The sequence below is a fragment of the Dyadobacter soli genome, assembly GCF_900101885.1.
GTDB classification, from domain to species: Bacteria; Bacteroidota; Bacteroidia; order Cytophagales; family Spirosomataceae; genus Dyadobacter; species Dyadobacter soli.
Map to the genome: position 1 here is coordinate 288,358 of NZ_FNAN01000010.1, position 57,671 is coordinate 346,028.

Annotated in this window: 40 protein-coding genes (2 of these 40 only partly in view); 22 read left to right on the forward strand and 18 right to left on the reverse strand. The window is 53.2% G+C overall.

The genetic code is table 11. The features are described from left to right. A protein-coding gene (locus tag BLQ88_RS18150; protein ID WP_090152996.1) for a DUF4397 domain-containing protein crosses the window boundary here: on the forward strand, positions 1–515 show its 3' portion. Its footprint begins 286 nt before the window's first position; the window shows 515 of its 801 coding nt (coding positions 287–801); the start codon falls outside the window, past its left edge; the stop codon is at positions 513–515. A gap of 69 nt (positions 516–584) precedes the next feature. Here the strand turns inward: BLQ88_RS18150 and BLQ88_RS18155 are convergent, their stop codons facing one another. Genes BLQ88_RS18155 through BLQ88_RS36465 form a run of 3 tightly spaced genes read right to left on the reverse strand, consistent with a single transcriptional unit; the run spans position 585 to position 1,546 of the window. Next, on the reverse strand, positions 585–992 hold the full coding sequence (locus BLQ88_RS18155) for a type II toxin-antitoxin system VapC family toxin (protein WP_090152999.1): 408 nt from the start codon (positions 990–992) through the stop codon (positions 585–587). Further along, the gene (locus BLQ88_RS18160; RefSeq protein WP_090153003.1) at positions 989–1,222 is read right to left on the reverse strand and encodes a hypothetical protein; all 234 of its coding nucleotides are present in this window, start codon (positions 1,220–1,222) and stop codon (positions 989–991) included. The genes BLQ88_RS18155 and BLQ88_RS18160 overlap by 4 nt, the downstream gene beginning before the upstream one ends. Positions 1,223–1,240: 18 nt before the next feature. Next, the gene (locus tag BLQ88_RS36465) at positions 1,241–1,546 is read right to left on the reverse strand and encodes a hypothetical protein (RefSeq protein ID WP_143016865.1); all 306 of its coding nucleotides are present in this window, start codon (positions 1,544–1,546) and stop codon (positions 1,241–1,243) included. A 90-nt stretch (positions 1,547–1,636) separates the two neighbouring features. Here BLQ88_RS36465 and BLQ88_RS18165 point away from each other — a divergent pair, with 90 nt between their 5' ends. Together BLQ88_RS18165 and BLQ88_RS18170 are read left to right on the forward strand one after the other, a co-directional pair. Next, a complete protein-coding gene (locus BLQ88_RS18165; protein ID WP_090153006.1) occupies positions 1,637–1,966 on the forward strand; it encodes a hypothetical protein in 330 nt (109 codons plus the stop codon). Positions 1,967–2,010: 44 nt separating this feature from the next. Next, positions 2,011–2,499: a hypothetical protein gene (locus BLQ88_RS18170; RefSeq protein ID WP_090153008.1), complete on the forward strand. Its 489-nt coding sequence runs from the start codon at positions 2,011–2,013 to the stop codon at positions 2,497–2,499. 85 nt (positions 2,500–2,584) lie between these two features. On the opposite strand, the gene BLQ88_RS18175 is transcribed toward BLQ88_RS18170, so the two are convergent. Further along, positions 2,585–2,974 carry a hypothetical protein gene (locus BLQ88_RS18175; RefSeq protein WP_090153011.1) on the reverse strand — a complete coding sequence of 130 codons (390 nt, stop codon included), beginning with the start codon at positions 2,972–2,974 and terminating at the stop codon, positions 2,585–2,587. Between the two features lie 160 nt (positions 2,975–3,134). Between BLQ88_RS18175 and BLQ88_RS18180 the strand changes: the two genes are divergently transcribed. Continuing rightward, complete coding sequence (locus BLQ88_RS18180; RefSeq protein ID WP_090153013.1) at positions 3,135–4,775, forward strand: sulfatase; 1,641 nt, start codon at positions 3,135–3,137, stop codon at positions 4,773–4,775. Positions 4,776–4,923: 148 nt separating this feature from the next. Here the strand turns inward: BLQ88_RS18180 and BLQ88_RS18185 are convergent, their stop codons facing one another. The 4 genes from BLQ88_RS18185 to BLQ88_RS18200 form a co-directional block, all read right to left on the reverse strand. Further along, a complete protein-coding gene (locus BLQ88_RS18185) occupies positions 4,924–6,102 on the reverse strand; it encodes an efflux RND transporter periplasmic adaptor subunit (RefSeq protein ID WP_090153016.1) in 1,179 nt (392 codons plus the stop codon). Positions 6,103–6,108: 6 nt separating this feature from the next. Further along, complete coding sequence (locus BLQ88_RS18190) at positions 6,109–10,470, reverse strand: CusA/CzcA family heavy metal efflux RND transporter (protein WP_090153017.1); 4,362 nt, start codon at positions 10,468–10,470, stop codon at positions 6,109–6,111. A gap of 94 nt (positions 10,471–10,564) precedes the next feature. Then, a complete protein-coding gene (locus tag BLQ88_RS18195) occupies positions 10,565–10,942 on the reverse strand; it encodes a hypothetical protein (protein ID WP_090153020.1) in 378 nt (125 codons plus the stop codon). 139 nt (positions 10,943–11,081) lie between these two features. After that, positions 11,082–11,540: a hypothetical protein gene (locus BLQ88_RS18200; protein ID WP_090153023.1), complete on the reverse strand. Its 459-nt coding sequence runs from the start codon at positions 11,538–11,540 to the stop codon at positions 11,082–11,084. A 179-nt stretch (positions 11,541–11,719) separates the two neighbouring features. Here BLQ88_RS18200 and BLQ88_RS18205 point away from each other — a divergent pair, with 179 nt between their 5' ends. Both BLQ88_RS18205 and BLQ88_RS18210 read left to right on the forward strand, forming a co-directional pair. Beyond that, a complete protein-coding gene (locus BLQ88_RS18205) occupies positions 11,720–12,526 on the forward strand; it encodes a metallophosphoesterase (RefSeq protein WP_090153024.1) in 807 nt (268 codons plus the stop codon). A 5-nt stretch (positions 12,527–12,531) separates the two neighbouring features. Next, positions 12,532–13,128 (forward strand): hypothetical protein, encoded by a 597-nt coding sequence (locus BLQ88_RS18210; protein ID WP_090153027.1) that lies wholly within the window; start codon positions 12,532–12,534, stop codon positions 13,126–13,128. Here the strand turns inward: BLQ88_RS18210 and BLQ88_RS18215 are convergent. After that, positions 13,125–15,785, reverse strand: a complete 2,661-nt coding sequence (locus BLQ88_RS18215; protein ID WP_090153029.1) for a PAS domain-containing protein — start codon at positions 15,783–15,785, stop codon at positions 13,125–13,127. The genes BLQ88_RS18210 and BLQ88_RS18215 overlap by 4 nt on opposite strands. 172 nt (positions 15,786–15,957) lie before the next feature. On the opposite strand from BLQ88_RS18215, the gene BLQ88_RS18220 reads away from it, so the two are divergent. From BLQ88_RS18220 to BLQ88_RS18230, 3 genes are read left to right on the forward strand one after another with little or no spacing between them, the layout of a single operon-like run. Then, positions 15,958–17,676, forward strand: coding sequence for a hypothetical protein (locus BLQ88_RS18220; protein ID WP_090153032.1), 1,719 nt, complete (start codon positions 15,958–15,960; stop codon positions 17,674–17,676). Then, complete coding sequence (locus tag BLQ88_RS18225) at positions 17,673–18,146, forward strand: DUF1440 domain-containing protein (protein ID WP_090153034.1); 474 nt, start codon at positions 17,673–17,675, stop codon at positions 18,144–18,146. Before BLQ88_RS18220 ends, BLQ88_RS18225 begins: the two co-directional genes overlap by 4 nt. 22 nt (positions 18,147–18,168) lie before the next feature. Next, positions 18,169–20,019, forward strand: coding sequence for a MutS-related protein (locus BLQ88_RS18230; RefSeq protein ID WP_090153037.1), 1,851 nt, complete (start codon positions 18,169–18,171; stop codon positions 20,017–20,019). Positions 20,020–20,023: 4 nt separating this feature from the next. On the opposite strand, the gene BLQ88_RS18235 is transcribed toward BLQ88_RS18230, so the two are convergent. Next, positions 20,024–20,896, reverse strand: coding sequence for an NmrA family NAD(P)-binding protein (locus BLQ88_RS18235; RefSeq protein WP_090153040.1), 873 nt, complete (start codon positions 20,894–20,896; stop codon positions 20,024–20,026). A gap of 193 nt (positions 20,897–21,089) precedes the next feature. Here BLQ88_RS18235 and BLQ88_RS18240 point away from each other — a divergent pair, with 193 nt between their 5' ends. From BLQ88_RS18240 to BLQ88_RS18260, 5 genes are all read left to right on the forward strand, one after another. Further along, on the forward strand, positions 21,090–23,240 hold the full coding sequence (locus BLQ88_RS18240; protein ID WP_090153042.1) for a xanthine dehydrogenase family protein molybdopterin-binding subunit: 2,151 nt from the start codon (positions 21,090–21,092) through the stop codon (positions 23,238–23,240). An 11-nt stretch (positions 23,241–23,251) separates the two neighbouring features. Continuing rightward, positions 23,252–24,349, forward strand: a complete 1,098-nt coding sequence (locus BLQ88_RS18245) for a sensor histidine kinase (protein WP_090153048.1) — start codon at positions 23,252–23,254, stop codon at positions 24,347–24,349. Positions 24,350–24,726: 377 nt separating this feature from the next. Beyond that, positions 24,727–27,885, forward strand: coding sequence for a TonB-dependent receptor (locus tag BLQ88_RS18250; RefSeq protein WP_090153051.1), 3,159 nt, complete (start codon positions 24,727–24,729; stop codon positions 27,883–27,885). Between the two features lie 80 nt (positions 27,886–27,965). Next, on the forward strand, positions 27,966–29,315 hold the full coding sequence (locus BLQ88_RS18255) for an alkaline phosphatase family protein (RefSeq protein ID WP_229212737.1): 1,350 nt from the start codon (positions 27,966–27,968) through the stop codon (positions 29,313–29,315). A 245-nt stretch (positions 29,316–29,560) separates the two neighbouring features. Beyond that, positions 29,561–30,343, forward strand: a complete 783-nt coding sequence (locus tag BLQ88_RS18260; RefSeq protein WP_090153053.1) for a TspO-related membrane protein — start codon at positions 29,561–29,563, stop codon at positions 30,341–30,343. Positions 30,344–30,557: 214 nt separating this feature from the next. On the opposite strand, the gene BLQ88_RS18265 is transcribed toward BLQ88_RS18260, so the two are convergent. Continuing rightward, a complete protein-coding gene (locus BLQ88_RS18265; protein ID WP_090153056.1) occupies positions 30,558–31,985 on the reverse strand; it encodes a DUF4932 domain-containing protein in 1,428 nt (475 codons plus the stop codon). Between the two features lie 500 nt (positions 31,986–32,485). Here BLQ88_RS18265 and BLQ88_RS18270 point away from each other — a divergent pair, with 500 nt between their 5' ends. The 6 genes from BLQ88_RS18270 to BLQ88_RS18295 all read left to right on the forward strand — a co-directional run bounded on the left by BLQ88_RS18270 (position 32,486) and on the right by BLQ88_RS18295 (position 41,251). Next, entirely contained in the window at positions 32,486–32,908 is a 423-nt protein-coding gene (locus tag BLQ88_RS18270) for a hypothetical protein (RefSeq protein ID WP_090153059.1), read from the forward strand. Positions 32,909–33,062: 154 nt separating this feature from the next. Beyond that, positions 33,063–34,148, forward strand: coding sequence for an efflux RND transporter periplasmic adaptor subunit (locus tag BLQ88_RS18275; protein ID WP_090153060.1), 1,086 nt, complete (start codon positions 33,063–33,065; stop codon positions 34,146–34,148). Between the two features lie 21 nt (positions 34,149–34,169). Continuing rightward, positions 34,170–37,376, forward strand: a complete 3,207-nt coding sequence (locus BLQ88_RS18280) for an efflux RND transporter permease subunit (RefSeq protein ID WP_090153063.1) — start codon at positions 34,170–34,172, stop codon at positions 37,374–37,376. Then, positions 37,366–38,799 carry a TolC family protein gene (locus BLQ88_RS18285; protein ID WP_090153065.1) on the forward strand — a complete coding sequence of 478 codons (1,434 nt, stop codon included), beginning with the start codon at positions 37,366–37,368 and terminating at the stop codon, positions 38,797–38,799. Before BLQ88_RS18280 ends, BLQ88_RS18285 begins: the two co-directional genes overlap by 11 nt. A gap of 149 nt (positions 38,800–38,948) precedes the next feature. Beyond that, positions 38,949–40,415 carry a glycoside hydrolase family 28 protein gene (locus BLQ88_RS18290; RefSeq protein ID WP_090153068.1) on the forward strand — a complete coding sequence of 489 codons (1,467 nt, stop codon included), beginning with the start codon at positions 38,949–38,951 and terminating at the stop codon, positions 40,413–40,415. Positions 40,416–40,432: 17 nt separating this feature from the next. After that, complete coding sequence (locus BLQ88_RS18295) at positions 40,433–41,251, forward strand: ThuA domain-containing protein (RefSeq protein WP_176885017.1); 819 nt, start codon at positions 40,433–40,435, stop codon at positions 41,249–41,251. A 3-nt stretch (positions 41,252–41,254) separates the two neighbouring features. On the opposite strand, the gene BLQ88_RS18300 is transcribed toward BLQ88_RS18295, so the two are convergent. Continuing rightward, the gene (locus tag BLQ88_RS18300) at positions 41,255–42,832 is read right to left on the reverse strand and encodes a calcineurin-like phosphoesterase C-terminal domain-containing protein (protein WP_090153073.1); all 1,578 of its coding nucleotides are present in this window, start codon (positions 42,830–42,832) and stop codon (positions 41,255–41,257) included. Positions 42,833–43,061: 229 nt separating this feature from the next. Between BLQ88_RS18300 and BLQ88_RS18305 the strand changes: the two genes are divergently transcribed. Further along, positions 43,062–44,558, forward strand: coding sequence for a choice-of-anchor I family protein (locus BLQ88_RS18305; RefSeq protein WP_090153079.1), 1,497 nt, complete (start codon positions 43,062–43,064; stop codon positions 44,556–44,558). A 56-nt stretch (positions 44,559–44,614) separates the two neighbouring features. Here the strand turns inward: BLQ88_RS18305 and BLQ88_RS18310 are convergent, their stop codons facing one another. Genes BLQ88_RS18310 through BLQ88_RS18320 form a run of 3 tightly spaced genes read right to left on the reverse strand, consistent with a single transcriptional unit; the run spans position 44,615 to position 48,353 of the window. Then, positions 44,615–45,511, reverse strand: coding sequence for a lysylphosphatidylglycerol synthase transmembrane domain-containing protein (locus BLQ88_RS18310; protein ID WP_090153082.1), 897 nt, complete (start codon positions 45,509–45,511; stop codon positions 44,615–44,617). A gap of 3 nt (positions 45,512–45,514) precedes the next feature. After that, the gene (locus BLQ88_RS18315) at positions 45,515–47,182 is read right to left on the reverse strand and encodes an ArnT family glycosyltransferase (protein ID WP_090153085.1); all 1,668 of its coding nucleotides are present in this window, start codon (positions 47,180–47,182) and stop codon (positions 45,515–45,517) included. 13 nt (positions 47,183–47,195) lie between these two features. Then, the gene (locus BLQ88_RS18320; protein WP_229212738.1) at positions 47,196–48,353 is read right to left on the reverse strand and encodes a glycosyltransferase family 2 protein; all 1,158 of its coding nucleotides are present in this window, start codon (positions 48,351–48,353) and stop codon (positions 47,196–47,198) included. 171 nt (positions 48,354–48,524) lie between these two features. Between BLQ88_RS18320 and BLQ88_RS18325 the strand changes: the two genes are divergently transcribed. Next, positions 48,525–52,733 carry a M4 family metallopeptidase gene (locus BLQ88_RS18325; RefSeq protein ID WP_090153091.1) on the forward strand — a complete coding sequence of 1,403 codons (4,209 nt, stop codon included), beginning with the start codon at positions 48,525–48,527 and terminating at the stop codon, positions 52,731–52,733. A gap of 61 nt (positions 52,734–52,794) precedes the next feature. On the opposite strand, the gene BLQ88_RS18330 is transcribed toward BLQ88_RS18325, so the two are convergent. The 3 genes from BLQ88_RS18330 to BLQ88_RS18340 all read right to left on the reverse strand — a co-directional run. Next, complete coding sequence (locus BLQ88_RS18330) at positions 52,795–53,334, reverse strand: hypothetical protein (RefSeq protein WP_090153094.1); 540 nt, start codon at positions 53,332–53,334, stop codon at positions 52,795–52,797. 96 nt (positions 53,335–53,430) lie between these two features. Next, positions 53,431–54,930, reverse strand: coding sequence for a RagB/SusD family nutrient uptake outer membrane protein (locus BLQ88_RS18335; protein ID WP_229212739.1), 1,500 nt, complete (start codon positions 54,928–54,930; stop codon positions 53,431–53,433). Between the two features lie 9 nt (positions 54,931–54,939). Further along, positions 54,940–57,671, reverse strand: partial view of a SusC/RagA family TonB-linked outer membrane protein gene (locus tag BLQ88_RS18340; protein WP_090153097.1) — the 3' portion only. Its footprint extends 406 nt past the window's final position; the window shows 2,732 of its 3,138 coding nt (coding positions 407–3,138); its start codon lies beyond the right edge, outside the window — the gene reads right to left on this strand; it ends in the stop codon at positions 54,940–54,942.

The following is a 57,671-nucleotide window of genomic DNA, read 5'->3' on the forward strand; positions in this document are numbered from 1 at the left end:
GCACCAACACGAGCTACAAGGCGTCCTACCAGTTCGGTAACTCGGCAACATTCACCGCCACCGGCCGCCCCAACGGCCCCATCGCGACTTTCTACCATACCGTAGTGGCCGCGCGTACTGCCAACAACAAGGCCGATTCGCTGATCCTTTTTTACGACGATCTCAAAGCCCCGGCGTCCGGCAAAGCCAAGCTCCGGTTCATCAACCTTTCCCCCGGCGCAGGTGCATTAAATGTGGTTCAAAACGGTAAAACGCTCTTCAACCAGGTTGCCTACGGCCGCGCCGCCAACTCAGCCCTGACTGGTGAAGCGTTAAGCGCCTGGTCACTAGGTCCATTCGAAACCGTCGACGCCGGCACTTTCAATCTCGATTACCTGGACGCTGCAACCGCCGCCAAAATCGGTTCCGCCAGCCTCCAACTAGACGCCGGAAAAATATACACGGTCTTCACAAGAGGCCTGCCAAACGCCGCGCCCGCATTCGGCACAAGCGTGATCGAACATCCTGTAAAATAAATGGTGATTGGACAAAGCGAAGCCGCACTGCCGATTGGCGGTGCGGCTTTTTGTGGTTTGCGAAGTCTGCTATTCCAAAACGACCACCTTCAATTTTGAAAGTCGTGCTATTCTTTTGAAATCCGCTTTGTTAAAGGTGTACAATTCATCACAATGCCGTTCGGCAATGGCGGTGTGGAGGCAATCATTGATATGCTGGAAACCTAGGTGCTTGCATAGTGTGATGGCTCGCCGCATCTCCGATGCTTCGTAGTTCAATGGCACCAAACTCAAAAAGGTCGTCAGAATTGATTCGATATCTTGCTTTTCCAATCCTAAACGATTCAGAACATAGGCAGTTTCCTGCATCGTTAGAAAAGACACTTTGAGTTTTCCGGAAGAAATTACCTTGTCAAAAATGTCCTTAGCAACGCTATACTTGGAAATGTCTTGTGGTACCAGGAAATGAATCAACACGTCTGTGTCGAGGTAAATCATAAATTCACCTCATCTGCAAGCTTAGAAATATCGATATTGGGATCGACCTTCGCGTCTTTAAACCGCTCGCGGAGCGCCGTTAGGGACCGGTGCTGGTCTTGCTGTGAGATATTATCTGCATTAACGTGTTCGACGACTACCGTTAGCTCCCCATCGCCAAACATCTTTCTAACGAGGTCGGCGAATGCGGGAGTCATACTTCCGGCTTTTAAATGAAAAGTGTGCTGCATAGCTATCTGGAATTGCTTTTACCAAAAATAACAATTCCAGAAAGCACGTGCAACCCATACAGCCTCAAAATCCGGTGGATAATCGGGAAATGAGCAGAAGGTCACGCCACAGACAACATCCGCCTGCTCGAGTTGGAGCAGTTGGGCCTTGTCGGGCGTGGATTTTCTGAGTTTCCCCAACGCGCCCGCATTCGGCACAAGCGTGATCGAACATCCTGTAAAGTAAATGGTGATTGGACAGAGCGAAGCCGCACTGCCGATTGGCGGTGCGGCTTTTTGTGGTTGCGCACATAAGAGTACCGATAAATAATGGGTGACAACCAAAGAAGAAGAAATGTTTGTTATTTACAAACATTTGTGTAACTTGAAAATAGTTTTTGAAAGTCAGCCAGACGATAATCGGCACACACTATAATGGAAAGTCTTATTCAGAGAATCAAAGAAATCGCGGCAGCGAATGCATTAGGATTTACAATTACACTGCCGGATTGTGAGTATGTCACATCAGGCTACGTCGTTGCCATGCTGGAAACGCAGAACTCTTTTGGTGACGAGGGGTTGAGACGGGTAATTGAAATGGCATCAGACACTACCGGAATTATGGGAGGTTGGAACAACGATGGGCTATTTTATTGGGATGCCGTTTATATTATTCAGGACCGCAAACGTGCGATCGAGTTGGGCAAAGCCAATGAGCAAATCGCGATATATCACATCGAAAATGATGACGTGATACTCATTTAGATTAGACAAGTATTCAATTGTTTTATGTTATTACCACTTCGACTATGGAAACGATTATTAAGAATATACATTTAATCAAGGACTTGACTACCGAGGAGAATATCAAGAAGCTTGAAATAGGCGCTTTGCAACACCGCAAATTTGCCAGGATTACTTTTAAAGTAATTTCAGTTATTGGAAAAGTCATGCAAATACATACAGTTCAAACCAAGTCCCCGCATGAAAACCACGCCGACGAGGATAGGTTGATCCTTCGTACAAAAGAGCTTTTTCTACACTTCTTCCCGGACTATGAAATTCAAGTAACCGCGACACCGTATCAGGCGAACCCCACTGAAAAAGTCACACCGGAATACATTCGCGAAGCTATGAACAGCTACGATATCAAAGTGAAGGACATTGTGGATGAAACCGGGATCGATAAAAGTAATGTAAGCGCGTGGGTAAATGGAACCCGTTCGATGTCACAGCCTGTGAGGGCTATGTTTTATTACTACATCTGGCAGAAGGCAGCGGTAGCACGAACTGCTTGATTATCCATACTTATTGATATTGCTCAATTTATAAAAGGGGTTGAACCTATCAACCCCAACAATATCGTTCGAAATCCCCCCTCCATTACGCCACGGACAACATCCGCCTGCTCAGCGCGCTTACGCGGATTCCTTTTAAATATTTCGTGCGTTCTTCGATTTCGTTCTGGTAGCGGAAGGTGTAGCCCGGGCCGGCGGCGCGTTTGAATTCGCGGGTCGCTTCCTTGATTTGCTTGCGCGAGATGCCGCTGTATTCCAGTTGGAGCAGTTGGGCCTTGTCGGGCGTGGATTTTCTGAGTTTCCAGTATTGCGGATGGTTCGGGCCGATCGGTTCGCGGAAACCGGTATCGTGCTTTTCCCGGATAAGAAATTCGTAATCGATGATAATTTCGGCGCGGTTGCGGGCCACCTGCCCTCTTACCACGATCTTGGCCTCCCGGCCCACGCTCAAATGAAATGTCTTTTCTAATATCATGACGGTTTCCAGTTAACAGGAGTGATGCCTCTCGCCTCCAAATTTTCATTCCAGCAACAGGTGGTTTATGCAGGATCCATTTAGTCTACTTGTTTTATAGACAAAGTAAAGTTAAAATTGTGACTCTTCAAAGCCCAGGCCGCAAAACTTCGATCCCGACATGAAACATTTGTTTTTACAGCTCAAATTTCCCGAACTTACCGCATTCACATTCCCTTACCCGAACATTTTATCGAATATGAATACCCGTTTTACCGCACGGCTGCTACCGGCAATGATGGTGGCCGTGCTGCTCCTCCACCTCCCCACTTTGGCGCAACCCGCGTCGAAATCTAAACCGAACATCATTGTTTTCCTCGTCGACGATATGGGCTGGCAGGATACTTCGGTGCCGTTTTGGGACAAGCCTACTGACTTCAACCGTCGCTACCACACGCCGAACATGGAGCGTCTCGCCCGCGAGGGCATGAAGTTCACGAACGCGTACGCGATGCCCGTGTGTACGCCAACACGCGTGAGCCTGATCACGGGCGTGAATGCGGCGCGTACCCGTGTGACGCACTGGACGTCGCCCGACAAAAACAAGAACACCGACTACGCCGACCCGACGCTCAACGCCGTCGACTGGAATATCAACGGTTTCAGCCCGGATGCGGGCGTGGAGCACACTTTTCATGCGACCGCATTGCCCGAGGTGCTGCGTGGGAATGGCTACTACACGGTTCACAGCGGCAAGGCGCATTTCGGCTCGGCGGGGACGCCAGGTTCCAACCCATTGAATACGGGCTTTGATATCAACATCGCCGGCAGTTCGATCGGTCACCCGGCCAGCTATTCGGGCAAGGCAAACTACGACAACCCCACGAACGGTAAGCCCAACCGGAATGCGGTACCGGGGCTCGAAGCCTACCATGGCACCGACACCTTCCTCAGCGACGCCATTACCACCGAAGCCCTGAAAGCGATCGAAAAACCTATTTCAGAAAAGCAACCATTTTTCCTCTATCTCGCGCATTATGCCGTACACATCCCGCTGACGGCCGATCCCCGCTTTTTGAACAAATACCTCCAAGCCGGCCTGGACAGTACGGAAGCCAAATACGCCGCGCTCGTCGAAGGGATGGACAAGAGCCTGGGCGATGTGCTCAAATACCTGGACGACAAGAAGATCGCCGATAATACAGTCGTACTTTTCATGTCCGACAATGGCGGCCTGAGTACCACTCCCGCACGCGGCGGCAAAGCCTGGACGAACAATCTGCCGCTGAAAGCCGGGAAAGGCTCTGTATATGAAGGCGGTATCCGCGAACCGATGTTAGTGAAATGGCCGGGCGTCGTGAAAGCGGGCACGGTAGCCGGTCAATATGTGATCGTGGACGATTTCTTTCCTACCATCCTCGAAATTGCAGGGGTTAAGAATGCCCGGACCGTTCAAAAAGTGGACGGAAAGTCATTTGTACCGATCCTGAAAAATCCGGCTTTCAAAGACGACCAGCGCGGGCTGGTATGGCACCATCCCAACCGATGGATTGCCGCCGAAGGGCCCAATATCCATTACGCCAGCGCATTCCGGCAGGGCGACTGGAAGCTGATTTACGACTACCGGCAGGCAAAACTGGAATTGTACAATCTGCGCAGCGATATTGGCGAGGAGCACGATCTGGCAGCCACAAATCCATCGAAGGTAAAAGAACTGGCGACGCTTCTCTCGAAACAGCTCAGAGCGTGGGATGCGCAATGGCCGACTTTCAAAAGCACAGGCAAGCCGGTACCGTTTCCGGACGAACTCGCAGATCAATAGTTACCTCTCAAAAACAAAACACCTCCCAGGAAGCCCCGGGAGGTGTTTTAGCTTTACTCAACGTGTGCAACAACGTGCACGTTAATTGCACATGAAAATATAATGCCTGTGCAACTGATTGTAGTACAAAATCTTATCGAACGGACAATCAACCTCCTTCTTCCGTATTTTTCATTTTCATCAACAACGCATAGGCATTACGGATCACGATGTTGGATTCGGCTCCGATCTCCGCCCCGCCGATCTGCTGAAAGCCGTTCCTGACCGTCCCCGGCTCGATTTCGACCATCTCGAAATTGCCCGAATCGCGCTGGATGAATACGAAAGATTTGTTCTCCCAGCGAACCACGGCATCTTCGGGCACTGCCAGCGCCTTTTTGCGCTCAATGGATACCTCGCCGTTCATAAACATGCCCGGTACCAGCGCCGCATTGTATCGCTCAAAATGGCAATGCACCTCTGCCATTCTGTCATCGGTAAGGCTCTTGCCGATCAGGATAATTTCGGCTGTGAATTTCTTCGAAGGGTCTGCGTTGCTGTAAGCTGTAACCCGCTGACCGACAGACAATGCGCTCAAATCCTTTTCGAACACATTGAGTGACAGGTGGATATCTCTCGGATCGACCAGTTCGAAAAGCATATCCGTCGGTGCCGTGTATTTACCCACGTTTACATTCACCTTCGAGATAAAGCCATCGATGGGCGCAAGAACAGAGACTGTTTTCGAAATATTCTCCGCGTTCAAATGCCTGGGTGCAATGCCGATCACTTCCAGTTTTCGCGCCAGGGCATTCATCAAAATCCGCTGCGTTTCCATCTCGGCTTTGGCCTGCTGGTAGACCTTGTCGCTGGCCGCTTTGCTCAGGTTAAGGTCTTTCTGGCGGGCATATTCGCTCTCGGCAAGCTCGAATTTGGCCCGCGCCGTTAGGTAATCCTGTTGTAGCTGGATAAACTGCATGTCTTCCAGTTCAGCCAGCACCTGCCCTTTTCTGACCCGCATCCCCGGTAGCATTTTCGTCGATTTGAGGTAGCCGCCCAAAGGAAAACTGAGACTGACGGTACTCTGCGGCGGAACATCGATTTTCCCTTGCAGCATCAGCGTTTCCGATACGTTCTTCAAAACCGGCTTACCCACCTCGATCCCCACATTGCGTATTTGTTGTGGATCAAATGACACTTGCCGCATGACCGCATTCCCTGAATTTTCGGTCGCCGTGCCGGCGGATGCCTGGGTATTGCCCGTGCGCCCGGCGTCTTGCTCCCGATCCGGCGTGCTGCACGAGAGGCAGGCCCAAAACGCCACGGATATTAAAATGTATGTTTTCATAATGACTTATTGATTGTTCAAATGGAGTAAGTTGATCACAGCCTCGTTGTAGCTGCCTAGCGCATTCACGTATTCGCTGCGGATGGCGATGGATTGCCCGGCGAGGATCACCCATTGCAGGTAATCGATCTCCCCGGCCACAAACTGGCTGTCGGCCACGGTAATGATCGTCTCGGCGTTTGGAAGGCCCTGCTGCTCGTAGTACCGGAGGTTTTCAGTGAATTTCCGGACTTGTTCCCGCGCATTACGCCAGTCGGAGCGCAGCCGCTGTTCGGTCAGCTCGGCGTCGTTTTGCGCACGTAGCCAATCGATGCGGGCAGCGGCTATTTGGGCGGTATGGGCCTTGAAAAAGATCGGGATATTGATTCCCACGCCGTAGTAGCCAAACCGGTCCTTCCCGGTCAGGTTTACTTCCTGGCCATTCAGCAATTGTGTCCCGCGAAAACTGAGGTTGTTGTAAGCCGCCGAAAATTCCGGCAGCACCCTTGATTTCTCCGTCCGGTAACGGAAGTACGCCGATTCCGTGAGCTGCTTACCGATCTCGATCTGCGGCAAATCCGTGGTTGCCGCGGCGGTATCGGTAGCGTTCGGTGCGGTAATGCGGGCCGTTGTCCATGCAGGGGTGTATGCCAATGAATCCTGCAACCAGAAGTTGAACCGTACTAGTACAATGCCGAGATCGTGCCGCACGAGGTTGAGCTGGTTAGCGATCTGCTGTTTCTGTGACGTAGCGGCGGTTTTTTCCAGCAAATTCGACTCGCCCCGTTCGAAGCGGAGATTGGATTTACTTTCAAAACCGGTGAAAATGCTGTCGGCGTAGAGCAACAGTTTCTCGCGCTCTTTCAGCACGGCATATTCGTAAAAAAGCTGCCTTACGCCCGTACGCACTTCCTGCTCGCTCAGCTTCGTGCGTGCCTGCGCCGCGAGGTAATCCGCCTCGCGTGCCTTCCGCTGGTTGGTATAAACGGTCGGAAATGCGATCGCCTGCGTGATACCGATGCGGGTGTCGTTATTCGGGCTATTGAACTTGCCGTAGTCCGCACTAATGCTGGTTTTGGCAATGTCGAATGCACCGCGCCGCAGCTTTTCAGCCGACTGCTCGCCGAGCCTGCTTCCTTTCACATTACGGTTATGCACCAGCGCTTTTTGCTCTGCTTCTTCCAGGCCGATGGCATTATGCTGTGCCTGTGCCGATGTTGCCAACAGCAGCAAGATGCCTATTACAGTGGCGCCATGGCGTTGCTTCGCCTCCGGTTTATTTTTTGAGTTAAACAACAAATACAAAGCTGGTAAAACAAAGAGCGTGAGCAATGTAGCCGTCACCAGGCCGCCTATCACCACTGTGGCGAGCGGTCGCTGCACCTCGGCACCGGCGCCGTTGCTGACAGCCATCGGGAGGAAACCCAGCGACGCCACGGCGGCCGTCATCAATACGGGTCGCAGGCGGTTGCGGGTACCTGTCATCACCAGCTGCAATGCGTCGGTGATACTTCCTTCTTTTTTAATGCGGTTAAACTCCGAGATCAGCACAATGCCGTTCAGCACCGCCACACCGAACAATGCGATGAACCCTACGCCCGCCGAAATGCTGAACGGCATCCCGCGCAGTGCCAGCGCAAACACGCCGCCAATCGCCGAAAGCGGAATGGCCGTATAAATGAGCGCGCCGTCTTTCACCGAGGAGAATGTGAAGTACAACATCATGAATATCAGCAGCAATGCCACCGGTACCGCAATGCCCAGCCGCGCCTTGGCCTGTTGCAGGTTTTCGAATGCACCGCCGTAGGTAATGGAATAGCCGCTTTCGAATCTGATCTTCGCCTCCACCTGCTGCTGCAACTCTTCCACGATCGACTGCACATCGCGGCCGCGCACATTGAAACCGACGATAATGCGCCGCCGCGTATCCTCGCGCTGGATCTGGTTCGGGCCTTCGATTTCGCGCACGGCAGCTACCTGGCTAAGCGGGATTTGCAGGCCGCCCGGCGTCGATACCAGCAGGTTTTGCACGTCGGCAATGCTTTTGCGGCCTTCGGCACCCACGCGCACCACGAGATCGAAGCGTTTTTCGCCTTCATAAATCTGCCCGGCGGCGGCACCAGCGAATGCGGCATTGATGGTTTTGTTCAGATCGTCGATATTCAAACCGTATTTCGCGATTTCCGCGCGGTTGAAGTCGATCACGATCTGCGGCATGCCGGTTACCTCTTCCACATACCAGTCGGCGGTGCCGTCCACGCGCCGGGCGATCTGGCCGAGCTGGCTGGCGTAGGCGGCGAGTTTGTTCAAATCTTCGCCGAAAATCTTGCAAACCACATCCTGCTTGGCGCCGGTCATCAGCTCGTTGAACCGCATTTGCACCGGGTACTGGAAGCCGGTAGTCACGCCCGGCACCACTTCCTGCGCCGTAGCGGCCATTTTGGTAGCCAGTTCGGGGAAGCTTTTGGCATTCTTCCATTCCGACTTGTCTTTTAAAACAATGATCATATCCCCGCCTTCGATCGGCATCGGGTCCGTGGGGATTTCGGCGCTGCCAATGCGCGATACGACTTTGATCACCTCCGGATAGTCCTTTTGCAGCCGGTCCGAAATGCGGTTGATCGCGTCTATGGTCGTTGTCAGGTTGGTACCTACCAAAAGGCGTGTCTCGGTAGCGAAATCGCCTTCTTCGAGCTGCGGGATAAACTCGCCGCCCATCTGACTGAAAACCAGTACCGCACCGCCAAATAGCACAAATGCACCGGCCACCATCGCGCGCTTGAAGCGTAATGCTCGTGCGAGTGCCCGCTCGTATGCGCGTTCGATCCTTTCCATAACCCGATCCGACCAGTTGGGCGCATGGCCGAGCTTCTTGCTGATCAGCAGCGAACTAATCATCGGCACATAGGTAAGCGACAGGATGAATGCGCCCAGGATGGCGAATGCGACCGTCTGCGCCATCGGTTTGAACATCTTGCCTTCAATGCCCGACAGCGAAAGGATCGGCAGGTACACGATGAGGATAATGATCTGCCCGAAAACGGCCGCATTCATCATCCGGCTGGCAGACCCCGACACCTCGTTGTTCATCTGCTGTTGCGTAAGGCGGTTCAGTCCTGCGTATTTCCGGGAGGTATGCAAATGGTGCAGGATCGCCTCGACGATGATCACCGCGCCGTCGACTATCAGCCCGAAATCCAGCGCTCCGAGGCTCATGAGGTTGCCGCTCACGCCGAAAATGTTCATCGTCGCCACCGCGAAAAGCATCGATAGCGGGATCACCGATGCCACGATGAACCCGGCCCTCAGATTACCCAAAAACAACACGAGCACGATCACGACGATCACCGCACCTTCGAGGAGGTTATGCTCCACGGTACCAATGGCATTGTTCACCATTTTGGTACGGTCCAGAAAGGGTTCTATTTCAAGGCCTTCGGGCAATGTTTTGCCGATCTCCGCGATCCGCGCCTTCACATTACCGATCACTTCCGAAGAATTCCCGCCTTTAAGCATCATTACAATGCCCCCGGCCACCTCGCCGTAACCGGCCATCGTGAGCGCGCCGTAGCGGATCGCAGGTGCGAAACGTACCTGCGCCACGTGGCTCACCAGCACCGGCACGCCTCCGCGATGCGCCACCACAATGTGATTGATATCGTCAATGGAGCCGGCTAGCCCGAGACTGCGGATGTACAGCACCGTCGGTCCCTTTTCAATGTAAGCGCCGCCGGTGTTCTGGTTGTTGCGGCTCAATGCGGTGAGTACGTCGGTAATGGTGAGGCCCATGGCTTTCAGGCCCGAGGGGTCAACCGCCACCTCGTACTGTTTCAGCTCGCCGCCGAATGTGGAAACGTCCGCCACGCCCGGCGTACCGAGCAACTGTCTGCGAATGAGCCAGTCCTGCGTGGTACGGAGGTCAGACAGCGTGTATTTTTGCTCAAAACCCTTTTTGGGTTTCACTACATATTGATAAATCTCTCCCAGCCCGGTGGTAACCGGTGCCAGTTCGGGTTTGCCGGCGGTTTCGGGCATATCTAACTGCGAAAGCCGCTCGGTTACCTGCTGGCGAGCCCAGTAAATGTCGGAATCGTCGTCGAAAACGATGGAAACCAGCGAGAGCCCGAAGCGCGACATGCTCCGGCTTTCTTTCAATCCGGGAATGTTGGCCGTAGCCTGCTCGATCGGGAAGGTAATGAGGCGCTCGACGTCCTCGGTGCCGAGCGAAGGCGCCGTGGTGATGATCTGCACCTGGTTATTGGTGATGTCGGGAACGGCATCGATGGGCAGGCGGGTCAGTTCGTAGCTACCGAACGCAACCCACAGCAACATGAATATCCCGATCACCAGCTTGTTCTCCACGGAGAACCTGATGATTCTGTTCAGCATATTGGTCGGAAAATAAATACACGGATACGCACACGGCCGCGTCGGCGGCATGCACGGGCAATGCGGGCGCTTGATGGGCCCGGATGTAGTGTATTTATGCCCGCGGCGGGCGGAAGAGCGAGCCTAGCACGGTGCTGTACGCGACCTGCGGTACGGCGGGGCCATATTCGGCTTTAATGGGCAGATAAGCCCTTTTGAATGTAAAAACAGGGGTATGCGGCACGAAAATGAAGTTGGATGTGTGTGCTTCCACCTTTTTGAAAGGCAGCTGCATGTCCTTGTCGTCGTCGTTGTCGTTGAGGTCCTTCCCGAGGTAATGCATGGAAAGGAAATCGGAGAAGGTGATTTCGTGGTTGAGCGACTGGTGCTCGGCGAAATGTTTGAGCAGCAAAGGCACCTTGTACACCTGGCAGAGCGAGGTCGTATCCAGGATGACTATAAATAAAATGATATTTCGCAGTAGCCTTCTCACGGCCGTAAAAGTAACTCACGGGATCGTTAAAATCAACCGCAGCGCCCTTTTTGCATTTGAAATAAACTACAAACAAAACGTGCCGACCATCGGCCGGCACGTTAGGAAACGAATAAGTACAAATTTCCTCAAACATTCACTATTTACCGCTTCCGGAGCTCTGCAATGAAGCCAGCTTGGATTCGTCATCGGCGATCTTCTTCTTCAAGGATTCGATATTCTTGCTCAGCTTTTCGAGGTTCTGCTGAGCCCGGCGTGCCCGTTTGGCGTCCCGGTGTGCCGATCCGGCACTTTTGCTGGCCCTGCGCGCATCCTTTTTGTCCTGCGGGTTATCACCCAGCTTTTCAGCTGCTTTCTTGTTTTCATCGGCTGATTTACGGGCTTTTTCGGCAGTACTCGCCACATCGTCGGTTTTTTGAGCAACCTGATTTTCCAGTTTGGCCAGTTCAAGTTTCCGGTCGTTCAGCCGTTTGCTGACTTCGATCACCTGCTTCTGGTCTTTCAGCATGTTGATAGAGTCTTTGGACACCACCTGGGCGGATACCGTTAGTGTCATCAGCAAGAGACCCAATACTCCTGCTATGTCCCTGATTTTCATAATGGTTTTTAATTTAAATAAATGATAATAACCTGTCCCGCGCAAAAACCGTGCCCGGGAACGTCGCTAAATATAGTTCGCCCGCAGGAATCAAACAATGATTTTCCGGGTTAATGAATGCGTACCGTGCGCCAGCGCTCCGGAACATGTCACTCTTATTTACTTAATTCATCAACAAGTTGAAACATATATTACCCTGGACGGCCCTCGGGCTGGTGTTGCTGCTGTCGTCCTGCGACAATCTTTTCCAATACAATCCCAATGAGGAAACGCTGCTGGAAAGCGAGCGAAACCTCACCGCCAAGAACATCGATAAGATCAGCCAACTGCCCGTTTCCGATACGACCCGCTTTATCCTGATGGGCGACTCGCAGCGGTGGTACGACGAATGCGAGGATTTTGTACAAAGTGCCAACCAGCAAAAGGGCATTTCATTCGTGCTGCATGCCGGCGACATTTCCGATTTCGGCCTTACCCAGGAGTTCAAATGGGTGAACGAGATCATGACCTGCCTGAAATATCCTTATGTGACGGTGATCGGCAACCACGACATCGTCGCCAACGGCTCGGCTACTTACCGCAAAATGTTCGGCCCGCTCAATTATTCCTTCGCGTTCGGGCGCGACAGGTTCATTTTCATCAATACCAATTCGCGCGAATATGCTTTCGACGGCTCGGTACCCGACATTGCCTGGCTGAAAGCACAGCTTGCCGACAATCCTACGCACAAGAATACGATCGTAGTCGGGCATGTGCCTCCATTCGACGCGGATTTTGACAAAAACCTCGAAAAATCCTACACGGAAGCGCTCGCAACCGACCCTTCGGTAAAATTCACCCTGTACGGCCACCAGCACCGATTCTACGAAGGCCAGTTTTACGACGACGGCGTGAATTACCACCTCACCACCTCCATGGGTGCGCGTGGTTACATGGTCGTTTCGACCTGGGAAGGCGGTTACAATGTTAAACGGGTCGAATTCTGAAAGTCATGAAAAAGTATCTCCTATCACTATTTTTACTGGTCAGCCTTCAATCACTGGCACAGGAAGTGGGCCTGCGGCCCCGCCGCAAATGGTTTCTGCCCGATCACCTCAAATTGCAGTTTGCCGGGAATATCGGCTTCGTATCGGGCGGGCCAGGCTATGTATCCCGCAACCAGACGCTGGAAACGGATTTGCTGTTCGGTTTTTTACCTCAAAAATTCGGGGGCGACGCGCTGGTAACGACCACGCTGAAAACGACTTATTCGCCCTGGCGCATCGGACTGCGGGATAATTACTACATCAGACCGTTCTCGATCGGCGCTTACCTGAGCTACACTTTCGGGCCCCAATTCGATACCAAATGGCCATCGTATTATCCGGCAGGTTATTACTGGTGGGCAACGGCCATCCGGCCGGGGGCTTATATCGGTGGCAAGGCGGGCCGGAATGTGGTATTGAACAACCGGCGAAGGTCCCTCGAACTGTATTACGAGCTGGGCACTTACGATTTGCTCATTATCAGCTACATACAAAATAAAAGCTTCCTGAAAATAAACGACATCGTGAGCCTTTCGCTGGGTGTGAAGTTTGCTTTCAATTAAATGCGCTCGGTTTTCGAGGAAATGTCCCGGATGATCTCGTCCAGCGCGTAGGCCGACGTGAGGACGTGGTCGAGCAGCTCGTTCTTCTCGGTATCCGAATGCTGGTAGTTGCGGATGAGGTCAATCAGGCCCATCAGCCTCGCCAGCGGAGCGCGTATCACGTGCGACTGCATCCAGGCAATCTCCTGTAATTTGTGGTTGCGCTCCTCGATCTCGCTGATGTAACGCAGGCGGTCGGTCACGTCGTGGCCGATCGCGATCCAGTGCGTATGTACGCCGCCTGCGTCGGCAACGGGCAACAGCGACAGATTGATAAAAAATTCCTCGCCATCGCGCACATAGCGCAACGTGGCGCCTTTGAGTGCTTCTACATTGAAAATGGCATCTTGCAGCCGGTCGAAATCGTTGCGGGCCGGACTGAAACCACGCAGTAATGCGGGACTTTTGCCTACAACTTCTTCGGGTGAATGACCGGTAATGCGGGTGAATGCGGCATTCACATAAAGAATTTTCAGGCCCGAAATGTCGCCCGGGTCGGACTCGGCGATGAGCACCGCGTCGTTGGTATTGGTGATCACGGATACCAGCAATTTCAGTTCGTGCTGCTCCTGGCGCGTTTTGGTAACATCCCGCATAACGCCGATCATCCGGACAGCCTTTCCCGCACGATTGCGCCGGATGTACCCGATCTCCTCCACGTAGGCATACTCGCCGTCGGACTTCATGAAGCGGTAGTCGGTGCTCCATTTGCGCTGTTGCGGATCGGCCAGCTGCATTTCCAGGCTCTTCTCCACGCATTCACGGTCGGCCGGGTGCACGCGTTCCGCCCACCGGGCGAGGGGATAACGCACCATTTCCGGCTCGTTACCGAAAAGCCTGAAAAAGCCGTCGCCCCATTCGATATGGTCGCGGGCGAGGTCCCAATCGTAAATGGCGTCGTTGGTGGCCATATTCACATATTCGTAGCGCTCGTTGACGTCCTGTACCAGCTCGGAGTTCTGCCTGTTTTCAAAGATCACTTTCAAAATCGAAGCGACGCGCTCGATTACTTTCAGCTCGTCTTCGCCAGGCACCGTAATGTGGTCGTAATAAACAGCGAACGTCGCCACCACGTCGTCATCCAGAATGATCGGATGCGACCAGCAGGCCAGCAGGTTATGCGGCAATGCGAGCTGCCGGTACGTTTCCCAGCGCGGGTCGGCAGCGATGTCGCTTACGATCACCTGCTGTTTCAGGAAAGCCGCCGTTCCGCAGGAGCCCGCATTCTCTCCTATTTCCCGGCCATTGATCGCTTCCACGTATTCCAGCGGCAGCGAGGGCGATGCCAGGCTGTACAGTTTTTTATTTTTAATACCCAATAAAGAACACCTGGAGTGCGGAAACATCGCTTCCACACCTCGCACATACGTATCGAGCACACTCGCGAGCGGCGTATCTTTCATCGAGTTCATTTCGAGCACGATCTTTTCGAGGTGTTCGAGGTTTTCAAGGCGTTTTGCCTCCGTAATATCCACCATCAGGCCCCTCAGCGTAACAGCTTTCCCGTCTTCCGTAATCACCGATACCACGTCTTTGATCCACACCAGGCTGCCGTCGGCCTTCACCATACGGTAATCGAATGTGTGGTTGCGCAGGCCGCGCGTCTCGCGGTGGCAATACCGGACGGCCTGTTCGCGGTCTTCCGTATAAATATGGTTTTGCCAGAAAGCCGGGTCGGCAAGCCACTCTTCCGGCGTGTAGCCGAGAATGTTCCGGACCTGGTCGCTGATAAAATTGAATTCGAAAGTGTCGGCATCCGCTTCCCAAACGATCCCGTCGACCGTCTGCACAAGCGATTCGAACTGGCGATGCGACTGCACGAGTTCCTGCCCGACCATCTTCTGTTCGTGGATGTCGTGGATCACCCCGTAAATGCGGGTGCATACGCCCTCGACAACCTCCGCTTTGCCCGTCACACGGACCCACTTTTCTTCGCCCCGCCAGGTAATGATGATCAGTTCGAGGTCGAAAAGCTTCCCGCTGACGATCGTTTCCTGGACGGCCTGCATAAAAGCTTCGCGGTGCGCGCCGGGACGGTAAAAGTCCATCGTCGTCAGGAAACCGGGCTGGTAGTCGGCCGGTACCTCGTGTATTTCCTTCACTACATCCGACCAGTTGATCACTTCATTGATCAGATCCGCTTCCCAGCTGCCGATACGGGCAATGCGAAGTGTTTCGGTGAGAAACTTCTCGGACGTAAACGGGCTGTGCGTCTGCCGGGCTAGCGTTACCTCGGTCACATCCATCACGGTGCGGAGGATGCACGTTAGGTCACCGGCCTCGCTCCTTATGGGCGTATTGGTGGCCAGCAGGTATTTCACATCCTGCCTGCCCTCGCTATCGGGCGGCAGAATGTACTTGGTGGCCGGCGATTGATTGGGCAAACCATCCGCTACCAGCTTTTCGAGCAGGTTGTTCCAGGGCGGTACGCGGTTGTAAGGATTATTTGGAAATGCCTCGTAAAATCCCTTGCCTATGAGCTCGTCACGGCCCATTCGCACCATTTCGAGATAGGCGTCGTTCACGTCGGTGATCGTGAATTTCGGCACGTCCGTCAGCACCACCATACTTGGCGCGGGTAGATACTTAAATACCTGACTCAGATAGTGGTTGATCATATCGTTTGTCGGCCAAAATGGCCTGATGCACAGTTTCCCTAACGATATTTAATAAACGTCTACATCAAATTCCCCCCGGTCCCAAACCTCATTATTCGTACAATTTAAAGATATTTTCGGCTAAAAAAGGCAATTTAATGACTATATTGGGATTGAAGCCTTAAATATTCTCATGAAAACTTTTCTACCAATCGCCGCCCTGTCGCTGCTGACGGGCCTCGTTGCATTCGAACGCCGGTCGCAGGAATCAGCGCCCGCGCCGGCTGTTTCCGGTGAAATCGCAGTCTGCGGGCCGTCGTTTCAGAACCTGCAAGCGCCGCTGCTCAACGGCAAATATGTGGTGGCGCTGCCGGGATGGGGTAATTTTTCGTACAAGGTTTCTACCAGCTCCGACAGCTCCCAATTCTACTTCGATCAGGGGCTGAATATGTATTATGGTTATCATTTCAAAGAGGCAGTGGCCTCGTTCCGCGAAGCCGGACGGATCGATTCCACCAATGCGATGGCATTCTGGGGGCAGGCACTGGCAATGGGGCCTTACTACAATGCAGCGCACACTTACACCAAACCCGCCGAAGTGGCGCAGGCATTGGCCAGGATGAACAGCCTCACCGCCCACGCCACCGAGAAAGAAAAGCTGCTCATCGACGCCATGAATGCGCGCTATTCCGACGATCCGACCGACGCCAGACGCGCAGAACTCAACCAGGCCTATTCCGACAAACTGAAAAAGCTCGTAACCGGTTATCCCGACGAAAACGAGTTCAAACTGCTTTATATCGATTCGCAAATGCTCATGCATGCCTGGGATTTCTGGAAAAAGGATGGTACTGCCAAACCCTGGACGCCCGAGCTGGTGGCATTGTGCGAAAAGGCGCTGAAAGCAGCCCCGAAACATCCCGCCGCGCTGCATTACCATATTCACCTGACGGAGGCTTCGAAGCATCCCGAAGTGGCCCTCGCGAGCGCGGAGGCATTGCGTGACCTGCTCCCGGGCGTGGCGCACATGGTACACATGGCCAGCCATGAGTACGAGCGCAATGGCCTGTTCGCCGAAGGCGTGGAGGTGAACAACCTTGCCGACGACGCCCTGCTGAATTACGAAATGCTGGCCAAAAACCTGTCGCTAAACAAGCATTCGTCGCATTACTTTGCGGTACAGACCTACTGTGCGTTGAGCGCGGGCATGTATAGCGATGCCATGCGCTACGCCCAGCGCGTACGCCGGAGCGTGGCGCCAAAACCCGAAACCACTTACGACCAATACCTTTTCATGCTGCCCGTGATGACGCAGGTGCGAATGGGCAAATGGCAGCAAATCCTTGCCGATTCGGTCACGCCCGATCCGAAATGGATTTACGCAAGCCTGCTGTCGGATTTTGCAAAAGGCATTGCATTCGCCAACACCGGCCACCCCGATTCCGCCGCCGCAAGACTGGCATCGTTGAAATTAAAATCCCAGGACCCGGTTTTGGCAAAACGGAGAATCCCCTTCAATGCGCCGGTTGAAATAGCCGCTGTTGCGGAAAAGATTCTCGAAGGCGTAACCGCTATCTCGCGCAACGAACAGGCAAAGGGCATTGCCGCATTGCGCCAAGCCGTGAGCCTGGAAGACCAGCTCATTTACACCGAACCCAAAGACTGGCCGTTGCCTTCCCGCCAATTCCTGGGCGCATATGTGCTGAAATCGGGCAATGCGGTACTGGCCGAAAAGATCTATCGCGAAGACCTGGTATTCAACCCATCTAACGGCTGGTCGCTGCTGGGCTTGGCACAAAGCCTTAAAGCACAGCGAAAAACGAAGCAACTGGCGGGTATCAAAGCAAAATATGAACGTGCATTCGCGAAAGCCGAGCAGATTCCGGCAGGCTCTGTCTTTATAAAGTTATGAGCATTCTAAAAATCGGCAGATCGGGCCGGAATACCATCTTATCCGCCACGCTGGTAGCCGGCACGCTGGACATCCTTGCGGCATTCCTGGTGTATGCCGTAATATTGGAAAAAACCAGCCCGGCACGCATTCTCATGTCCATCGCCAGCGGCATTTTCGGCAAAGCGGCTTACTCGGGCGGCACGGCGATGGTCATTACCGGCTTGCTGCTGCATTTTGTGATCGCCTTTATTTTTTCCGTTTTCTATTACCTCATTTACCCGGGCCTGACCATTCTGCGTAGGCGCAAACTCCTCAGCGGCATTTTTTACGGCATTTTCATCTGGCTGGTGATGAACATCGGCGTTTTGCCCATCGTTTTCGAAGGCATGCCCCTCCCCGATCCCGGCGCGGCATTGCTCGGCATGGCGATCGTGGTCGCAGCCGTGGGGATACCGATTGCGTACATTGTGTCGGCGCCGCGGAGGTAATCGCTGATTGAACTGATTTTGAATGAAAGAAATATATCAAGACAAAGTCGACGGCTATAATGCATACGCCGCCCGGCTGGTACCCGAGCTCAACAGCCTTTCTTATACGCGGCTGGCCATCTTTCTGATCTCCGGCATTTTGATCATGCTGTTCGCGGCGAGCGGCTGGGCTATTCCCGTCGTGCTCACGGGCATTGCAGGCGCGGTCGTATTTGGGTTTACATTAAAAAGTTATAACCGCCTTTCTGCCGACAAAAAGCGGTCTGAGCTTTTAAAGCAAATCAATGAAAGCGAACTGCTGCGGATCGGCAACAATTTATCTTCCTTTCCTTCCGGCAACGAGTTCCTCCACCGCAACCACGATTACGCCGCCGATCTCGACATTTTCGGCAACCACTCTTTGTTCCAACTGCTCAACAGGACTACCACCGCCTCCGGAGCGCGGCTCCTCGCACATTGGCTTACCTCTCCTGCTGATCTGCAAACCGTTATTGATCGCCAGAATGCGGTGCAGGAACTGGTCCCCAAACTCGATTGGCGGCAGGAGTTCCAGGTTTCGGGAATGCTGTCCGAAACCACCAATAGCGATCATGAAATGCTTTTGAAATGGGTGGAAGAGCCGGTAAAGTTCCTGCCATCGCGAAAACAGCTGCTGACGATCAGCATACCGCTGGCGGCTGCGTCTAGCGTTGCATTGTTATACTTTCTATATCATTTCTTCTTCCGCCTCCAAGACCTTTCCGGCAGCCATCTATTACCGCTGGTATTGACGCTGATTGTCAATGCTGTTTACCTGCGTAAGTTCAGGCAAGTGGCCGAGCAAATTATCCTCAGCACGCAGCGGAACATCGGTATTCTCGGGGCCTACCAATCGTTGATTGAAACAATTGACAAACAAGATTTCAAAGCCAGGAAATTGACTGAGCTGCACGCAATTCTTACCCAGGCAGGCAGCCCGGCGGCGCGCGAGATAGCTGCATTGAAGAAAATACTCGAAATGTTCCAGCAAAAGGGCACCCGCAATACTGTTGGTAAAAATGCTTTTTATGGGATGATCAATAACCTGTGGCTGATCGACGTTCACCTGATCCTGCGAACGGAAGAATGGAAATCCCGGAACCGTGACCATATCCGCCCGTGGATCGCGGCGGTGAGCGAAATGGAAGCGCTTGCAAGCATTGCGGGGTTTGCCCATATCAACCCTAATTATACTTTTCCGGAGATTACCGAAGAACCTTATCTGATTGATTTCCGGGCGGTTGGGCATCCTTTGTTAAAGTCGCAAAAACGGATCAGCAACGACTTTACCATGAGCGGCCGCGGTGCCACGACGATGATTACCGGCTCCAATATGGCCGGGAAAAGTACATTTCTGCGCACGGTAGGCATTAACCTCGTACTCGCATTCACGGGCGCGCCGTGTTGCGCGTCGCAAGCGCGGGTATCGCTCCTGCGCATATTCACGAGCATGCGTACGCAGGACAACCTCGAAGAATCGGTATCGTCGTTCTACGCGGAACTGCAACGGATCGAGCAGTTGCTGACGCTCGTGGGCGAAGGCGAACCGATCTTCTTCCTGCTGGATGAAATGTTCAAAGGTACCAACTCGCAGGACCGTTTCCGTGGCGGCGTGTCGCTCATCCGCCAGCTCGGCGAGCTCAATGCATTTGGCATGATCTCCACCCACGATCTCGATCTCGCCAAACTGACCAGAGACCTCGCCATTGAAAATTTCAGTTTCAACAGCGTGATCTCCGACGGGCAGATTTCGTTCGACTACCGGCTCACACCGGGCATTTGTACCGATTTCAATGCGAGCGAGCTCATGAAACGCAGCGGCATACGCATTCTTTCCGACATCCAGCCGGCCTGAAAACTCAGGCACGCTCCAAGGTTGTTTCCAGGTATTCCTGCAAAGTGGTATCCGCCCGGGCGGTAATGGTGCCGTTGCCTTCCGGTCTGGATTTACCCGAAATCACCGCCTCGGTCATTTCCACAAAGTTGCGGACGCCGTCCGCCGAAAAACCGATCGACCTTAGCGTGTCGTCCCATTGCTTCCGGGGAATTTGCTGCGCTTTTATTTCCTTGTTCAAAACCTCGCTGAATGCATTGGCCACTTCGGCCGAGCTGAGCGACGCCGGACCGCTTAGTTCGTAGATGGTCCCGTCGCGGTCGTCGCCGAGCAGCACCTCCGCTGCAAAATGACCAACATCGGCGGGGCATATCATCGGAATTTTCTGGTCGACGGGAAAGAATGTGGGCAGCACGCCGGTTTCCTTCGCCGAATCGAGGTAGCCGAGCCAATTGCTGTAATAGTAGGCCGGGCGAATGAATGCCCGCGTGAGGTCGAGGCCATCGAATGCGTGTTCCAGCATGTACGACATGACCAGGTTACCCGTTCCCTCCCGGTGCTGCGCGCCCATCGACGAAAGTCCCACTATCTTATTGATACCGCTTGCGGCCAGTGCGGCGCGGTAGTTGGTAAGCACGTCGTTGGTTTCACCGAGTACGTTTGCTTCCTGGCCGGTTTCGGGCGTTAGTGCAAAAAGCGTCTCACCGTCGCGGAGAGCCACTTTTAGTGCCGGCAGGTTGTGCGCATCGGCCACCGCAGCGTCCGCCCCGCGCGATTTCAGTTCGTCAGCTTTCTCCTCATTTCTAACAACGCCTTTTACTGCTTCGCCGCTTTCCAAAAGTTTGTCGGTAACCGCCGAGCCTACCCGGCCCGATGCCCCCAAAATGATATGTGCCATGATTATTATTCAGTTTGTGATGAATTTAAAAATTGCGGTTACATCAAAAATCGAACCAACCTGAACCGGTCGGGGCTCCAAAATTGCCTCCACTGCTGCATTTTATCCGTTTTCACGAACCGCTCGTCAAAACGATTTCTCTGCCGACATTCGGCCCCATTCCTTTGTGGCAGAACTTTCCAACGTGCATTGTATGGACCGCCGTGATTTTATGCAAACCGCCGCGCTGGCAACCGGCGGCCTGCTGCTTTCCTTTTTTGTTCCCCAAAAATCCGCTGCCGCAATGCCCGCTAACGGTTTTTCGCCCAACGCATTGCTACGGATCGATACCGACGACACCATCCGCATTATCCACAACAAGGTCGAAATGGGCCAGGGTATCGCCACCACCCTGGCCATGCTCATTGCCGAGGAGCTGGATTGCGACTGGGCGCGCATCCGTGTGGAGCACCGGGTGATTGAAGGCGCGCATTTGGAAGAAAGTATGTGGATATCCTCCACCGGCGGTTCCGATACTACCCGCTCGGAATTCGACCGCTACCGCACCACGGGCGCCATCGCCCGCATGATGCTCGTACAGGCAGCCGCGCGGCGTATGCGCGTTCCGGCGGAGCAATGCATTACTGGCAATGGCTATGTGCAGGTCGGGGCGAAAAGATTCAGTTACGGTGCGTTGGCGGCCGATGCCGCATTAATGCCTGTTCCAACCGTGAAGCTCCGCGAGCGCAGCCAGTGGAAGCTGATTGGCGGCCGTGCGCTGCCGGGCGGCGGGCAACTAAGCCGGCCACAAAAGCTGGATGTGCCGGATAAGGTAAATGGAAAAACGAAATACGGTATCGATATCCAGTTTCCGGGGCTGCTGATCGCCGTGCTCGAACGATGCCCGGTATTTGGTGGTAAGGTCAGATCATTCGATGCGTCGGAGGCGCTGCGGGTGCCGGGTGTGCGCAAGGTGGTGGAAGTGCCCGAGGGTATTGCCGTGCTGGCCAACCATACCTGGGCAGCCTTGGAGGGGCGAAAAGCATTGCAAATCGAATGGGATACCGGCGGACGAGCCAACCCTGATAGCGAACAACTTTTCAACCAATACCGTGAACTTACCGGGCAGCCGGGCATTAAGGCACTGTCAAAAGGCAACCCCGAAACTGCCTGGCAAGGTGCGAATGCAGTTTACGAGCAGGAATTTCGCTTTCCGTTCCTGGCCCATTCACCGATGGAAACCCTCAATTGCACGGTAAAACTATCATCCAGCCAATGCGAAATATGGACGGCAACGCAGTCGCCTTCCCTGCACCGGCAGGAGGTAGCCCGGTCGCTGGGCTTTGGCGACGAGCAGGTTACGCTACACACGCCTGCCATGGGCGGCAGTTTCGGGCGGCGCGGCTCGTTCGGGAACGACTGGGTGATGGAGGCCGTGCATATTGCCCAGGCTTCGGGTGAGGCGGTGAAACTGATCTGGACGCGGGAAGACGACGTTCGGGGCGGCTATTACCGGCCGGTATACTTGCACCGGGTCAAAGCGGGCACGGATGCGGCTGGTATGCCCGTGGCCTGGAAACACGATGTGGTGGGCCAGTCGCTTTTTGTAAATACGGTTCTGGAAAAAGACATCGCGCCCAACGGCCTCGATTACAGCACGATCGACGGCGTGAATGGCTCGCCTTACATGGCCCGTTGCCCCGACCACTCGGTGACGCTGCATACCACCGCCAACAATGTGCCCGTGCTGGCATGGCGCTCGGTGGGCAATACGCATACCGCATTCGTGATGGAAACGGCGATCGACGAGCTGGCCTTCGCCGCGAAAACCGACGCCGTCGAGTACCGCAAAAAATTGCTGGCCAATCATCCGAGGCACCTCGCCGCATTGACTACCGCTGCCGATCAAGCGGGCTGGAACGATCCGTTACCGGCGGGGCATTTCCGTGGTGTGGCGGTGCACCAGGCAATGGGCAGCGTGGTGGCCCAGGTAATTGAAATATCCTTTGTTAACCAAAACCTGAAAGTACACCGCGTCGTGTGTGCCATTGCGTGCGGACTGGCTGTGAACCCCGACGGCATTGTGGCGCAAATGGAAAGCGGGATCATTTACGGGCTTACCGCTGCATTATTCGGGGAAATTACGATTGAGAAAGGCGCGATCCGGCAGAGCAATTTCCACGATTACCGCATATTACGAATGGAAGAAGCGCCGGTCATTGAAGTACACATTATCGAGGACGACGGTAAAATGGGCGGTGCGGGGGAGCCTGGCGTACCACCGGTGGCACCGGCACTGGCGAATGCATTCTTCGCGGCTGCAGGCAGGCGTGTGAGAAGTTTACCATTACTTTCCAATATTTGATAAATTCGGGTATGCAAAAGGCCGTTTCCAAACTATACCATATTCCGTTCTGGCTGGTTTACCATTATTTGTGGTGGGTGGTGGCGATGGGCAATCCGTGGAAAGCTGCGGAAAGCATTTTGTTTTCGCCTTATGCGGTCAAATTTGCGTTTTATGTGGCGCTGCAAGCTGTGGCGGTGTATTTCAATTTGTATTACCTCATTCCGAAATACCTCGAAAAAGGAAAATTCAACTCGTATGTCGGTTACCTGGGCATAACTTTACTGGCTACGGCACTGGCCATCGTTTCGGGATACTATGTCAGCGCTTGGGCGGCACATCAACCGGTAGAAACGCTTTTTGGCAGGGGTACCAATTGTTTTTTTTACTTTTTCGGCGAAGCAATGCCCTCCACTTTGGCAAGTACCACGCTGGCGATGAGCATTAAACTCACCAAAAACTGGATCAGTACCGAGCGGCGTAAACAGCTTTTGGAAAAAGAGAAACTGGAAACCGAACTCCGTTTTTTGAAATACCAGTTCAACCCCCATTTCCTGTTCAACAGCATTAATTCTATCTTTTTCCTGATCCATAAAAACCCCGACGTGGCCTCGTCCTCGCTGGCGAAATTTTCGGAATTGCTCCGGCATCACCTTTACGAATGCAATGATGAGCTCGTTCCGCTCGACAAGGAAGTCGCCTATCTCCGCAATTTCATCGCGCTCGAAAAACTGCGCCAAAACCGCGGCGTGAGCGCCACTACCGACATTCCGGATGATTTTCCAGCCGGTGCCGGCATTGCTCCGTTCATTTTAATGACTTTTGTTGAAAATGCTTTCAAACACGTTTCAAAAGATAGCGACCGCGACAACGAGATCGCAATCCACCTGCGGGTGCATTCCGACATGCTTGAATTTGAAGTTTCAAACAGCTCCTCCCCCCTTGCCACCAGACAGGCCGTGCATTACGGCGGCATCGGGCTCAAAAACGTGCAGCGCCGCCTCAACCTGATTTATCCCGGCCAGCACTCCCTCGATATCCGGCACAACGACCTCACCTTTCATGTGAACCTCCGCATTCCCCTGCTACCGCACAAAGAGGCCTCTACCACACAGCTCGCCATGCAATAGCTATTTATTTTAATTTACTTTTATTTAAAACACTTATTTTCTCTTTCGCAATGTTAACCCAAGGGTAATGTGCCCTTAACGGATTGATAACATTGCCCACCTACATTTGTGGCGGATTTAGCGGTCAACCTTTCCTTCTCTATACGTATACGGTCAGGCGGCATTTGCGTTTGACGACTGTTTTGCGCTGACATTGTTCCTGATGTCCGTCCGGCACCGGTATGCTCGTGCATGCCTCTTGCGAACATGCCCGGAACAGCCTGTTTTGCCATTGGCCCAAGGCAATCGCCTATCTCCACAATACCGGCCAACCATGCCGTAACGAGCACCTAACAAAGCATTTGAACAAAGTACCAATAATCAAACGAACAGAAAAAATGATGAAATTAATTACCGCATGTCTCGGACTATGCGCATTCCTCCTGCTTTGGGGCCCGGAAACACGGGCCCAGGGGAATGAGGCGTCTATCGTCGGGAAAGTGAGCGAAGGACAGGCCGGGCCGGTTGCAGGTGCCACGGTTTTTGTCAAGAACGAATCTACCGGTTTCAGCACTGGAACGGTCACCGATGCGAACGGCGACTACATTATCAAGCAGTTACCACTTGGTTCTCCCTATTCCATTACGGTGTCGTTTATCGGTTACGGTGAGCAGAAAAAAACCGGTTATGCATTGAACCAGGGCGATCAGCTGCGCCTGAATTTCGCGCTCGAAGCTTCGGCCAATGAACTGAAAGCCGTGGAGATTGTTGCCAACTCTTTGAAAAATACGGTGGTAACGCTGGGCGCATCTACCCCAGTAACGGCCCGCGACATTGCACGCCTTCCGGTGAATGGACGTAATTTCTCGACGCTCATCGACCTGTCGCCATTAAGCAACGGTAACAGCCTTGGCGGCCAGCTGGGGTCTTCCACCAATTTCAGTATCGACGGGATGACTTCACGGGGTACCATCGCCGGTGGCGGTACTTCCGGCGCTTACTCGATCTCCATGGAAGCGATCCGCGAATTTAAAGTGGTTACCAACGAATACGACGTGACTATGGGCCGTGCAGGCGGTGGTACCATCAGCACCGTGACCAAGTCGGGTACCAACCAGCTTTCGGGCAGCGCGTTCACATATATGCGTAACGACGCGCTTTCGAGCAAATACGACCTGCGCGGGAACAAGCGTACGCAGGAGTTTTCGACCTACCAATATGGATTTTCCCTCGGCGGGCCGATCATTAAGGATAAAGCACACTTTTTTGTAGCATGGGATCACCAGGCCGACTCCCGTCCGCTTTACATTGCGAACATCCTCAGCCCTGCCGACGAGGCCGCCAACCGTGTTACCAATGCTACCCTGGAACGTTTCGTTGGCATCGCACGCGACAAATACGGTGTTTCGAACAATCCGCAATACGGAGCATTCGACAAGGCAAAGGGTACCGACGCGATTTTTGCCCGTATCGACTGGCAGCTGAATGCGAAAAACCTCCTCACGATCCGCAACAACATGGTGATCGAGAACGACGCCCTTTCGGAAGGAGATAACTCGAGTATCAACTTTTACGAGTCGTACATCGACCGCAAGAAGTTCGACAACAGCCTCATGGCCTCGCTCCGGACGACCTTGAACCCGCGTGTGATCAATGAATTGAAGGTGCAGCATTTCTATGAGGACGTACAGGTGCTTCCGAGCTCCGAACTTCCTGCGGCGGGTATCCCGCGTGCGATCGTGGAAAACGTGGAATCCACTTCGGAAACAGCCAATTACCTGACTTCGATCCAGATCGGCGGCCAGCGTTTCTCGCCGGAATGGTTCAAAGGAACAGTGATCCAGGCGGTCGACAACCTATACTACAATACCGGAAAGATCAATTTTACATTCGGTATTGACATGATGTACAACCTCATGCACTCGCGTTACGGTAGCGAAATGAACGGCCGTTTCTATTTTACGGGGATGGACAATTTCAATAACCTGAAACCTTACCGCTATGCCCGCGAAATTTATCTGAATGAAGACCAGAGCAATAAAGTGAAGTCGCTGAGCACCGGTTTGTACGCGCAGATGGATACCAAGCTGGGCCTTGGCCTGGATATGACGGCCGGTTTGCGCCTCGATAATACTGTGTATCTCAACCGCGCGAATTTCAGCCAGGTTGTATTTGATGAATTGGGCATTAAAACCAATAACCGCATTAACACGCTTCAATTGCAGCCGCGCGTACAGTTTACGTGGGATGTGAACGAGCAGAGCAAGGATGTGATCCGTTTCGGTGCCGGTGTTTTCGGATCGGCATTGAACCCCTATTCGATGGTGAACAATATGCTGTTCGACGGTTCGAAAGTGGCTTCGGTGGAAATCCAGGGCAACCTTGTTCCTACGCCTGACTTCCCGCTCTACCGTCAGGACCCAACCAAAGCGCCAGGTGCTGAATTGTTCAATAATCCGGGTATCGAGCGTTTGATCACGATCAACACCAACAGTCCTGACGCGAAGGTTCCGGTAGTGTACAAGACCAATTTCTCGTACAATCACTTTTTCAGCGACCGCTTGCGTGTGGGTATCAGCGGTTACGCTTCGTGGGCACGCAACAACTACATGTACATCGACCGCAACATGGTGGACGAGCCATTCTTCCGCATCGGCGCAGAGGCTGACCGTGGCGTGTACGTGCCTGCCGAGAGCATCAGTGCGTCCAACGGTGCCACCAACTGGCTCAACAGCCGCCGCACGAAGCAAGTGGGCCGCGTACTCGAACTCGTGAGCGATGGAAAGAAAAACCAGTATGCATTGGTGATAGACGGTACTTTCAAGTATTTCAAAGACGGACAGATCACCGCTTCCTACACCTGGAACGACGCGAAGGATAATACTTCCTACAATGGTAACGTGGCCAACACCGCCACCCTCGACCAGATGGTGATCGACGATCCGCGCGACCTGAGCCGCATGAACTATGCCAACAACCAGTTCCGCAACAAGGTGGTGATTTACGGTACCGCACCGAGCTTCTGGGGCATTACCCTTGGCGTGCGCTACTCGGGCATCGGCGGTACACGCTACTCGCTGGCGGTGAGCGGTAATATGAACGGGGACTTCGTTTCTTCGAATGACCTGCCTTACGTGTACGATTACAACAGCTCGGCAACCCCGGAATATATCCGTACCGCGCTTAAAGCTATTGTCGATAACCCGGAGGCCGAAGAAAGCATCAAAGATTTTATTCGCAGAGACACGGGTAAAATGGCTGAGCGGAACGGCGGTGTGAACGGTTTCTACGGCGTATTCGACGTGCGTTTGGGTAAGAAGTTCAAGATTTACAAATCGCATGGAATCGAAGCGTCGATCGACGTGTTCAACTTTGCCAACTTCCTGAACAAAGACTGGGGCGTAGGTAATAACCTTGGCAAACAGACCCTGTACACGATCAAAAGCTTCGATAAGACCAAGAACGAGTTTGTTTACAATGTCAACAAAGGCGCCGGCGTATCCAGCTTAAATGGTAACCCTTACCAGATTCAGGTAGGCTTGCGCTACTCATTCTGATAGTTTTTGAATTAATACTAAAACCGGCTCCCGCGCATACCAGCAAGCGGGAGCCGGAAATCAACTAACGAGTGCATTTCATGAAAAAACTAATCCTGCTCTTAACCCTTTCCACATTTACATTCAAAAGCCTTCGCGCACAGGATGCGCACGTGATCCTGATCAGTATCGACGGCCTGCGACCGGAATTTTACAAAGACCCCACGTGGTCGATGGTGAACCTGCGGCAGGGAATGGAAACCGGCGCCTATGCCGATGGTGTGAACGGCGTTTTCCCGACCGTCACGTACCCGTCGCACACAACGATGATCACCGGCGTGAAGCCGATCAAGCACGGCGTTTACTACAATACCCCCCCCGAGCCGCTGGAAGTGACCGGCAAATGGATCTGGGATTACAAGACGATTAAAGTACCTACGATTTTCGGCGCGGCGAAAGATAAGGGGCTGAAAACGGCCTCGGTGTTCTGGCCAGTGTCGCTCGGTGGACCAGCAGATTATAACATTCCGGAATACTGGTATTTACCCGAAACCAAGGGCGGCAAGCGCAATATGACCAAAGCGCTGAACGAAAATTCCAATCCGCAAGGTTTTTACGAAGAAATCCAGCAGAATGCGACCGGCAAGCTGGAAGAAATCGATTTCGACGGTGAATACCTGAGCATCGACGACAACCTTTCCCGCACGAGCGCCTACATTATCCGCAAATACAAGCCCTCGTTCCTGGCCGTGCACCTGGTGGCCGTTGACCATTTCGAGCACGAACAAGGACGCGACGGCGATAAGGTCCGCGCCGCATTAACGAGCGTCGACCGGGGCATTAAAGCCATTCTGGAAGCCATCGAAAAAGCAGGTATCAAGGAAAAAACGACGGTGATCGTCACCGGCGATCATGGCTTTGTGGACATCCATTCGTCGCTTTCGCCCAATATGCTGCTCGCGCAGGCGGGTTTGTACGATCCTAAAAACCCCTCCGCCTGGAAAGCCTATTTCCACGCTTCGGGCGGCTCATCGTTCCTGCATTTGAAGGATAAAAACGATACGCAAACGCTGGAAAAAGCAAAAGCGGCATTGGCAAAGCTGCCGGTAAGCCAAAAAGCCATGTTCGAGATCAAGGACCGCGCCGCGCTGGACGCCATCGGCTCCGACCCGAATGCCGCATTCGCACTCGCTCCGAAGCAGGGATTCACCATCGGCAATGCGGCTACCGGCGACTTCGTGCGCGCGGCGAGCGGCGGTACCCACGGTTTCTTCCCCGATTTCAAAGAGATCCAGACCGGCTTCGTGGCATTTGGCCGCGGTATCAAAAAAGGCGCGGTAATCCCAGAAATGGGCTTGCAGGACATCGCCCCGCTGGTCGCAAAACTGCTGAGCATCGACTTCCCAACGGCCGACGGCACCGTCTACCCGGGCATGCTCACGAAAGAATAGCATTTAGGTTTGTAAGATAGATAAGAATCAATTGGAAAGGGCGTTGCGGTATGCGGCGTCCTTTTTTGTTTGCACGAAGGCACAATTTTTGCGGGGATGGTACGAAGCTCAGGCTTCGTACGTACTATTCGCAGGCCTCCGGCCGGTCCTTACCGAAAGGCCGCTTTGCGTGACCGGCCGGAGGCCTGCGAATAGTCGGCACGAAGCGGGAGCTTCGCGCCATTTCACCGCAAACACCAGCAATTATGAAAAGAACCTTGCAAATCGCCAACATCCTCGCGTTGATCGTCACGGTGGTGATCAACTATCTTTCCAACACCGGCATTTTCAACAACAATACGATGGCCAGCGTCTCGGCGCGGTACCAGAATTTCTTCACGCCATCCGGCTATGCATTCTCGATCTGGGGGCTCATTTACCTGCTCCTCGCCGCATTTGTGATTTACCAGGCGCGCGGTATTTCGGGCAAGCGCGAAGTTCCGGCGGTAGTGGAAAAGATCGGCTGGCTGTTTGTGATCTCCTGCGCGGCCAATTCGGCCTGGGTAATCGCGTGGCTTTACGATTTCACCGGGCTTTCGGTACTCATCATGGTAGTGCTGCTTACCTCGCTATGGCTGATCATCGTCCGCACGCGCATGGAAATGGATTTGATACCCATCAAAAAAATCGCCCTCACCTGGTGGCCGTTCGCCGTATACCTGGGTTGGATATCGGTAGCACTCATCGCCAATGTAGCCGCCTACTTCACGAAAATCGGCTGGGACGGTTTCGGCCTGTCACCGGTGGCCTGGACGGTGATTATGATCTGTGTCGCGGGCCTCGTATACCTGGGGCTTACCTGGGCACGCAACCTGCGCGAATCGTCGATGGTAGGTGTGTGGGCATTGATAGCCGTCGCGGCGGCCAACTGGGGCACCACGCCCGCGGTCGTGAATGCGGCGCTGATAGTTTCGGCGATCATTTTCATCAGCAGCGGTATCCACGCGTACCGGAACCGGGGACGGCACTTTCTGGAAGAAGCGCGCTGAAAAGCGCGCGGGCGCGAAGCTCTCGCTTCGTGTCTACCATTCGGAGGCCTCCGGCCGGTCAATATTGCATGATCACCTTGCGGTACTGACCGGCCGGAGGCCTGCGAATAATTTGCACGAAGCAGGAGCTTCGCGCCATTGCGCGGTTCATTTTGCAGTACTGACCGGCCGGAGGCCTGCGAATAATTTGCACGAAGCACGAGCTTCGCGCCATTCATCTGGCAAACTCCCGGCACCAGCCGACAATTTTCGGATACAATGCGGCCACGGTCTTGTCCGCATTCTCCTTTTTCAGTTTTATCAATGCCGTATTGAATTCCCGGAATTTCACAAATCCCCTGTTTTCGGCGTTCATCGTTTCGCGGCGCGCAATGAGGAACTTTGCGGTGGGCTCGTCGAATGTATCGAGGGCATAAAGCGAAAACAGCGCGTGAGTCATGTACTCGTTGAATACGGCCACAGGCGTGGTGTAAAAGCCCGACTTTGAAACCGGCGCCCAGAAATCCCGGTCGGCAAAAATGCTGTCTATCGAAAGTGCGAAGTCTGCCGTCCTGGGATTGACATAATTGTGATCTACTTCGGTGAAAATAGTGCCTGAAAGCAAGCCACGGCGTTGCTGGTCGTTCAGCTCCGGCTGGGTAGTATACACTTCCGGGCCGTTGACAAACAATAGCATTTCCTCAAACGACCGTCGATTTTCGTCCGATCCTGCAAACTGCTGCGTACTATGTCTGGAATATATGATTGGTGAGAAGATCAGTTTCGAAGTGTCGAATCCCTTACGGGCAAATTCTTTACTCAGCCACCGCTGCATTCCAGGTACGTCGCTCCATTCGGCCTGGCGTGTTATTAACTTCCGGTAATAGGGCAAATGCTTTTGGTAAAATTCCCTGAATTTCGACGTCTTCGCAAAATCCTCTACCAATCCGATATTGTTCCTGAATGCATTGGAGAAGGTCGAATCATCGGACCCGTACACGAAAAAGTATGGTGTGGGCACCAGCTTGTCACCACTGAACTGGTAGCACATGCTATTCTCCCTGAATTCGTAGTAGTTATGCACGTACCCCACCTCCGGAACGTCCAATGCTTTGAAAACCGGGTGACCGAGGTAGGATTTAAAATGCGCCATTACCTCCTCGTGATACGGCCCTGTTTCTATCATACTCCCCTTCTTCGGCCCGGTGGGAGAAAGCAACAACAGGATATTCGCCAGTTCGAAGGTCTCCGGAATCTCCACCAGCGCCCGCCCGCGGTTCTCGCGGATGTAATCAGCCGGAAAGAAAGCCGGCACACTATTGAAACGTAGCCGCAATTTATACTTACGCCCGGCCAGTTCCAGTGGGAAATAGTGTTTCTCTTCGAACGGAAAATTATCATTCCTGATCTGGATGGAATCATTTGCAAGATAGACGGTCACAGTCTTACCGGGAGCACCATCCGAACCCAGGTCGATCACATCCCACTGTTTGCCGGTTAGCATCATCGGCGTTGTCATGTGGCTGAACCGAACGCCGACCGCATTTGCAGAAATTTTCAGCGTATCCTTATGAAAAAATGTCGTGGGTGGCCCGCCGCCAGGTTGCGCGAAAGTCAATACCGGTACCAAAGCGAGCAGGATCAGGACGTATCGAAAAAGCATATAGATCAATTTTTACGATTGCAAAAAGTAGCAGCTTGTGGCGCGCGGGCGCGAAACTCTTGCTTCGTGTCTACTATTCGCAGGCCTCCGGCCGGGCGGGATTGCATGGTCATTTTGCAGTACTGACCGGCCAGAGGCCTGCGAATATTTTGCACGAAGCAGGAGCTTCGCGCCATTGCGCTTCCTCCCTAAATTGTAACCGCCAATATAACAATTAAAAGAATAAATTATCTAAAACATTCCCCTCGCCCTGCCGCAGGATCATCCGAAATAACCTTTCCAAGATTTTAATCCCTTTTTAACATCCTTTTAACATGGAGTTAAGGATGAAGTGCGGTTTTTGTATGCGTATAAGAGGCACACACCTACGAAAAGGACAATTTAAAAACCCGGCGCATCACAAACAGCGCATAAACGCAAGCTCATTTTCAAAGACTTGAAATGTCGACCCCGAACAAGGTCTTCAGATTATACAAAAGACTCAATAGCGACCCGTTAAGATGATCAAAGAATTGCTGAAATATCTCCTGCCCCTGTGCATTCTCCTGGTGGACGGATACAGCAATATGTATGCGGGTTCGCAGGAGCATCTGGTTTGCAGCTCTCCCATTCAGATCCTGACCAAATCGGAGCACCCGAATTTTGTACAGGCATTCAACGACGATAATCCGGCATTCCGCCTGCCCGACGCGGCCAGGAAATTCGCTGAGTTCGTCAAGGCTATCTCCGAGGAAAAAGACGAAGATTCCACTGAATCTTTCTCAGTCAAAAAACAACCGCACTCCGGCGGCGCATGGGCCTCTGCCGCTGCTTCACGCCAGTTCTTTTCTTTTTGTTACATTCCCAAAACACGGCCGTTACCGCAATCCGGCCAACAAATTTCCTCTCACCGCTACCTGAGGCTCCGCGTACTCAGGATTTGATCCCGCTCTGCGGCAGGTTATCCTACGGCCTGTCCATCCGGTTGTCGTGGCGCCAATCCCCGGTAGCTCACGGCTACCCCGCTGCGTGCCCAAGGGCACACCCATACGAACAGTAACTATCAAAAATTCCATTTTGCTAACTCCAAAAAACATCATGAAAAGAATTCTCATGCTCGTGAGCTTGGGTGCATTGTTGTATCAGACAGGCTGTACATCCAAACACGAAGAAGAAAAAGAAAAAGAGGTTAACTATTTAGTAACAAGCCCCTTACAAACGGACACTACCATCACGAAAGAGTACGTAAGCCAGATCCGGGCGATCAGCCATATCGAGCTGCGTGCATTGGAAAGAGGTTATTTGCAAAAAATATATGTGGATGAAGGTCAGTCGGTAAAAAAAGGCCAGCTGATGTTCCAGATCATGCCGCTCGTGTACCAGGCGGAGCAACAAAAGGCGCAGGCTGAGGCTAACTTCGCGGAAATCGAATTCAAAAACACCAAGGCGCTGGCCGACAGCAATGTAGTTTCCAAAAACGAACTCGCATTGGCCAAAGCGAAACTGGACAAAGCGAAAGCGGAACTCGGCCTGGCGTCGACACACCTCGGATTTACGGAAATCCGCGCGCCGTTTAACGGTATCATGGACCACTTCCAGGTGCGGCTGGGAAGTCTCGTGGACGAGGGCGACCTGCTCACTACCCTATCCGACAACAGCGATATGTGGGTGTACTTCAACGTTCCGGAAGCGGAATACCTGGATTACAAATCCGGCGAAGACAGCGGTAATCTCCTGAAAGTGAAGCTCAAAATGGCCAACGAAAAAATCTTCGATCACACCGGGGCGGTGAAAACGATCGAGGCCGATTTCAATAACGAAACAGGTAACATCGCATTCCGTGCCACGTTCCCGAACCCGAAAGGTTTGCTGCGCCACGGCGAAACAGGCAATGTGCAGATCAGTGTACCGCTTAAACATGCATTGCTGATCCCGCAGAAAGCTACTTTCGAGGTTTTGGAAAAAAAATACTGCTACGTGCTCGATAAGGACAACAAGGTACAGTCACGCGAGATCACGATCGGTGCCGAATTGCCGCACATTTTCGCGGTATCACACGGCCTTCAGAAAGACGACAAAATTTTGCTCGAAGGCTTGCGCCAGGTTCGCGAAAACCAGAAGATCAGCTACAAATTCCAGAAGCCCGATTCGGTCATTTCTCACCTAAGCCTGTACGCGGAATAATCAGGTCCGAAAGCAAAAGATATGTTTAATCAATTCATACGACGACCTGTATTCGCGATTGTGATATCGGTCATGATAGTCTTTATTGGTATACTGGCTATCAAAAAACTGCCTATCTCGCAGTTCCCTGACATTGCTCCTACCACTGTTAACATCTTTATCGCCTATCCGGGATCGAGTGCGGATGTTTTGGTAAAATCCACGCTTATTACGCTGGAACAGGCCATTAACGGTGTTCAGGATATGCGTTACATCGCTACCGATGCCACCAGTGCCGGTGAAGCGACGCTTCGTATTATTTTCGAACCCGGTACCGACCCGAACGACGCCGTTATCCGTGTAAAAACGCGGGTTGACCAGGTAATGCCGCTGCTCCCCGAGCTTGTGCAGCGTGAAGGGGTAATTATCACGCCCATTCAGCCGAGTATGTTGATGTACGTCAACCTGTACTCCAAGACCAAGAGCATTGATGAGAAATTCCTTTTCAACTACGCTACCGTTAAAATGATCCCTGAAATCCAGCGGACCAAAGGGGTAGCGCGGGCGCAGATCCTCGGTAGCCGCCGTTACGCGATGCGCGTATGGCTCAACCCCGACCGTATGCGTGCGTACAGCATTTCGGTGGAAGAAGTAATGAAGTCGCTGGCCGAGCAAAGTATCATCGGTCGTCCGGGCCGTATCGGACAAAGCTCCGGTATCGCGGCACAATCCCTGGAATACGTACTGACCTACAAAGGCCGTTACAGCGAGCCGAAAGAGTACGAAGACATCATTGTCCGGGCCAACAAGGAAGGTGAAAGCATCCATTTGAAGGACATTGCAAAAGTGGAGCTCGGTAGTGAATTCTTCGATATTTACTCCAACCTCGACGGCAAGGCCTCTGCGGCGATCGTTTTGCGCCAGAACTACGGTAGTAACGCGAGCGACGTGATCTCTGAAGTGAAGAAGAAACTCGATGTGATGAAAACGTCCTTCCCTCCGGGCATGGATTACAAGATCAGCTACGACGTTTCGCAGTTCCTCGACGCCTCTATCGAGCAGGTAATCGATACCCTGCGTGACGCATTCATCCTCGTGGCATTGGTAGTATTCCTCTTCCTGGGCGACTGGCGCTCAACCCTGATCCCGATCCTCGCGGTTCCGGTATCATTGGTGGGGGCATTCTTTGTAATTCAGGGCTTCGGGCTATCCATTAACCTGATCACACTCTTCGCATTGGTATTGGCGATCGGTATTGTGGTCGATGACGCGATTGTGGTGGTGGAGGCGGTCCACGCCAAGTTTGAGGAGGAACCCGGCATATCGCCTTACAATGCGGTGAAAAAGGTACTGGCCGAAATCAGCGGCGCGATCATCGCGATCACCGCCGTAATGGTGTCGGTATTCGTACCTATCTCCTTTATGTCGGGTCCCGTGGGTACATTCTACCGCCAGTTCTCCATTACAATGGCAAGCTCGATTGTGATCTCGGCATTGATCGCCTTGACGCTCACGCCCGTATTGTGTGCGATGCTTTTGAAAGGCCACCACGGCCACGCCAGAAAGAAATCCATTATGGACAAGGGGATCGACGCATTCAACCGGGGTTTTGAAAAACTCACCGGCCGCTATGTCGCCTTGCTGAACCGGATCGTGGCACGCCGTCTGGTTACATTTATCGTCCTCGGTCTGTTCTGTTTCGGTATCTACTGGGCCAACTCGATTGTACCCGCAGGTTTTATCCCTAACGAAGACCAGAGTACCATTTACGCGATCATCCAGACACCTCCGGGGTCTACTTTGGAAAAAACCAACGAGGTATCGCGTCGTCTGCAAAAGATTTGCGAGGAAGTGGAAGGTATCGAATCGGTATCGTCACTGGCAGGTTACGAGATTATGACGGAAGGCCGCGGTTCCAATGCGGGTACCTGTTTGATCAACCTTAAACCTTGGCATGAACGCGAGCAGAATGTAAAAGAGATCATGGAAGAGTTGGAACACGCTTCCAAAGGCCTCGGCGCGACGGTCGAATTCTTCGAACCACCAGCGATCCCTGGTTTCGGTACCTCAGGTGGTTTCTCGATGCGTTTGCTCGATAAAAACACCGATACCGATTACCAGGAGTTCGACAAGATCAACAAGCAATTCCTCGAAGATCTCGGCAAACGCAAAGAGCTGACCGGTTTGTTCACCTTCTTCGCTGCGAATTATCCGCAGTACGAACTCGAAATCGATAACAAATTGGCGATGCAGAAAGGCGTGTCGATCGGTAAAGCGATGGATAACCTCAACATCATGATCGGTAGTACTTACGAACAGGGTTTTATCAAATTCAACCAGTTCTTTAAAGTATACGTACAATCCGATCCGAAGTACAGGAGGCTTCCTTCCGACCTTTTGAACCTGTTCGTGAAAAACGAAGCGGGTGAAATGGTGCCTTACTCGGCATTCATGAAGCTCAAAAAAGGACAGGGACCTAACGAGATCACCCGTTTTAACCTCTATAACTCGGCGGCGATCCAGGGACTTCCTGCAAAAGGCTACACGACGGCCGAAGCCATCGCGGCGATCCGCGAAGTATCTGCGAAAACGCTTCCGAAAGGTTACGATATCGCATTCGAAGGGCTTTCCTACGACGAATCGATCCGCGGAAACGAGTCGGTGGTGGTATTCATGATCGTATTGGCATTCGTGTACCTGGTACTTGCCGCGCAATACGAAAGCTTCATCATTCCGCTCGCGGTAGTATTGTCGCTGCCTGTCGGGGTGTTCGGATCGTTCCTGATGCTGAAACTGATGGGCCTCGAAAACAACATCTACGCGCAGATCGGTCTGATCATGCTCGTCGGTCTGCTCGGTAAGAACGCCGTATTGATTGTGGAATTCGCGGTGCAGAAACGCGCCGAAGGAGCCACCATCCTGGCGGCGGCGATCGAAGGTGCGAGGGTACGTTTCCGTCCGATCCTCATGACCTCGTTCGCATTCGTGGCCGGTCTGATCCCGTTGATCCTGGCTACCGGCGCCGGCGCGATCGGTAACCGTACGATCGGCTCCTCCGCAATGGGTGGTATGTTGTTCGGTACCGTTTTCGGGGTCATCATCATCCCGGGATTGTACTACATATTCGCTAAAATGGCCGATGGCAGAAAACTGATCAGGGACGAAGAAGACAGCTCGCTGTCCGAAGGGTTCGTTCACGCCATTGACGCTTTCCCCCACTCAGAAGATAAAGACGAACATGCGAAATAAGAGAATATTGAACTGGGCCGGCATCGCGTTCATCGGGCTGACCTACCAGGCCTGTAACATCCCGGTGCTGACCCAGAGAACAGAAAACAAAGTGGTACCTGTGAGCTTCAACGGCTCGCAGGACTCCACCAACACCGGCAAGGTTAGCTGGAAAACGTTTTTCACCGACCCGAACCTGAATGCCCTCATCGACACGGCGTTCCGGAACAACCAGGAGTTGAACATCACGATGCAGGAAATTGCGATCTCGCAGAACGAGATCCAGGCCCGCAAAGGGGAATACCTGCCGTTCGTAGGCCTGCGCGGTGGTGCGGGTGTCGAGAAAGCGGCACGTTACACCAACATCGGCGCCAGCGAAGCTACTACCGACATCAAGCCGGGCAGGGAAACGCCCGATCCGCTGCCGGATGTGAATATTGCAGCCGTAGCGCGTTGGGAAGTCGATATCTGGCACAAGCTGCGCAATGCGAAAAAAGCGGCGGCTACCCGGTATTTGTCTTCCATCGAAGGTAAAAACTTCATGATGACCAACCTGGCGGCCGAAATCGCAAACTCCTATTACGAACTCCTCGCGCTGGACACGCAGCTGGCCATTATCCGCCAGAACATCGATATCCAGAACAATGCGTTGAAGATCGTGCGCATGGAGAAAGAAGCAACCCGCGTGACCGAACTGGCCGTTCGCCGGTTCGAAGCACAGGTGCTGAAAACGCAAAACCTGCAATACGGTATCCAGCAGCAGATCATCGAAACCGAGAACCGGATCAACTTCCTCGTCGGACGTTACCCGCAGCCGGTACAGCGCAGCAGCCAGGGCTTCGAAAACCTCGTTCCGAACGTCATGCAATCGGGTATCCCTTCACAGTTGCTTTCCAACCGTCCGGATATCAAACAGGCGGAGCTCGATCTGGAAGCTGCTAAAATTGACGTGACCGTGGCCCGCGCGAACTTCTATCCTTCGCTCGGCTTGTCGGCAAGCCTCGGTTTGCAGGCATTCAGCCCGATTTACCTCGCCCGCGTACCCGAGTCGATCATGGGATCGCTCATCGGCGACCTGGCTGGCCCGGTGATCAACCGTTACGCGATCCGCGCGGGTTATGCCAATGCGAACGCCCGCCAGATCCAGGCGATTTACAACTACGAACGTACCGTACTGAATGCGTACATCGAAGTCGTGAACCAGCTTTCGAATATCAATAACCTGGAAAAAAGCTTCGACCTGAAAACGAAAGAAGTGGAAGCGCTGAACCAGTCGACCACGATTTCGAACCGGTTGTTTGCCTCGGCCCGCGCCGATTATATGGAAGTATTGCTGACCCAGCGCGACGCGTTGGAGTCGAAATTCGAACTGATCGAAACCAAGATGCGCCAGATGAATGCCATGGTGAATATCTACCGGGCACTCGGAGGCGGCTGGAATTGACAGATTAACTTAGGATGTGGTTTTTTGATAAAGATTCTCCCGGCTTTCGGGGGAATCTTTATTTTTTTGCAGGTAATTTCATCACAAAATCAGCTTATTACGAGGATTTGAATTAAGTAACCGTTTGTACCAGCTTAATCATTTTTGCTATGAGCCTGAAAAATTACCTGACCTTTGCCCTCCTAACCATTACCTGCCTGCAACTGCAAGCGAAAGACTACCGCACCTCGCTTTTCGGTATCCATTCCGACGGCATTACCCTCAACACCCGGTCCATTCAATACGCGATCGACTTCATCTCCCAGAACGGCGGCGGCCGGCTGGTATTCAATGTGGGCCGTTACCTCACCGGCTCCGTTCATTTGAAATCCAATGTGACACTCCACCTCGAAGAAGGCGCCGTGCTCCTCGGCTCGCTGAACCCGTGGGATTATGATAAAAAAGTGTGGACGGCCATCGTTTTCGCGCACGACCAGCAGAATATCGGCATTACCGGCCAGGGCGTGATCGACGGTCGCGGCCGCTACATTGCCCGCAATATCGTGGACATGATTCACAAAGGCCTCATCAAAGACCTCTTCCGCCAGGACCGACCGGAAGCCGAAACCCGCCCCGTACTCGCGTACATACGCAATTGCGAGAATGTGAATATCAAAGGCGTCACAATGCAGAACTCGTCGAGCTGGGTGCAGATTTACGACCAATGCAAAAACGTGGCCATCGACAGTATTACCGTCGACAGCAAAGCTTACTGGAACAACGACGGCATCGATATCGTCGATTGCGACGGCGTGACAATTACCAATTCGTTCATCGATTCGGACGACGATGGCATTTGCCTCAAATCGCACGACGCATCGAAAGTCTGCAAAAACATTCTGGTCCGGAACTGCACCATCCGTTCCAGCGCCAATGGTATCAAGTTCGGCACGGCTTCTTATGGTGGTTTTAGTAATGTCAAAATTTACAATGTCAAAATATTCGACACCTACCGCTCGGCTGTAACCTTGCAGGCTGTCGACGGCGGCTTCGTCGAGAATGTGATTGTGGACAGTTTGAAGGCCTACAATACCGGTAATGCGATCTTTTTGCGCATTGGAGAAAGGGTGAAGGGGAAGAAAGGCAGGATGGAGAATATCAGTATCTCGAATATGTATGTGGAGGTGCCTGCTACCAAACCCGATGCGGGTTACGAATACGAAGGGCCAATTGAAGATATGCCGCGGAATATCTCGCCTTCGGGCATTGTGGGTATGCCGGATGCCATCATTACCAATGTGACTTTGAAAAATATCGAGATTAAAATGCCGGGAGGCGGTAACCCGATGTACGCTAAAATCGGCCTCGACGAGCTGGATAAGGTGCCCGAGAAACCGACCTTCTACCCCGAATTCTCGATGTTCGACGAGCTTCCAGCGTGGGGCTTGTACCTGCGCCATGCGAAGGATATCAAAATCAGTAACCTCACATTATCCTGCGAAAAGAAAGATTACCGCACCGCCATCGTCGCCGACGATGTCCACGGCGCGACTTTTGAAGGGATAAAAGTGACACAGACCGGTAGCAAAAATTACATTCACACCCACAAATCCACCGGCATTGTCCAAAAGAAATGAAATTGGGTTCGCGGCGTATGCTTTTGAAAATAACAGCCATAGTCATGACAATGGTGGCGGGAGCCGCCGGTTATGCGCTGAACACCATGCGCTGGCTACCCTGGCAAAAGCCGGTTTTCGAGACGGCGCCACCCGCCAATTGCGTAGCCGCTACTTCGAAGGCAGTATTGGTTTTTTCCAAAACAAATGGTTATCGCCACGCGTCCATCGAAGCCGCTGTAAAAGCGATCAAAGCGCAAGGCGAAAAACGCGGCTGGGAAGTAACAGCGACCGAAAATGGCGGGTATTTCAATGAGGTATGCCTCAAAAGCTACCGCGCCGTCGTGTTTCTCTCGACTACCGGCGATTTCCTCACGGACGCTCAGCAACTTGCATTTGAAAAATACATTGAAAACGGAGGCGGCTACGCAGGCATCCATTCCGCCTCGGATTGTGAATACGACTGGCAATGGTATGGAACGCTGCTCGGTACACGTTTCCGAAGCCACACCTTTTTGCCCTACCCTATTCCCAATGCAGAAATCGTAACCGAACCCGGCTCGCACCCCGCGATCGACGGGCTGCCGGCGCGGTGGTCGAAGAAGGACGAATGGTACAACTTCCACGAAAGCGTGCGCGGGAAGCCCGGTTTCCAGGTGCTGCTCACTGTCGATGAAAGTACCTACCCCGCATTCTGGCCCAAAGCCATGCGCGGCGACCATCCATTAGCCTGGGCACGCAGCATCGGCGAAGGCCGGATGTTTTACACGGCCATCGGGCATAATGCGTCCACATACAGCGATCCCACCGCAATGAAACATATCATGGGTGGGATCGCCTGGGCCGCTGGCCTGTAAATGCTATTGTTCTTTTTTCTCGGCCCAGAATGCCTGCACCTGCGTGAACTCGCGGCCAAACATATCTTTGGCTTTCACTTCCACCAGGTGTTTTCCTTCGGTAAGGTTATTGGGGAATGCTGCGCGCCACAAATGCGTGCTTTTCACCGCATTGCTCGGGCGACGGCCCGCCGGGAGGTTTTCGATAAAATCCCAGTTGTAAACCAACCGCTGGAAATACGGATCAGGCTCGGCCTGGAAAGTCATGTCTTTCCATTCGCCGTTATCGATGCGGTAATGCACGGGGTTGCCTTCGTGGCCCATGAAAAAGTTGGCGTAAATACCCGACGACGTGTTGCCTCCCGCAGGTACCACGCGCGGTGTGTGAATGCGGATCTGGTATTCTTTCGGCTCGCCTGCCACCTTGTAATCGATGCTGTACTGGTTGCCTTTGATGCGCAGGAATGCGTAACCTTTCGGGGTGCCGTCGCGCATGGTCGATGACGGAACGCCCTGGATGTTGAACTCGCCCGAGTACCAGTCGCCCGACGTCGTACCTGCGTTGTATTCGTGGAAAGGCTTCGCGCCGTTCCAGCCCGCGGCTTTTCCGTGGAAATTCTGGCGCTGCAAATGCGTGTGCGCCGAGATAGCGAGCGTATTGGTGTAGTCTTTCAGGATGCTGAACAGTCGGTTGCGATCCTCGTCGCGGAATGCGTCGCCTTCGCCCTCTTCGTGCAATGGAATGTGGTATGCCAAAACGATCAGCCGGTCTTTCGGAACGAATTTCAGGTTGTTTTCTACAAAATCCAGCTGGCTCTGGCGAAAACCGCCCCAGTAACCCTTGCCGTCGCGCGGGTCGGGGTAAAGAATGTCATCGAGGATAATGTAATGCACCTTGCCTACATTGAAAGAGTAGTTGGCCGGACCGAAATGCGCTTCGTAGGTATCGTCGGACAGTGAGTCAGCCTTCGCGTCGTAATCCATATCGTGGTTACCCATGAGGTTATACCACGGCAATCCTACCTTTTTTACAGCTTTCACGTAAGGCTGGTGCAGATCGAGGTTATCGCCGACGAGATCGCCGAGGCTCAGCCCGAACTCCACGTCTTTGATACCTTCCACTTCGCTCACGATCCCGCGGGAGAAATATTCGATCTCGTCGAGGCTGTATGGCTGCGGATCGCCGAAGATGAGTGCGGTGTAATCGTCGGCTTCCGATTTGGCGGTCAATGCAAAATCGAGGGAAGCGGGTAATGCGGCCGTGGGCGCCACACCTTTGTATTTCAATGCGGGCGAACCTTCCGGCTTGTGCAAACGGTAGAACTTCGGCAGGTTATCTTCCGTCAGCGGAAGCTTGTAGCCCGAAGGTTTGATCACGAAAATGACATTATCCTTACCGATGGGTAGCTGGTACTCACCGTTCGCATCCGTCTGCGCGACTTGCGTGCCGTTGGAAACCGATACCTGCGCGAGGCCCTTTTCGTTTTTGTCCTTGCGGCCGTTGTTGTTGAGGTCGCTGAACACAAACCCTTTCACAACGGACTGCGCCTGCACAGCCGATGCGAGCATCAGTCCGCAGCACAATGTGGAGATTTTTTTCATAGGTAAAAGCGGGAAGTAATTGAGTAGTTTTCGAATGCGCAAAACTACTGCGCCGCTGTTTCCGCAATGTCAAGCCAATGTTACCCGAATATTAACCAAATAACTGATTCATAAGCATTTCAGCCACAAAATAGGCATCTGCGTTAACTTTCTGTTAAGTCTTCCAAAGTGGCGCTCCGCCGTTTTGCCGCGTGCGTATTTTTAGTTTTCAAACTACTCACAAAACAAAATGCAAAAGAAACCTTTACTGGCGCTGCTGCTTGCCGCGGCTCTCATGAATGGATGTACCGACCATTTCCCTCAAAACCCTGTACAAGAAGATCCTTCGGCTTTCAAAGAAGTGGCTGGTGTAGATCTGGGCGGCGTGGCCGCGGCTGAAATTTCGGCGTACGATCCTGCCTCCAAAAGGCTTTTCACAGTAAATAATGAAAAGGCGGCCATCGTGGATGTGCTCGACCTTTCGGCTTTCCCTGCGGTCACCAAGCTGAAACCGATCGACGTCTCGGCGCTGGGTGGCGTAGCCAACAGCGTATCGGTGTCGGGTGGAAAGCTGGCGATTGCACTGGAAGCGGCCAACAAGCAAGCCAACGGCAGCGTAATCGTGCTCAATACCAGCACATTGCAAACCATCAAACAAATCACCGTAGGCGCATTGCCCGACATGGTGACGTTCAGCCCCGACGGCCGGTTTATCGTTACCGCCAACGAAGGCGAGCCTAATGCCGATTACAGCGTCGATCCCGAGGGATCGGTTTCCATTATCGATGTGAACAATGGGTATTCGGTTAAAACCCTCACTTTTGAAGGATTCGAGGGTGCTTATGCTGCATTGGCAACGAAAGGTTTCCGGAAATTCGGCCCCAAAGCCACATTCGCACAGGATATCGAGCCTGAATACGTGGCGGTTTCCGACAACTCCCAAAAGGCATTCGTAACATTGCAGGAAAACAACGGCGTGGCCGAAATCGACCTGATCAACGGCAAGATCGTGAACCTGCACGCGCTGGGCACGAAGGATATTAACTACATTCTCAATGCTTTGGACCCGAGCGACGAAGACAAGAAAGTCGAGCTGAGAAACTGGCCGATCAAATCATTCTACCTGCCGGACGCAATCTCTTACTTCTCTGTGAACGGTACACCATACGTGATCACCGCCGATGAAGGCGACGCCCGCGAATACAGCGCTTTCGACGAGCAGAAGCGTGTGAGCTCGCTCAAACTGAACCCGGTTTATTTCCCCAACGGCGACGAGCTGAAAAAGGCCGTCAACCTCGGCCGCCTGCGCGTAACGAGCACCCGCGGCGACTTTGAAAACGATGGTACTTACGAAGAACTATACAGCTTCGGCGGCCGTGGTTTCAGCATTTTCCACGCTGCGGATATGCACCGCGTCTACGAATCGGGCAACTCACTGGAACAGGAGGTGATCAAAGCCGGCATTTACGACGACGGCCGCTCCGACGATAAAGGCGTTGAACCCGAAGGCGTTACCGTAGGATGGATGAATGGCAAGCCCGTCGCGTTCATCGCGATGGAGCGTGTAGACGCCATCGGAGTGTATGATCTGAGCAACCCGGGTGCACCGCAATTCCTGCAAATCATCAAAACCGGCGACGCTCCGGAAGGCGTTCTCTTCATTCCACAGGACAAAAGTCCGAACGGCAAAAGCCTGCTCGTGACGAGTAACGAGGAAGATGGTACGGTGAAGTTTTACCAGCCGTAATCAGAAGATTTTATAAGCCAAAAGCCGTCCGGGATAGACTGGACGGCTTTTTTGCATTAATCCAAAACAACCTCCGTATCCCGCTTACCAGTATCGCCGCCCGGCAATACGCTGGGACGCTCCCCTACCACCAATGTAGCGCCCGTCATCGCCGTTCCGGTAACGATAATATCAAACAGCACACTCACCGTCACCGCAATCGGCTCCGAGACGCCCAGCAGTACCGAGCCGCGCAAATACACGAGCTCCCGCACCCCTATTCCGCCAATGCTCAGCGGGAATACCGTGGCGATCGAGGAAAGTAGGAAAAGCAATGCGTAATCGGCCCAATGGCTGCTTTCGCCCAGGGAATACAGCAGGAAACCGGTGCAGATGATCTGGAAAATCTGGGTACCGAAGGATAATAACATCACGCGTCCCAGCACCGGGAGAATGCCCGGCAGCCATTTTCTGGAACCCCACCAGAGTGCTCCGGCACAGGGTAATGCCAGAGCAGGAATGGCAGCGATAACTGCATGATCGGAAAAGCGGAACATGGCAATGAGGCCAGCAAGCAAGCCTAGCATTACAAAACCCATAATGCGGTCCCATAGCAGAATGCGGGTCAGCAACATCGTGCCCTGTGCGGGGAAATGCTGTTTCAAACGCAGCAGCTTGTAAGCGTCGCCGCCGAGCCCGCCGGGCAGGAACATACCGTAAAACATGCTGATCCAATGCAAATGCAACCCGCCGTAATGCGACAATCCTACCTCGTGCGCTTGGAGAATAGTGGTAAGCCGCACCGCCGCGGTAATGCGGGAAGCCAGGTAGGGCACCAATGCCAGCGCGAGCAGCAGCTTATCGGCCCGGCCGATGGCCTGTGACACGCTTTCCAGGTCGATCCGGTGAAAGACCCACCAGAGCAGCGCTACCGTGATCGAAAATTTCAGCAGCCATTTCAGGTATTTCATCATGCGTCAGTCTCTTTTCAGATGCACGAGACCGATGTTCTTGCATGCTTCCAGGCGGGTTTTGGGATTGATAAACCCGGATTTCAGTTTGGTCGTGTCGAAATCTAGGTAATGGTAAGCCTCGCGTACCTGGAACCCTCCCGCTTGCTGCAATGCAAAAATCTCGTCGATCGGGCCCGCTACCCAGAAATCGTTACGGGATGCCAGCGCTGCCGAATCGGCCTCGGCGTAAAAATACCCGGAATAGTAATTCAGCGTGGGACTTTCCCAGTTCATGACGTAAATATTATGCTCTTCCAAACCTAAAACGCCGATTTTCGCCGCAATATGCTGCCCGGCCTGGTACCGTTGCAGTTCGTAATAGAAGCTGCCGTTCATCGCCACATTCACCAGTACCGACGCGCTGAGCGAAATGCCGATCAACCGGTACGGCCAACCCTTGGTCGCCCGCCATTCATAAAATACGAGGTATAATGCCGGAATGGCCAGTAAAAGGATCGCATAATTTTTAACCGGGAACAAATAGAGATTGATAACAAGCCCCAGCAAAATCATAACCACTGCCACGAACATTTGTATGCCGTTGAGCACCTTACTTTCCCGGCTGCCGGTTTTCACTTTTTCCAGTTCCCCGGCAATGAGGATCACGAAGAAAGGAAAGAGGATATTAAGGTAATGCGGCAAACGGAAATTGGAAGATGTGAGAATGCAGAACATCACGACAATGGTGGTCCAGCTCAGTATCTCGCCGTTCATTTCAACCAAAAACCTGTTTTTAATTAATTCAAAACCTCTTTTAAAAACAGCCCAATAACCAAGCAGGCACCAGGGCAAGAGCGCCCATAACAACGAATGGAAGAACAGAAAAGGATCGTTTCCGCCCGAACTTCCCCAGTTTACACCGTTAAGCCGCTCGGTGTTCTGGTGAAAAAGAATGAATGCTACCCCGGAAGTCCGGCTCATACCGCGAATAACTTTCCCCGGGTGCAGGTCATACTGCAAATAGTAGCAATACAGCACCGGGCTGATGAACAGGAAGAAAAGCGGTATGGCCCAGATCCATTTGAATGAAAATATAAACCGCCAGTTCCTCGTGTAAAGCAGCTGCGAACCCACTGCAATCACGGGTACCGCCGCACCCGACATCCCTTTCGTGGCAAACGACATCGCCAGCACGACCGTTCCGGCGACGAGCATGCCCGGTTTCAATGTAACCGTGTATTCGTAAAGTAGCCAGGTGGCGGTGATAATGAAGGAAAGCAGCAATGCGTCCATCCTCACATCGTTGTGCGCGAGGATGTAGGCCTGTGTAGAAACGAGTATCAGCACGGCATTCCAGCCCGCGCGTTCGTTGTAAAGCAGCTTCGCCAGCCGGAACGTGGCATAAATGCCGGGGATGGCCAGCAGCAGGCTCGGCAGCTTGTACGACAACGTTCCGATCCCGAGCAGCATATCGCCGAGGGCGGAGAGCCAGAACAGCATATGCGGCTTGTCGAGATAATCGCGGCCGCGGTCGATGAGGCTCACGTAGTCGCCCGTGACGTGCATATGCATGCCTATGAGCGCGTGGTGGGCGCTGTCGTTGTCGAAAAGCGGGAGCAGCAGCCCCAGAATGTAAATGGCGACGATGAGCCCGGCATAGAGATACCGGATATACAGGGGATGTGTTTGCATGGTTAATGGATGATCAGACAGGTTCACCGGCTACACGATCCTGCCTGAATGAATGCCCGTTTCGCCCGTTGACAAATGGTGCTGCGGGTATGACGGCGAGGGGCGTCCCGGCCGGGGCCGCCCCAGCGGGGGCCGCCCCACCGATAATTTCGCGGATAACGTAGGGCGTTTTGCCCGTACCTTCGTAGTAGCTGCGCATGAGCATTTCGGCGATCAGGCCCAGCAGGACGACCATGATACCGCCCAGCGACAATGCCAGCCCGGCCAGCGTGCCGGTAGTTCCCGAGAACAAATGCAGCATTTGCCACACCAGCAACAAAATGCCGGCAGCCAGAAATGTACCGCCTAATGCGCCGAAAAGGTGCATCGGTTTCCGCATCCAACGCTGCATGTAAACCATCAGCAGTAAATCGCCGAGCACGCGCGTGGTGCGGCCCAGGCCATATTTGGATTTTCCGAACCGACGTTTGTGATGGCGCACGGGCAGTTCCGTCATACGGGCGCCTGAGATGTTGCCCAGCACGGGGATGAACCGGTGCAGCTCGCCGTATAACCCAAGGCGTTCGGCAGCTTCCTTTTTGAAAACTTTCAGGGTACAGCCGTAGTCGCGGAGATGTACGCCGGTGAGCTTGCGGATCATGGCGTTGGCAATGCGGCTGGGTAACTTTCTCAGCAAAAAGCCGTCCAGGCGGTTGGCACGGTAGCCTGCCACAATGTCCCACTGGCCGCTGCGGGCGTGTTCCAGCATGCCGGGAATGTCGGTAGGGTCGTTTTGCAGGTCGCCATCGAGCGTAGCGATGTATTCCCCCGAAGCGTGGGCAATGCCGGCTGCCATGGCGCTGGTCTGCCCGAAGTTGCGGGTCATGGTGATGATTTTCAGTCGTTCGTCAGCCGACTGCCTCAGCATTTGTACGGTGTTGTCGGTAGAGCCGTCGTCGACCGCTATGATCTCATAATCAAAGTTTTGCAGCGTATCGCGCACTGCCCTGAGCAAATGGGGTACATTGTCCTGCTCATTAAAAAGTGGGATTACGATCGAGATTTGACAGCCGTGTTTTTTACGTATTTCCGGAAACAAATCATACGATGCGTGCAGATCGAAATATCCTTCCATTGCAATCGAAGCGATATGGTGGTTGTTGATGCGAAAGACAGCGAGGTCATGTTGCAATCAACAACGGATTTGCGCGTATTGGTTTATCCCAAAAACACATCTAACAATTTGATAACAAATACATTTCGGGATGCGGCGAATATTTTCCATTTGAAAACAATGAGAAAACATTCGATTAATAAATTTCACTAAATTCGATACCAGTCACCTCACCATTCTACGAAATCTATGAAACAAAATTTACTGCTCATTTTCCTGATGCTGCTGTACGCGCCGCTGGCCTTTTCCCAGGGCCCTGCCAAAGGCGCCATCGAAGCATTCGCAGCACGCACCGGCGCATTACCGACCATCGATAGGGCCACCAATTCACTGGGCTTTCTCCGCTTTCCTTCCGAGCGCGCCTTCTTGGTCAGCGGAGGCGATGCCGTACAGAAATCGATGAATTTCGTTGATGAAAACAAGGTACTGTTCGGGCTGCGGGACAACGAAGACGAGTTCCGGCTTCGCAAGCAGGAATCCGATATTTATGGTTTGGAAAACATTACCCTGGAACAAACCTACAAAGGTGTTCCGGTGTACGATGGGCTCATGAAGTTCCATTACGACGGCCGCCAGGGCCTTACTTCTCTGAACGGCAACTATATTTCGGATATCAAGGTGAATGTAAGCCCTACCCTCGCCCAGCACGAAGCCGAAGAGCGGGCGATACGGCAGGTTAAAGCGCAGTACCAGGAAGCCGCGGAGTCGGTGGAAGCGAGCAAAAGCTTCCTCTGCATTTTCCAGAAAGGACTGGTGCAAGGCTTCAATGGCGTGAAACTGCTGGTGTACCAGGTGGAGGTGAGAAACAATGAAGGTATCCGTGAGTTTGTGTTCGTGGATGCGCATAACGGGCAGGTGGTCGAACAGTTTACGGGCACGCACCATCTCACGCGGCGACTATACCAGAACTCGCTGGCCAACCTTGTGTGGTCGGAAGGGAATGCATTCCCCGGAACGCTCGACAAGTGGCAGCAATCGGAGGTGCAGACATCGGGTTTTATATACAACCTCATGAAAAACAACTTCGGACGCACGTCGTACAACGGCGCCGATGCACCCATGATTACGATCAACAACAAAACAGGTATCCAGTGCCCGAATGCCCAATGGGATGGCGTGAGCGCTAACTACTGCACAGGCATTGCTACCGACGACGTGGTAGCGCACGAATGGGCACACGCGTACACGGAGTACACCAGCCAGCTCGTGTACGGGTGGCAGCCTGGCGCGCTCAACGAGGCGTACTCGGATATCTGGGGTGAAACGGTGGACATGCTGAACGGCTACATGGACGAAGGCGAGTCCAATGCGGCACGAACCGGCTGCGGAAGCTCGCAGCGGTGGATTGTGGGCGAAAAAATCGAGGTAAGCGGCGATCTGAAACGCGATATGTGGAACCCTACCTGCTTTGGGCAGCCGGGTAAACTGTCGGACCCGCAATACTGGTGCGCATCGACCGACTACGGTGGCGTGCATATCAACAGCGGGGTTGTGAACCACGCTTATGCATTACTGGTGGATGGCGGCACCTATAACGGCCAGACCATAACCGGCATCGGGCTCACCAAGGCGGCCCACATTTTCTGGCGTGCGCAATCGGTTTTCATGACGGCCACAACGGATTTCTCAGCCCAGGCAGATATCCTTGAAGCCTCAGCTGCGGGGCTGCTCGGGGTGAACCTGATGCCGCTTTCCACCGCGCCTACACTTCCTGCGGGCACACCGGTGGCGATCACGAATAACGATCTGCTGCAACTGGCCAAAGTAATCGCCGCAGTGGAGCTACGCGAAAACAACAGCTGCCAGTTCTATACCGTGCTGGAACCCGCACCCGCATTGTGCGAAGGCGCCAACCAGGGGCTTGCTATTTTCTACGAAAACTTCGAAACTGGGCTGGGCGGCTTCACTACATCGCAGGTGCCCGGCGACGCGACCGACTGGTTTAACCGCTCCTGGATACAGGCAAATGCCCCTGCCGGACGGCCGGGCAAAGTGGCTTACGGCATCGACTACACGGGCGGAAATTGCACGGATAATATGCAATACGGCGTGATCCGGATGGAAAGTCCGGCCATCGCGATCCCAGCCGGAACAGCCGGCAACCTGAATATGGCCTTCGATCATTATGTGGCTATGGAGGACACCTGGGATGGCGGCAATATCAAGTACAGGATCAATGGCGGTGCATGGACGCTCCTCCCGGCATCGGCATTCACGGTCAACCCCTATAATAATTTCCTCAACTCTTCGATGGCCGGCAACCTTAACCCGCTCGCAAGTGAACCAGTATTCACCGGTGTGGATCAGGGCGTGGTGCTAGGGTCCTGGGGACAAAGCCAGGTGGATCTCTCTTCGATAGGGCTCGTCCCCGGCAATACGATCCAGTTCCGGTTTGAGGTGGGTACCGACGGCTGCCGCGGCTGGGACGGCTGGTATATCGACGATTTCCGGGTGTATTCCTGTGCGGTTACGCCTGCGGTGCATTTCACTGCTACCAGCGCGGTCGTCAACGAAGCACAGGCTACCACAGCCGGCGCGGGCTGTCTTGATTATATTGATAAAACCGTGACCGTGCAGATCGATAAAGCACCTACTCAGCCGGTTACCGTTACATTCAAAACACCCACAGGCACGGCGAAGCAGGGCGCCGACTACACGATCAGCCCTGCGTCCGTCACATTATCGTCGGGCGCGCTCACGCAGAATGTCACGATCCGGGTTTTCAACGATGCTTATATGGAGGATGAAGAGACGATCGACCTGTCCTACGACATCGATGCCCACGGCGGTAACGGATTTGCCGCAAGCGGCTTTCAGAACTTCCGTTTTACGATCCTGGACAACGATCTCACGCCGGGCAACTATGCCGATACGTTGCTCAATTCGAATTTCAACAATACGGCACCGGGCTGGTCGGTTGTGAATGGCGGGAATAGCTCTCTTTCCTGGGGAATTATCCAGTTTACCAATGCCGGGCTTGATGCAGCGAAATCGCCGTTTTTCTTTGTTAATTCCAATATTCAGAATGGAAACCTGCATTTCTTCGATGAATACCTGGAATCACCCCCGATCAATTCGTCGGGCAAAAAGAATCTCGTGCTCACATTCTCGCAGGACTGGCGACCTTACTTCAACGCCGATAACGACCAGGGCAATGTGGAGGTCTGGGACGGAGCCAACTGGCAAACGCTGCTCACGCAAAACCAGACGACAGGCCGGAAAGGCAATATCCTTACCTACACGCCCGATATCGTAAACCTGCCCATACCCGACGCTTACGCAAACCCGAACATGAAAATCCGGTTCCACTACATTGGGCACTGGGAGTACTGGTGGGCCATCGACGATGTGAAGGTCACCGCCACCAACTCCACCCAGGTCATTTCGGCTGTTAACACCGGCAATGCGGCGCAGGAATACCTCGGCCCAAACGAAACGGCCGTTTTCTACGACCCGTCAACCGGCAACCTGATGGCGAAGATCAAAAACCTGAGCGCGCATGACTACGGCTGTACCACCGTGGAAGTCGACCGCTCCGGTGCGAACGGAACGCCCTGGCTCAGCAGCTACCAGGTGACGAACAAGACGTTCAAAGTTACGCCGACGAACAATAATCCGGCCGGACAATACGAAATCACGCTCTACTATAAAGGTTCCGAGCTAAACACCTTCCTACCGGCCAATATCCAGTCGATGGGAAAAACCACGGGTACGATTGCGGCCGCCACCAGTGCTAACACCACACTCGCCGCAGCGACGTCCACGCCGGCATTCGGCGCCGATTATGCTTTTACAGCCATTTTCAGCACCGGATTTTCCGGGTTCGGCCTCACCAATGCGCCTCCGGGAGCGGCATTGCCCGTCACCCTCGTGCATTTCGAAGGCAAGAATACGCACGAAGGCAACGTACTGCAATGGACCACCAGCGCAGAGAGCAACAGCGACTATTTCGCCATTGAGGAAAGCACCAACGGCAAAAACTTCACCGAAAGCGGACGCGTGAAAGCCGCCGGAAATACCTCCGTTCTAAACCATTACGATTTCACCGACGCAGATTTTAACAAAGGTATTACCTATTACCGTCTCAAACAGGTGGATTTTGACGGTACATTCGCATACAGCAGCATCGTCGCCATCGATGCACCTTCGGCGGGTAACATCCGGTTCTATCCTAATCCCGTGCAATCGGCGCTTTATATCGAGCTGCCGAATCTGCCAAGCGGCTGGGTGAATGCGCGGGTGATCGATGCAGCAGGTCGGGAGGTTTTTGTGAAGGAGAAAGCCGCTGTTCAGAATGGTAAGCTGAATATTCAGCTAGGCAAGCTGCCGGCGGGTATTTACCAGGTACTGATTGTGCATGATAAGGTTAGTTACCGATTGTCGGTGTTCAAGCCCTGATGCATCGTAGTATATGGATCGGGCGGCACGAATATGCCGCCCGTTTTTGTTTTAATCCATTTTAATAAACCTCATCCATCACTTTCGTCAGCCAGTCGGCTACTTCCTTTGCATTCGCGTCCTGGTTATGGATGATTACGTTGCCCGTTTGCCGCAGCAATGTGTGCGAATAGGTTTTCTTCCCGGCATCGTAGGTATAGCTGTAAAAACGCGTCAAACCCAGGTCGGCACCGCCATTCACAGGCTTCGAAAGGTTTTCACCGGTGATTTTACCGGCAAGCTCCATGTATTGGACAAGGTCGGCAGAACCGATTTTCGTGGAAGAGACCGTCGTTTGTGCGGCGTTGGCTTCCATTTGTTCCTTTGAGAGCGTTTGCGTCAGTTCGATGTCGTTCCAGCTGGCAGGCTTGTCGTAAGTCCGCACCTGGCCTTGCTTGTCGATCAGAAAGCCTTTGAACTGGTTTCCCCAGGCCTGGTTGGTATAATGTATTTCAAAATAAACCTCCTGGTCATTATCGACCACGACATCGTCCGAACAAGAGACGACCAATGCCGCCAATATGCTGAAAAACAGGATCGGGATGATGCGTATAGTCTTCATAGTGCAAGTCGCTGACAGATATAAAAATAATCATTTTACGCAAACAAAAATGCCCCGCCGGACGACGGGGCATTAACGTGCCGGTTGGCGTATATGCTACTCCGGGTTCTGTACCAGCGACGGGTTCAGCACCGTTTCGGCCTCGGGAAAGAAATGCACCACGCGCGGATGTGTGTACGGGATCTCCTGCTTCACCGCGCCCGCAAGCAAATGCGTGCCGGGGTAGTTGCGTTCCATGGTGCGTTTGTTCCTGAACACATCGTTTTTCCGCAACCCTTCCCAGGCAAATTCGAGGTGCGATTCTTCCAGCACCACGTCGAGCACGCTGCTGTAACCCATCATGTTAGAAGCCGAGAAAAGCTCGATACCCGACAATCCGGCGCGCTTACGGATCAGGTTCACGTCTTCAAGCGCATCCGCGTTCTTGCCTAGTTTCGCATTCGCTTCGGCCCGGATCAGGTACATTTCGGCCAGGCGAAACAGCACGGGCGAGCTCAGCATGGGATAGCCTTCCTGGTAGGAGAATTTGTTGACATAATATTTGGGATAACCATTCCGCGCTGCCAGGATCTTGTTCCCGGCCGCATCGGTTTTGATCGATCCGTCGGCATTCTTTTCATACACCGGGATGATGTATTCGCGGCGCTTGTCGTTGGGAAACTTGTCGATAAGCTTGCGGTACTTCTCCGATGCATACATTTCACCCCATCCTTCGCCATCGGACAAATACATAGCACCGATCGCCGAATAGCTACGGTTATCTTTCACGGTATGCCGCACCGCAAAAATCGTTTCCGTGTTTGATTCGGGCACTGTGGTGTAGTATTTGGGCAAATTGGCCGTCGGGACGAGCGCGTAACGGTTCGAGCTGATTACCTTGTTGGCATACTCAATGGCCTTTGCATTGTTCTCCATATACAGGTAAACGCGGCTCAGCATCGCGTACGCCACTTCTTTCGACGCGAAGTTGTTGTTTTTGGCGACGGTCATCAGGCTGACCGATTTTTCGAGATCCTCTATGATAGCCGCATACACTTCTTTCACGGTGCCCCGTGTGGCTTTCTGCGCCGGCTGCTCGGTGGATTTAACCACGATCACACCCGGGGAAGCCCCGGCGTCGGGCGCATACGGACGCGCGAACACATTGGCGAGGTGGAAATGCAGCAATGCCCGGAGAAAGTAGTTCTCTCCCAAAACCTGGTCGAGCTCGGCCGATTGGCCCTCTTTCAAAAGACCGATGATCACATTGGTACCGTAAACGGCCTGGTACGATTTGGTATAAAAATTCGTAGCCAATGCACTGGTTTTGATATGGTTATAATTGTATGAAAAATACAGCGGATCGGAAGTAGTACCGCTCAATGAGACATTATCCGACGGAAATTCCGACATCATATGAAAAGAACGGATATAGTTTCCGTCTTTTAAAATGGCATAATTACCTAATGTAGCCGCTTTCAGCCCCTCGGGCGTGTTCACCACCTGCGTGGAAGTAAGGCCGTCGTAGGGCGTAATGTTGAGCTCATTGGAGCAGCCGGTAAGCAATGCACCGCTGAGCATGGCGGCCAATGCGGTTGATAGAATATAACGTTTCATGGTAATGGCTTAGAAATTAAGGTTTACACCGAACATGAGCTTTTTGCTGCTCGGATACCGCGAGCTGTTGGTTCCATTGCTGAGGTCGACTTCCGGATCGACGCCCGAAAATTTCGTCCAGGTAACCAGGTTATCGCCGCTGGCAAATACCGATAACCCACTGATATGCAGCCTGTCTGTGAATACTTTGGGGATGTCGTAGCTCAGCCTTACGTTCCGGAGGCGCAGGTAACTACCGTCTTCGAGGTAGCGCGACGAGGTTTTGTTGGAGTTTTTGTTGCCGTTCACGACCGCTTTCGGGTGCGTGGCAATGTCGCCTTCTTTTTCCCAGCGCGTCCAGCCGTCCTGCAAACGCATTTTGTTGTAGGTCGGGTACGCGCCGTCGTCGTCGAAGAGCTCGCGGTTGTAGATATAAACCTCGTTACCCGATACAAAGGTAAAGAAGGCCGAGAGCGTCAGTCCGCCGTATTTGAACGTATTGGTAATGCCGCCTGTAAACTTGGGGTTGCGCGAACCGGTGAAAACGCGTGTGGCGCTGTTGTAAACATTCGTAGTCGACTCGACCATGTTACCCGACGCATCCTTCGTTTGCAGCAGCCACAGCGGGTCGCCAGTCGTCGGATCGACGCCCATCCATTTACGCATATACCACGATCCGAGCTCCCGCCCTACTTCAATGCGCTGGTTACCGCTTTCAATCGGCTCGTTTTTGTTGAGCGCGATCACCTTGTTGCGGTTAATTGAGAAATTAAAGCTGGTTTCCCAATTGAATGCGCCGCGGATATTTTTGGAAGTAATTTCAAGATCGACACCCCGGTTACGGACCGATCCGATGTTCTGGATCTGGCTGGTGAATCCCGTTGTCGCTTCCAGCGGTACATTTTGCAAAACATCCTTATTGAGGCGGTTATAGAGATCAATCACGAGATCGACGCGGTTGAAGAAACCGATATTGATCCCCGCATCATAAGTATAGGCCTTTTCCCAGGTCAGGTTCGGATTTGCCTTGCGCGCTGGAAAACCGGCCGGCAGCCCGCCATATTGTGCATTGAAATCGTAAAGATCCTGCGCAACGAAATCGCCGATGTTCGCATTACCCGTGGTACCATAGCTTGTGCGGATTTTGAACAAATGGATTTTATCCTTCACACCACTGAAAAACTCTTCGCCCGAAATATTCCATGCGGCACCTGCCGAATAGAAATTACCGTAGCGGTTGTCCTTCCCGAAGCGCGAGGAACCGTCGCGGCGGAAGGAAACCGTGGCGAAATACTTGCCATGCAGGTCGTAATCGACATTCACGAATGCGGATGCGAATGCATTTTTGGTTTTGTAACCGCTAAGCAAAGTCGGGGTGGCGGTTACGTTGAGGATGTCGAGCGAGGGAAAAATGCCCTGACCGGTACCGCCCATGCCGTCGGTTTTGTTCCCCTGGAACTCGGCACCGAGAATCGCATTGAATGTGTGCGCACCAAAAGACTTGTTGGCATTCAGCAGGTTGGAAGTGATAAAACTGCCCGTGTACTCGTAGCTGTTCGAAAGCGAGCCATTGTACGACTTGCCCGTAGGCGTGCGCGCATCCACGTTCGATTCGGTGCGGGTATTGGTGACGGCGTAGCGGTTCGAGGTCGAGAAAGTCAGCCAGTCGAAGATGTTATATTCCAGTTTGATATCTCCCTGAATGCCCGAGCCGCGGTTCTGGTTGAAATTGTACTGGTTGTTGAACAGGAAGTTGTTCCGGTCGCGCCCGTACCAATCGGTGGTGTTGGCATCGACATAGCGATACGAGCCATCTGCATTGTACGGATTATCCCACGGCAGGTTGATGTAGCCCTGGTACAGATAACCCTGGTCATTCTGGCGGTTGTTGAAAAAGGTATTCACGCGCGCGGTCAGCTTCACTTTGCTGTTGAGGTTATGCTCGATATTGGCGCGGAAGTTGACGTTTTCGTAACCCGTTTTCAGGATTACACCTTCCTCATTGTAATAGTTGGCCCCGAAATGAAAGCGGGTACGGTCATTCCCGCCCGACATCGATAACGCGTGGTTATGCGTAATGCCGGTTTGAAATGTTTTGTCGAGCCAGTCGGTATTACCGGGTGTGGCAGGCAGGAAGCGGCTTTGATAACCCGCATAGGCCGTTGGAAAGTTGTTGGCAGTCAGGTACGCGTTGATTTGTGCCTCTGAGGGATTCGGTGTGGTGGCACTGAGCTGCGTGATGTAGTTGGCGCGCTTTGCATCATAATCGTTCTGGTACATGGTGTTGGTGAAATCGTACAGCTCCCGGCCGTTCATGACTTCGAAATTCCCACGCAATACCTTGCTGAAACCCACCGAACCATTGTAATTGATCTGCGTCTTGCCCGGCTTGCCTGTTTTGGTGGTAATCACGACAACGCCGTTGGACGCACGCGAACCGTACAAACCGGTGGCGGCGGCGTCTTTCAGGATAGAAATGGAAGCGATGTCGTTGGGATTTGCAGTTCCGCCGATCAGCCCGTCGATCACGTACAGCGGCTCGGCACCGGCGGTAATGGAACCGGTCCCGCGTACACGTACGCTCGGCTCCGTCCCCGGCGCGCCGCTTGCGCTCGACACCACCACGCCCGCCGCCCGGCCTTGCAGCATTGTAGCCGTATTGTTGCTGGTGACGGTTTGCAGCTCCGATCCTTTGATTACCGAAACCGAGCTCACCAGTTCCGACTTCGATCTGCTCGAATAGCCCGTAACGACCACCTCGT

Excerpts from the sequence above, each read along its gene's own strand:
- BLQ88_RS18215 (WP_090153029.1), bottom strand. The coding sequence starts at position 15,785 with ATGATCAACCACTATCTGAGTCAGGTATTTAAGTATCTACCCGCGCCA.
- BLQ88_RS18330 (WP_090153094.1), bottom strand. The coding sequence starts at position 53,334 with ATGAAGACTATACGCATCATCCCGATCCTGTTTTTCAGCATATTGGCG.
- BLQ88_RS18310 (WP_090153082.1), bottom strand. The coding sequence starts at position 45,511 with ATGATGAAATACCTGAAATGGCTGCTGAAATTTTCGATCACGGTAGCG.
- BLQ88_RS18155 (WP_090152999.1), bottom strand. The coding sequence starts at position 992 with ATGATTTACCTCGACACAGACGTGTTGATTCATTTCCTGGTACCACAA.
- BLQ88_RS18275 (WP_090153060.1), top strand. The coding sequence starts at position 33,063 with ATGAAAAGAATTCTCATGCTCGTGAGCTTGGGTGCATTGTTGTATCAG.
- BLQ88_RS18250 (WP_090153051.1), top strand. The coding sequence starts at position 24,727 with ATGATGAAATTAATTACCGCATGTCTCGGACTATGCGCATTCCTCCTG.
- BLQ88_RS18255 (WP_229212737.1), top strand. The coding sequence starts at position 27,966 with ATGAAAAAACTAATCCTGCTCTTAACCCTTTCCACATTTACATTCAAA.
- BLQ88_RS18325 (WP_090153091.1), top strand. The coding sequence starts at position 48,525 with ATGAAACAAAATTTACTGCTCATTTTCCTGATGCTGCTGTACGCGCCG.
- BLQ88_RS18300 (WP_090153073.1), bottom strand. The coding sequence starts at position 42,832 with ATGAAAAAAATCTCCACATTGTGCTGCGGACTGATGCTCGCATCGGCT.
- BLQ88_RS18165 (WP_090153006.1), top strand. The coding sequence starts at position 1,637 with ATGGAAAGTCTTATTCAGAGAATCAAAGAAATCGCGGCAGCGAATGCA.
- BLQ88_RS18220 (WP_090153032.1), top strand. The coding sequence starts at position 15,958 with ATGAAAACTTTTCTACCAATCGCCGCCCTGTCGCTGCTGACGGGCCTC.
- BLQ88_RS18230 (WP_090153037.1), top strand. The coding sequence starts at position 18,169 with ATGAAAGAAATATATCAAGACAAAGTCGACGGCTATAATGCATACGCC.
- BLQ88_RS18235 (WP_090153040.1), bottom strand. The coding sequence starts at position 20,896 with ATGGCACATATCATTTTGGGGGCATCGGGCCGGGTAGGCTCGGCGGTT.
- BLQ88_RS18260 (WP_090153053.1), top strand. The coding sequence starts at position 29,561 with ATGAAAAGAACCTTGCAAATCGCCAACATCCTCGCGTTGATCGTCACG.
- BLQ88_RS18245 (WP_090153048.1), top strand. The coding sequence starts at position 23,252 with ATGCAAAAGGCCGTTTCCAAACTATACCATATTCCGTTCTGGCTGGTT.
- BLQ88_RS18225 (WP_090153034.1), top strand. The coding sequence starts at position 17,673 with ATGAGCATTCTAAAAATCGGCAGATCGGGCCGGAATACCATCTTATCC.
- BLQ88_RS18335 (WP_229212739.1), bottom strand. The coding sequence starts at position 54,930 with ATGAAACGTTATATTCTATCAACCGCATTGGCCGCCATGCTCAGCGGT.
- BLQ88_RS18305 (WP_090153079.1), top strand. The coding sequence starts at position 43,062 with ATGCAAAAGAAACCTTTACTGGCGCTGCTGCTTGCCGCGGCTCTCATG.
- BLQ88_RS18180 (WP_090153013.1), top strand. The coding sequence starts at position 3,135 with ATGAAACATTTGTTTTTACAGCTCAAATTTCCCGAACTTACCGCATTC.
- BLQ88_RS18265 (WP_090153056.1), bottom strand. The coding sequence starts at position 31,985 with ATGCTTTTTCGATACGTCCTGATCCTGCTCGCTTTGGTACCGGTATTG.
- BLQ88_RS18170 (WP_090153008.1), top strand. The coding sequence starts at position 2,011 with ATGGAAACGATTATTAAGAATATACATTTAATCAAGGACTTGACTACC.
- BLQ88_RS18210 (WP_090153027.1), top strand. The coding sequence starts at position 12,532 with ATGAAAAAGTATCTCCTATCACTATTTTTACTGGTCAGCCTTCAATCA.
- BLQ88_RS18280 (WP_090153063.1), top strand. The coding sequence starts at position 34,170 with ATGTTTAATCAATTCATACGACGACCTGTATTCGCGATTGTGATATCG.
- BLQ88_RS18285 (WP_090153065.1), top strand. The coding sequence starts at position 37,366 with ATGCGAAATAAGAGAATATTGAACTGGGCCGGCATCGCGTTCATCGGG.
- BLQ88_RS18290 (WP_090153068.1), top strand. The coding sequence starts at position 38,949 with ATGAGCCTGAAAAATTACCTGACCTTTGCCCTCCTAACCATTACCTGC.
- BLQ88_RS18240 (WP_090153042.1), top strand. The coding sequence starts at position 21,090 with ATGGACCGCCGTGATTTTATGCAAACCGCCGCGCTGGCAACCGGCGGC.
- BLQ88_RS18295 (WP_176885017.1), top strand. The coding sequence starts at position 40,433 with ATGCTTTTGAAAATAACAGCCATAGTCATGACAATGGTGGCGGGAGCC.
- BLQ88_RS18160 (WP_090153003.1), bottom strand. The coding sequence starts at position 1,222 with ATGCAGCACACTTTTCATTTAAAAGCCGGAAGTATGACTCCCGCATTC.
- BLQ88_RS18190 (WP_090153017.1), bottom strand. The coding sequence starts at position 10,470 with ATGCTGAACAGAATCATCAGGTTCTCCGTGGAGAACAAGCTGGTGATC.
- BLQ88_RS18270 (WP_090153059.1), top strand. The coding sequence starts at position 32,486 with ATGATCAAAGAATTGCTGAAATATCTCCTGCCCCTGTGCATTCTCCTG.
- BLQ88_RS18185 (WP_090153016.1), bottom strand. The coding sequence starts at position 6,102 with ATGAAAACATACATTTTAATATCCGTGGCGTTTTGGGCCTGCCTCTCG.
- BLQ88_RS18315 (WP_090153085.1), bottom strand. The coding sequence starts at position 47,182 with ATGCAAACACATCCCCTGTATATCCGGTATCTCTATGCCGGGCTCATC.
- BLQ88_RS18175 (WP_090153011.1), bottom strand. The coding sequence starts at position 2,974 with ATGATATTAGAAAAGACATTTCATTTGAGCGTGGGCCGGGAGGCCAAG.
- BLQ88_RS18200 (WP_090153023.1), bottom strand. The coding sequence starts at position 11,540 with ATGAAAATCAGGGACATAGCAGGAGTATTGGGTCTCTTGCTGATGACA.